Origin of the sequence: Halomonas sp. BN3-1 (assembly GCF_003056325.1) — a bacterium.
In the GTDB taxonomy this organism is placed as follows: Bacteria; Pseudomonadota; Gammaproteobacteria; order Pseudomonadales; family Halomonadaceae; genus Halomonas; species Halomonas litopenaei.
On record NZ_PYVV01000001.1, the window covers coordinates 455966 to 513636 of the forward strand.

The 57671-nt window shown below is 64.0% G+C and carries 36 protein-coding genes (2 of these 36 running past the window's edge); 19 read left to right on the forward strand and 17 right to left on the reverse strand.

Annotated features, from left to right (window positions below):
• Positions 1-448, forward strand: the 3' end of a protein-coding gene (locus tag C9F12_RS01980; RefSeq protein WP_108447794.1) for a UDP-glucose/GDP-mannose dehydrogenase family protein. The gene continues 896 nt to the left of window position 1, outside the view; the window shows 448 of its 1344 coding nt (coding positions 897-1344); the start codon falls outside the window, past its left edge; its stop codon occupies positions 446-448.
• 242 nt (positions 449-690) lie between these two features.
• Here C9F12_RS01980 and C9F12_RS01985 read toward each other — a convergent pair whose 3' ends face one another.
• The 3 genes from C9F12_RS01985 to C9F12_RS01995 all read right to left on the reverse strand — a co-directional run bounded on the left by C9F12_RS01985 (position 691) and on the right by C9F12_RS01995 (position 4522).
• Positions 691-1494, reverse strand: coding sequence for a Wzz/FepE/Etk N-terminal domain-containing protein (locus C9F12_RS01985; RefSeq protein ID WP_162816367.1), 804 nt, complete (start codon positions 1492-1494; stop codon positions 691-693).
• 218 nt (positions 1495-1712) lie between these two features.
• Entirely contained in the window at positions 1713-2549 is an 837-nt protein-coding gene (waaZ, locus tag C9F12_RS01990) for a 3-deoxy-D-manno-oct-2-ulosonate III transferase WaaZ (RefSeq protein WP_108447796.1), read from the reverse strand.
• A 155-nt stretch (positions 2550-2704) separates the two neighbouring features.
• Positions 2705-4522 carry an EAL domain-containing protein gene (locus C9F12_RS01995; protein WP_240184135.1) on the reverse strand — a complete coding sequence of 606 codons (1818 nt, stop codon included), beginning with the start codon at positions 4520-4522 and terminating at the stop codon, positions 2705-2707.
• Positions 4523-4916: 394 nt separating this feature from the next.
• Between C9F12_RS01995 and C9F12_RS02000 the strand changes: the two genes are divergently transcribed.
• Entirely contained in the window at positions 4917-5648 is a 732-nt protein-coding gene (locus C9F12_RS02000; RefSeq protein WP_240184136.1) for a 2OG-Fe dioxygenase family protein, read from the forward strand.
• A gap of 306 nt (positions 5649-5954) precedes the next feature.
• Here the strand turns inward: C9F12_RS02000 and C9F12_RS02005 are convergent, their stop codons facing one another.
• The 6 genes from C9F12_RS02005 to C9F12_RS02030 form a co-directional block, all read right to left on the reverse strand.
• On the reverse strand, positions 5955-7076 hold the full coding sequence (locus C9F12_RS02005; protein ID WP_108447798.1) for an aminotransferase class I/II-fold pyridoxal phosphate-dependent enzyme: 1122 nt from the start codon (positions 7074-7076) through the stop codon (positions 5955-5957).
• 99 nt (positions 7077-7175) lie between these two features.
• The gene (locus C9F12_RS02010) at positions 7176-8606 is read right to left on the reverse strand and encodes an FAD-binding oxidoreductase (RefSeq protein WP_108447799.1); all 1431 of its coding nucleotides are present in this window, start codon (positions 8604-8606) and stop codon (positions 7176-7178) included.
• Positions 8606-10366 carry an ABC transporter ATP-binding protein gene (locus C9F12_RS02015; RefSeq protein WP_108447800.1) on the reverse strand — a complete coding sequence of 587 codons (1761 nt, stop codon included), beginning with the start codon at positions 10364-10366 and terminating at the stop codon, positions 8606-8608. The genes C9F12_RS02010 and C9F12_RS02015 overlap by 1 nt, the downstream gene beginning before the upstream one ends.
• A gap of 3 nt (positions 10367-10369) precedes the next feature.
• Positions 10370-11203: an ABC transporter permease gene (locus C9F12_RS02020; protein ID WP_045993012.1), complete on the reverse strand. Its 834-nt coding sequence runs from the start codon at positions 11201-11203 to the stop codon at positions 10370-10372.
• Positions 11200-12180: an ABC transporter permease gene (locus tag C9F12_RS02025; protein ID WP_045993011.1), complete on the reverse strand. Its 981-nt coding sequence runs from the start codon at positions 12178-12180 to the stop codon at positions 11200-11202. The genes C9F12_RS02020 and C9F12_RS02025 overlap by 4 nt, the downstream gene beginning before the upstream one ends.
• A 95-nt stretch (positions 12181-12275) precedes the next feature.
• Positions 12276-13973 (reverse strand): ABC transporter substrate-binding protein, encoded by a 1698-nt coding sequence (locus C9F12_RS02030; protein WP_240184137.1) that lies wholly within the window; start codon positions 13971-13973, stop codon positions 12276-12278.
• A gap of 258 nt (positions 13974-14231) precedes the next feature.
• Here C9F12_RS02030 and C9F12_RS02035 point away from each other — a divergent pair, with 258 nt between their 5' ends.
• From C9F12_RS02035 to C9F12_RS02045, 3 genes are all read left to right on the forward strand, one after another.
• On the forward strand, positions 14232-14930 hold the full coding sequence (locus C9F12_RS02035) for a GntR family transcriptional regulator (RefSeq protein ID WP_108447801.1): 699 nt from the start codon (positions 14232-14234) through the stop codon (positions 14928-14930).
• A gap of 180 nt (positions 14931-15110) precedes the next feature.
• Complete coding sequence (locus C9F12_RS02040) at positions 15111-16418, forward strand: ArgE/DapE family deacylase (RefSeq protein ID WP_108447802.1); 1308 nt, start codon at positions 15111-15113, stop codon at positions 16416-16418.
• Positions 16419-16807: 389 nt separating this feature from the next.
• Entirely contained in the window at positions 16808-17452 is a 645-nt protein-coding gene (locus C9F12_RS02045) for a lysozyme (RefSeq protein ID WP_162816368.1), read from the forward strand.
• 72 nt (positions 17453-17524) lie between these two features.
• Here C9F12_RS02045 and C9F12_RS02050 read toward each other — a convergent pair whose 3' ends face one another.
• Positions 17525-18145: a TetR/AcrR family transcriptional regulator gene (locus C9F12_RS02050; RefSeq protein ID WP_045993008.1), complete on the reverse strand. Its 621-nt coding sequence runs from the start codon at positions 18143-18145 to the stop codon at positions 17525-17527.
• 130 nt (positions 18146-18275) lie between these two features.
• Positions 18276-18743, reverse strand: a complete 468-nt coding sequence (locus C9F12_RS02055; RefSeq protein WP_108447804.1) for a DUF3592 domain-containing protein — start codon at positions 18741-18743, stop codon at positions 18276-18278.
• Between the two features lie 135 nt (positions 18744-18878).
• Here C9F12_RS02055 and C9F12_RS02060 point away from each other — a divergent pair, with 135 nt between their 5' ends.
• Both C9F12_RS02060 and C9F12_RS02065 read left to right on the forward strand, forming a co-directional pair.
• Complete coding sequence (locus C9F12_RS02060) at positions 18879-19340, forward strand: TerB family tellurite resistance protein (protein ID WP_240184138.1); 462 nt, start codon at positions 18879-18881, stop codon at positions 19338-19340.
• A 136-nt stretch (positions 19341-19476) separates the two neighbouring features.
• Entirely contained in the window at positions 19477-20718 is a 1242-nt protein-coding gene (locus C9F12_RS02065; RefSeq protein WP_108447805.1) for an FAD-dependent oxidoreductase, read from the forward strand.
• 234 nt (positions 20719-20952) lie between these two features.
• On the opposite strand, the gene C9F12_RS02070 is transcribed toward C9F12_RS02065, so the two are convergent.
• Positions 20953-21495 (reverse strand): hypothetical protein, encoded by a 543-nt coding sequence (locus C9F12_RS02070; protein WP_345840254.1) that lies wholly within the window; start codon positions 21493-21495, stop codon positions 20953-20955.
• Positions 21496-21755: 260 nt separating this feature from the next.
• On the opposite strand from C9F12_RS02070, the gene pyrC reads away from it, so the two are divergent.
• The 4 genes from pyrC (at position 21756) to C9F12_RS02090 (ending at position 40357) form a co-directional block, all read left to right on the forward strand.
• A complete protein-coding gene (gene pyrC, locus C9F12_RS02075; protein WP_045993004.1) occupies positions 21756-22796 on the forward strand; it encodes a dihydroorotase in 1041 nt (346 codons plus the stop codon).
• A 481-nt stretch (positions 22797-23277) separates the two neighbouring features.
• Positions 23278-35115 carry a VCBS domain-containing protein gene (locus C9F12_RS02080; protein WP_108447806.1) on the forward strand — a complete coding sequence of 3946 codons (11838 nt, stop codon included), beginning with the start codon at positions 23278-23280 and terminating at the stop codon, positions 35113-35115.
• 1 nt (position 35116) lies between these two features.
• Positions 35117-39904, forward strand: coding sequence for an Ig-like domain-containing protein (locus tag C9F12_RS02085; RefSeq protein ID WP_108447807.1), 4788 nt, complete (start codon positions 35117-35119; stop codon positions 39902-39904).
• A 123-nt stretch (positions 39905-40027) separates the two neighbouring features.
• Positions 40028-40357 (forward strand): tryptophan synthase subunit beta like protein, encoded by a 330-nt coding sequence (locus C9F12_RS02090; RefSeq protein ID WP_108133787.1) that lies wholly within the window; start codon positions 40028-40030, stop codon positions 40355-40357.
• 103 nt (positions 40358-40460) lie between these two features.
• Here the strand turns inward: C9F12_RS02090 and C9F12_RS02095 are convergent, their stop codons facing one another.
• The 5 genes from C9F12_RS02095 to C9F12_RS02115 are packed head-to-tail and all read right to left on the reverse strand — an operon-like array spanning position 40461 to position 46446.
• Positions 40461-42389, reverse strand: a complete 1929-nt coding sequence (locus C9F12_RS02095) for a LapD/MoxY N-terminal periplasmic domain-containing protein (protein ID WP_108447808.1) — start codon at positions 42387-42389, stop codon at positions 40461-40463.
• A 33-nt stretch (positions 42390-42422) separates the two neighbouring features.
• Positions 42423-43133, reverse strand: a complete 711-nt coding sequence (locus C9F12_RS02100; RefSeq protein WP_108447809.1) for a transglutaminase-like cysteine peptidase — start codon at positions 43131-43133, stop codon at positions 42423-42425.
• Between the two features lie 24 nt (positions 43134-43157).
• Positions 43158-44333: a cation diffusion facilitator family transporter gene (locus tag C9F12_RS02105; protein ID WP_108133790.1), complete on the reverse strand. Its 1176-nt coding sequence runs from the start codon at positions 44331-44333 to the stop codon at positions 43158-43160.
• Entirely contained in the window at positions 44330-45499 is a 1170-nt protein-coding gene (locus C9F12_RS02110; RefSeq protein WP_045994810.1) for a 1-acyl-sn-glycerol-3-phosphate acyltransferase, read from the reverse strand. Before C9F12_RS02110 ends, C9F12_RS02105 begins: the two co-directional genes overlap by 4 nt.
• On the reverse strand, positions 45496-46446 hold the full coding sequence (locus C9F12_RS02115; RefSeq protein ID WP_045994811.1) for a recombination-associated protein RdgC: 951 nt from the start codon (positions 46444-46446) through the stop codon (positions 45496-45498). Before C9F12_RS02115 ends, C9F12_RS02110 begins: the two co-directional genes overlap by 4 nt.
• Positions 46447-46654: 208 nt before the next feature.
• Here C9F12_RS02115 and C9F12_RS02120 point away from each other — a divergent pair, with 208 nt between their 5' ends.
• From C9F12_RS02120 to C9F12_RS02155, 8 genes are all read left to right on the forward strand, one after another.
• On the forward strand, positions 46655-47074 hold the full coding sequence (locus C9F12_RS02120; protein WP_108133793.1) for a thioesterase family protein: 420 nt from the start codon (positions 46655-46657) through the stop codon (positions 47072-47074).
• Between the two features lie 142 nt (positions 47075-47216).
• Complete coding sequence (gene gyrA, locus C9F12_RS02125) at positions 47217-49970, forward strand: DNA gyrase subunit A (protein ID WP_108447810.1); 2754 nt, start codon at positions 47217-47219, stop codon at positions 49968-49970.
• Positions 49971-50073: 103 nt separating this feature from the next.
• The gene (serC, locus tag C9F12_RS02130; RefSeq protein WP_108447985.1) at positions 50074-51177 is read left to right on the forward strand and encodes a 3-phosphoserine/phosphohydroxythreonine transaminase; all 1104 of its coding nucleotides are present in this window, start codon (positions 50074-50076) and stop codon (positions 51175-51177) included.
• A 102-nt stretch (positions 51178-51279) separates the two neighbouring features.
• Positions 51280-52374: a prephenate dehydratase gene (gene pheA, locus C9F12_RS02135; protein ID WP_045994814.1), complete on the forward strand. Its 1095-nt coding sequence runs from the start codon at positions 51280-51282 to the stop codon at positions 52372-52374.
• Positions 52375-52391: 17 nt separating this feature from the next.
• Positions 52392-54695, forward strand: a complete 2304-nt coding sequence (locus C9F12_RS02140; RefSeq protein ID WP_108447811.1) for a bifunctional prephenate dehydrogenase/3-phosphoshikimate 1-carboxyvinyltransferase — start codon at positions 52392-52394, stop codon at positions 54693-54695.
• A complete protein-coding gene (gene cmk / locus C9F12_RS02145) occupies positions 54692-55393 on the forward strand; it encodes a (d)CMP kinase (RefSeq protein WP_045994816.1) in 702 nt (233 codons plus the stop codon). The genes C9F12_RS02140 and cmk overlap by 4 nt, the downstream gene beginning before the upstream one ends.
• A 176-nt stretch (positions 55394-55569) precedes the next feature.
• On the forward strand, positions 55570-57246 hold the full coding sequence (gene rpsA, locus C9F12_RS02150) for a 30S ribosomal protein S1 (protein WP_045994817.1): 1677 nt from the start codon (positions 55570-55572) through the stop codon (positions 57244-57246).
• A gap of 341 nt (positions 57247-57587) precedes the next feature.
• A protein-coding gene (locus C9F12_RS02155) for a histone-like nucleoid-structuring protein, MvaT/MvaU family (protein WP_108133796.1) crosses the window boundary here: on the forward strand, positions 57588-57671 show its beginning. Its footprint extends 297 nt past the window's final position; only the first 84 of its 381 coding nucleotides appear in the window; it begins with the start codon at positions 57588-57590; the stop codon falls past the right edge of the window.

Sequence of the window (57671 nt, forward strand, 5' to 3'; positions counted from 1 at the left end):
GCAGACACTATTTGCCAAGCTGGCCAACGCCTTCGACGGCGACCTCAAGGGCCGCACCATCGCCATCTGGGGGCTGTCGTTCAAGCCCAATACCGATGATATGCGTGACGCGCCCAGCCGTACCCTGATGGAGGCCCTGTGGGAGGCCGGCGCCAGGGTTCAGGCCTATGACCCTGAGGCCATGGGTGAGACCCGTCGCATCTACGGCGAGCGTGATGACCTGATGTTGGCGGGGGATCGCATCCAGGCGGTCAAGGGCGCCGACGCCCTGGTGATCTGCACCGAGTGGAAGGAGTTCCGCTCGCTGGACTTCCCCTGGCTCAAGGACCAGCTGTCGATGCCGGTGGTGGTGGATGGCCGCAACCTCTACGACCCCGAGAGCGTGCGTCAGGCTGGGTTGATGTACTACGCCGTCGGTCGTGGTGATTCGCTGGAAAGCGCTGGGTAATGAACGCTGATGGTGAAGGATTTCCATCCGGAAAGCATATTGCAAGAGGCCGCGTGAGCCGCATTGCCTGATGGCTCGAAAGCAGGTCGACCGAAAGCAGGTTGACCGAAGGGCTCGACAGCAGGTCGACCGAAGGCAAGTGGCCCAAGCAAGTTGCCTGAAAGAAAAACGCCCCGAAGGCCTTGGCCTTCGGGGCGTTTTGCTATTGGTGCTGGCGTCCGCCTGGCGGGAGCGAAAGGACTTTAGTCCTTGTGGGCTGAGGCCTTGCGCACTGTACCGGCAAATTCGGCCAGGAAGGCGGCCATCACCGCGAGCATACCACCCAGCACGATGGCCAGCGCCATGATCAGGGCCTTGCCGGTGCCGACCGGCTGCTGGCTCTGGGCAGCCACGCGCTGAACGCTGCCTTCGGCGAGGTAGGCCTGCTTTTCTTCGATGTCGACCACCTTGGCGGTGTAGGTGGCCACCAGCTCGGCCGCGCTTTCGGAGGTGGACTGCTTGGCGGCCTCCAGGCTCTCGCGGGTGCTGGCAAGTTGCTGCTCCAGAGCGTCGCGGCGCTTGGCCAGCAGCTCGTCCTGATCAGACTTTACCGTGTCCAGCAGCTTCTGGTGAAACTCGGTGACCAGTTCGGCGTCTTCCTCGGTTGCCTCCGAGGCGAGGGTCAGGAAGGCCACGTTTGCCGGCGCCTTGGCGGTGGTCTCGAAACTGAGCTCGTCGAGGGACTTTTCTTCCAGCAGTTCGCTTGTCACCACGTCGAAGTAGTAGTTGTCGATCTTGGCAACCACGCTTTCCGGGGATTCCAGTACGCCGACGCCGGCGCCGCCATTGGGTTGGCGTTCGGCCACGTTGTAAATCGACACGTAGCGATAGCTATCGGTCATGGACATTGCATAGGCGAGTGCCAGCAGCACGATGACCACAAACACCCCTGCCATTATCTTCCAGCGCCTGACCAGGATCAGGGTGATATCGACCAGCGATATCTCGTCATCCGCCGGGGGCCTTGGGTAGTAGTGCTCCGGAGGTTGGGTAGGGGTGTTTGCCATTGCAGTGGGGTCCTTGCTTGCGCTTCGCCATGTCCGAGGAGTCGGGGCTGAAGTGTTCAGTGTGATGAAGAAAGTCGATGGCGTCATTCACTGGTAGGTGCATTGCAGAGGATACAGAAGCCGTTGCAGTGCGCAAGCGGGTTGTCGTAGGCAGGAGCAACGCTCTCGAATTGGGCGCGATCTACAGCGGATCTATCGGGCAGGTGCCGGGTCAGCTTTCAGAGGGTAACAGCAGGATCGGCAATACGCTGTTCTGGCAGGAGTGTCGCAGGACGGGCGAAGGGCAGGACGTCGTACGGTATCCGAGTGTGCAGGGACATATTGTAGGCCTTCATTTGCGAGACTGATTTCATGAAGGTCAACGAAGCAACGATGACGTCGTAGTCCTGGTCCAGGGTGGTCCTGAGCCTGGGCTGGTTATCACTTTCGTAGAATCTGCCTGCAGCAGCGTTCATGTCGAAGCCGGCCAGGTAAGCTGTTTGGTAGTCAAGGCTTTCTGCCAGTTGCAACGCGGCGTAGGCGACAGTACGGCAATGAAAATAGCCATGGCTGATATCACGGCTGTAACCGATGATGGACTGCCTTTTCAGCCAGGGGGCTTGGTAGTCGACATTGCGGCAGCCGTGGTACTTCCTGGCGAGGCGTAGCTTGCGTCTGATGCCGCTCTTCTTGCTCTTGCTGGCGCGGTCGATGACGACGGCGTCCAGGCCGGCGAGTCGCTGCTTTTCCTCTGCCGAGGCTCTGTCATAGAGCTCTCGAGATACCACCAGATTCTCGGCCCTGGCGGCATTGGTGAAGAAGGTTTGCTTCCTTTTCAGGAAGAAGTTGTGGTCGGTCACCAGATAGATGAAGGGTTTAACGTCGTTGAGCAGCAAGTAATCAATAGACCCGTTGACGCAGATGACGTCGTGTTGACGCAGCGTCTCTATGGGTACCTGGGTAGCGCTCGGGCCAGACAGGAAGATGATGGCAGTTGGTCGGCTTCTATTCTGCTGAAGTTGGGCAAGCTGTCCGGCAACGTCGGATGGCTGGATGCAGGTGGGCGCTGCTGGCATGGCGCGAAGTGCTCGTCGTGTATACAGATTCGCGCATTACTCTACTGTGGAAGCCGTCAGTAAAAAAGGTTTTTCTAATTGGACGGTGCCAGATGTGATGTCAATCATCTTTGCCAGAAACGTAGCGGAGCCGTTGCGGCGTTGGCGAGTTGATTTCAATGACTCACGCCCCTGGTTTGCACGACATCGCCGTTGTCGGCACGCAACAGTCTCGCCGCCAGATCGGCATCCATGGGGCGGTGGTAGTAGAAGCCCTGGAGCAGGTCGCAGCGCATTTCCTGCAGTAGCGCCTGCTGCTCGTCGGTTTCCACGCCTTCGGCGACGACTTCGAGACCGAGGCGGTGGCCAAGGAAGATGCTGGCTTCCATGATCGCCCTGTCCCTGGGGTCCTGGGTGCACTCGGCGACGAAGGTGCGGTCGATCTTGAGCGCGGTGATCGGCAGCACCTTGAGGTAGCTCATCGATGAGAAGCCGGTACCGAAGTCGTCGATGGCGATCTTGTAACCCTGGTCGTAGAGTCTGCGCAGGCTGTCCAGCACGTCCTGGCCGGCCTCGATCAGCACGTTCTCGGTGAGCTCGATGCCGATCTCGCGAGGCCCAAGGCCGTACGACGCGACGCAGGAGGCGAAGGCCTCGAACATGCCGGGCATGACCGCGTGACGCCCGGAGACGTTGACGTCCACCCGCACTTGGCGGCTGCCCTCGGCGCGCCATTGGCGCTGCTGCTCGCACACCTTGTGCAGCACCCATTTCTCCAGGCGTTTGATCAGTTCGCTGCGCTCGGCTACCGGGATGAACTCCGCGGGGGAGATGGCTTCACCGTCCCGGGTCGTCCAGCGTAGCAGCGCCTCGAGGGAGTCGATATGGCCGCTCGCGGCAGCCACCTGGGGCTGGTAGACCAGGCCAAGCTCGCCGCCGCCATCCTGGTCGAGCAGGCGCTGCAGGCGTTCGGCGATGGTGTGCTGGCGCACCATCGCTGCGTGGGCCTCGGGGCTGAAGAACTGGTAGGTGTTGCGGCCGGTAAGCTTGGCCCGGGTCTTGGCGGCGTCGGCACTGCCCACCAGTTCCTGCACCTCGCTGCCATTGTCGGGAAAGGTGCTGATGCCGATCGAGGCGTGGATTCTCAGTTCGCGGCCGTCCACCCGCATCGGGCGGGAGAGGCTTTCCAGCAGGCGCTCGGCCACCTGTATGGCGTCGGTGGCCATGTCCACCTGGGGCAGGGCCAGCACGAACTCATCGGTACCGAAGCGGCAGAGCAGGTCATCGCTGCGCCGGAAGGCCTGCAGGCGGTTGGCGGCCTGGCGGATGACCTTGTCGCCGCAGTCGTAGCCATGGGTGTCGTTGATCTCGTTGAAGTGGTCGAGGTCGACAAACAGGATCAACAGTCTGTCGTTGTGGCGCCGACATTCTGCCAGGGTCCGCTTGAGCTCGATTTCGAAGGCGTGGCGGTTGGGCAGGCCGGTCAGGCGGTCGAAGCGCGTCATGTAGTCCAGATCACGACGCGCCTTGCGCTCACCCGCCAGGTCGATGTCGATACAGAACATCAGCGGATTGTCGGTCTCCTGGCCCAGCATCACGTGATGGGAGAACACCGGTACGCTGGCGCCGGAACGGTGCTTGAGCTCGAGTTCTTCGGCGGAGATCTCCACGCCCCGGTGGACCCACGCCTGGTGGGCATCGATCACCGCGTCCACCATGGCCTCGGGTATCAACAGCTGTTCCAGACGCTTGCCCAGGGCTTCCTGCTCGCTGTAGCCATACAGCGCCTGACTGGCGCCATTCCAGTAGATGACGCGCCTATCCCTGTCATACCCCTGCACCGCGACGCGCGAAAGGCTCATCAGCAGTTCACGAAAGCGCCAGTCGCTGAGCGTCAGGGACGGCAGCGGGAGGGCGTTCTCTGCGCCGCTGCCGGTATCGGCAGCGGTCGAGCGCGGTGTGTGGAATCTGTCACCGATGTGCAATGGCGTCATTTCCTGAGCAGGGCCAGCCAGGTGTGCCCGAAAGGTGTGGCTGAACAAAAGTAACGAATCCGCATGTATCGGCAGTGTCGTACAAATTATCGCTAGCAGCGAGTGCGAAACGTCGTAATGAGATATTTCATTATCGGACCTAACTTCGCAAATACTCTCTTTTGGCAGCAAGTTGGTCAACGAAGTTTCTTCGTTCGCGGTATTTGACCACTGTGTGGGCGCTCCACATGATCCTCGGTGTTGCATATGCAACATCCATGAAATGCACACTTTTGTGCATAAAACCGAGGTTAATGACATTAAAATATCGCAGAAAATCGTACAAGATCGGTATCTTTCCGCCATCGAGGCGATCAACGTCGAGCACCGGATTCCTGAATCCGGGTACTGGGATTTGTCTGTCCTGGAGGAGGTCGCTTCTCAGTCCTGGAGCAAGACGCGCCTGGCGCATATTGATCTGTCCGCCTGGCAGTCATTCATTGGTGACCTGCCGCGGGACCCCTACGTCAATCGCCGCTGGAAGCGCATGTCCTGGCTGCACCTGAACGACGAGGGAGAGGTCGAAACCCTGGGCGAGTGCCCCATGGCCCAGGGGGGACGCTTCAATGACGCTGCCAGCATGGCGGATCGGCTGCGCTACTACGAGCCGCTGTTGCCCGAGTTTACCGAGCGCGAGGACGTCAAGGCGTTCGTCAAGGCCTGGGCGGAGCTTTGGGGGCTCGAGCGCCGCGCGCCCATTCTGATGCAGATCACCGGTGTACGTGGTGACGGCACCGTGGATCCGTTGCAGGGGCAGGGCATCCACGCCGACGGCTGCAAGTACCTGAGCATCGTTGTGCTCAATCGCGACAACGTCAGCGGGGCAGTGAACACCCTGTATCGGGACAAGGCCGGCCAGCAGGAAGTCGGCCGGGTGACGCTGGCGCCGGGGGAGGTGCTGCACCTGCGTGACGATCGCCTGTTCCATAGCGTCGATGCGATCACCCAGTGCGAGCCAAGCGCCCCTTTCGAGCGCTTTATCATCATCATCAACGCCTGCTTCGTGGACGAGTTCCAGAATCGCATGTTGCGCCGCCACTTCCCCCAGGCGGTGTTGAACGAAGCGATAATGGAAAGCGCCAGCTGAAGGTCGGCGTCCACCAGGCAAGGTGGCGTCGGTGGCGTTTCACTGACCTTGAGGGTCCGTGGCGAGATCCGGGTCGAGGGCCCGGGCCAGCCGATTGCTATGCTGGCATGCGATAGGGCTTAAGGCGCTTACATCACCCCAGCATTACCGCCAGGCGACCTCGGTCCCCTGGCGGTACTTTTTGTTGAGCTATCCTCTGCCATTGAGACCTCGCCTGCCGTTAATATCCTGTCTGGCACCGAGGTCTCGCCTGCCATCGAGACCTTCGCCTGGAAGATCAATTTCTCCATCGCCTCAGCCTTGGCCTCAGACTCCTTCACGCACCGCCTGCTCGAGGCGGGCAAGCCGACCGGGCTCGAGGGCGTCGGCCACGGCGGTGATGCGCAGCACATGGCCGAGGGCCGGGTGAGCCGGGCGTGCGATCAGTTTGCCTTCGTCCAGCAGGTCGGCGTTGACCTGCTTGGCCAGATCCGCATCGGCCAGACGAATACCGATAAAGTTGGTGCCGCTCTCCAGCACGTCGGCGCCCAGCGCCTTGAAGTGCTCGGAAAGGCGCGCTCGACGCTCCAGCACCGCCTGGATGTGGACGTCGGTCTCGTCCTGGTGGTCCAGCACCACCTCGGCGGCGGCCAGGCTCAGGGTCGACACCGCGTAGTGGATGCGCACCTTCATCAGCATCGCCAGGGTGTCGGGCTCGGCGATGGCGTAGCCCACCCGCAGCCCGGCCAGGCCGTGGGCCTTGGACAGGGTGCGACAGCGAATCACCCCGGGCAGGGCGCGGGTAAAGCTTGGCTTGGCGGCGTCGTCGCGGAAGTCGTGGTAGGCCTCGTCCAGCAGCAGCCAGCAGTCATCAGGCAGGGCGTCACGCAACCGCGCGACCGTAGCCTCGTCGTGGACGAAGCCGGTGGGGTTGTCCGGGTTGGCCAGGTAGACGAGCCGAGCGTGGTGGCGGTGGGCGGCGTCGATCAGGGCGTCGATGTCCGGCGCCAGGTGGTCGGCGGTCTCCTCGTAGTCGACCTCGATCAGGCGGCAGCCCTGGCCCTTGGCGAAGTAGCCGAAGGTGGGGTAGGTGCCGGCGGAGCTGACCACGCTGGTACCGGCGGGGGCGGTGGCCCGCAGCACCAGCGCCAGCAGGCTGTCGCAGCCGGCGTCCACCAGCAGGGTGTCCAGGTCGAAGCCGTGCAGCCGGACGAGACGTTCGCGCACGCCCAGGGCCTCGGAGTCACCGTAGCAGTAGACGTGCTCGACCATGGCGTCACCGAAGTGCTCGCGCAGGGCGCGATGGGGCATGTCCAGGCCTTCGTTGGAGCCCAGACGGTGGGGGATCTCCTTGCCGATACGGCGCTTCAGCACCCAGATGCCAGGGAAGGGGTTGTCCGGTCCCGGGGAGTAGAGGTGGTCGGCGAAGGTGGGGGTATCGGATGCCATGGGATGTCCTGTGGGAGTTGGCTTGAAGGGGGCGGAGGCGTGTCAGAGGGTGGTCCGAGAGCGTTACGACAGCGGCCTATGCTAATAGGTCACGTCAGGTCAGGTCTGTAGCGCGGACCAGGGCACCACCTTGTGGCGGTTGAGCAGGCCATGGGGGTCGAGGGTGCGCTTGAGCGTCGCCATCAGCGCGAGTTCCTCGGGGCTTCGCGAGATCGACAGCCAGTCGCGCTTTTCCAGGCCGATGCCGTGCTCGGCGGAGATCGATCCCATGACCCGGGCCAGCGGCTCGTAGAGGCAGGCCTCGACCTCGTGGCGGGTGTCCGGATCGTCGCTGCCCACACCCACCGACAGGTGCAGGTTGCCGTCGCCCAGATGGCCGAACACCGCCAGGCGCACCTGTGGCCAGCGGGCCTCGAGGCGTGCCTGAACCTCGGCGACATAGTCCTGCATTTCGCCGATCGGCAGACTGACGTCGAAGGCCATGATCGGCGAGAGCGCCTCCACCAGTCCTTCGATATCATCGCGAATCGCCCATAGCTTGTCGCGCTGGCTTTCCGACTGGGCGATCACGGCGTCGACCACCCAGCCCTGTTCGACGGACGCTTCGAGTGCCGCCTCGAACTGCTGGCGGTGGTGGTCCTCGTCGTTGGCCAGGGACTCGACCAGGGCGTAGTAGGGTGCGTCGGTGTCCAGCGGCGGCTGATGACGCTCCTGTTCGGTGATCAGGGCGAAGTGGTTCTGCCACATGGCCTCGAAGGCGGCCAGGCTGCCGCCAAGGCTGTCACGCAGGTGCGTAAGCAACGACGTCATCGAGGTGAAGTCGGGGCAGGCGACCAGCGCGGTGCGGGTATCGCCAAGCGCTGGCTGCAGCTTGAGCACCGCCCGGGTGACCACGCCCAGGGTGCCTTCGCTGCCGATGAACAGCTGCTTGAGGTCGTAGCCGGCGTTGTTCTTGAGCATCGGGCTCATGGCGCTGATCACCTGGCCATCGGCCAGCACCGCCTCGAGCCCCAGCACCTGCTGGCGCATCATGCCGTAGCGGATCACCCGGTTGCCGCCGGCGTTGGTGGCGATATTGCCACCGATGCTGCAGCTGCCCCGGGCGCCCAGGTCGAGCGCGAACTGCATGCCGACCTCGCGGGCGGCTTCCTGGACCTTCTGCAGCGGCGCGCCGGCCTGCACGGTGATGGTGCCGGCCACCGGGTCGATCTCCTCGATGGCGGCAAGACGCTCGAGTGACAGCGCCAGCTCGTCCGGGGCAGTTTCCGCGCCGTGGACCAGCCCGGTCAGGCCGCCGTGGGTGACGATGGGCTGTCGGGCCTGGTGGCACAGGGCGAGCACCTCTGCTACCTGCTCGGGGGTGCCGGGCCGCACGATGGCCGCGGCGCGACAGGGCGCCCCGCTCAGCCAGTCCACCTGGCGGCTTGCCACGTCGTCGCCGGTCAGCACCTGGGCGGCGCCCAGGCGCTCGCGCAGTGTCTCGATCAGCGTGGCAAGCGACGGCGATAGTTGCTGGGAGGTGACGGCCATCAGAGGGTGGTCTCCTCTTTGCTGGTCTTGTCATCGGTGGTCTTGTCGCGGCCGGGAATGGCGGCGAGCAGTTCGCGGGTGTAGTCGGCCTGAGGTCGGGTGAAAACCTCCTGGGCGCTGCCCTGTTCGACGATGCGGCCCTTCTGCATGACGATGATGCGATCGCAGATCTGGGCGGCGACGCGCAGGTCGTGGGTGATGAACAGAAGCGACAGCGAGAAGCGTTGCTTCAGATCCTCGAGCAGCTCCAGCACTTGGGCCTGGATCGATACGTCCAGCGCCGATACCGCTTCATCGGCGACGATCAACTCCGGGTCCAGTGCCAGGGCGCGGGCGATGCCGATGCGCTGGCGCTGACCGCCGGAGAACTCATGAGGGAAGCGGTCGGCGCTGCCGCCAAGCCCCACCAGTTCGAGCAGCTCGTCGGCCTTGGCCAATGCCTGGTCGCGGGGCACGCCGTTGGCGATGGGGCCCTGGGCGATGGCCATGCCCACCCGGGTGCGCGGGTTGAGCGAGGCGTAGGGGTCCTGGAATACCATCTGCACCCGGTGGCGCTGGCGCCGCAGGGCGTCGCCCTTGAGCGCGGACAGGTCTTCGCCGCCGAGCAGGATCTCGCCGCTGTCGGGGCGCTCCAGACGCACGACGCAGCGCCCCAGGGTCGACTTGCCGGAGCCCGACTCGCCGACGATGCCGATGGTCTCGCCGCGTGACAGGGTGAAGCTGACCTCGTCCAGGGCGCGTACCTCACGGGAGGGCTTGAACAGCCCGCCGCGGGAACGGAATACCCGATTCAGATCGCGTACCTCGAGGATCGGCGTCGGCGCCATCGGCTCGCGCTCGGGCGGTGCGGCGTCGCTGGGAATGGCCTCGATCAGCGCCCGGGTATAGTCGTGACGGGGGTTGTCGAGCACCTCGTCACGGCGACCGATCTCGACGATCCGGCCGTGGCGCATCACGCACACCCGGTTGGCGATCTCGGCGACCACGCCGAAGTCGTGGGTGATGAACATCACCGCCATATGGTGGCGACGTTGCAGGTCGGCGATCAGCTCGAGGATCTGCGCCTGGGTAGTGACGTCCAGCGCGGTGGTGGGCTCATCGGCGATCAACAGCTTCGGTTCCAGCGCTAGCGCCATGGCGATCATCACCCGCTGGCGCTGGCCGCCGGAGAGCTCGAAGGGGTAGGCGCGGATGGCCCGTTCGGGCTGGGGCAGGCGGACTTCCTTGAGCAGCTCCAGCGCCCGGGCCTGACGTTCGGCGCCCTTGAGCTCGCCGTGGGCCTCGAACACCTCGGCGATCTGGTCGCCGATACGCATCAGCGGGTTGAGGGCGGTCATCGGCTCCTGGAAGATCATGCCGATCTTCTTGCCGCGCAGCGCCCGGTGACGCTTCTCGTCGAGGGTCAGCACGTCCTCGCCCTCGAACATCACCCGCCCGGCCACCGGGCGCACGCCCTTGGGCAGAAGGCCCATGACGGTGTTGGCGGCCATGGACTTGCCGGAGCCGGATTCGCCCACCACGCACAGAATCTCGCCGGGGCTGACCTCATAGGACAGCTCTTCCACGGCGTATTCGCGATCGGCGCCGGCGGGCAATGCGACGCTCAGGCCCTCGATGCGCAGGATCGGTTCCGGGGCGGGATCGCCGCTGTGATCGCCGCAAGGATCGCCAGCGGTTGCTCCCTTCGGCACCTTCACCGGTTCGCTGCGCGATGCAGTGGAAGCGCTGGTGCCGGTGGTGCTGTTGTCAAAGGTGTTCATGGCTCAGCGCTCCCGTGCGAGTTTGGGGTTGAGGGCGTCATCGAGCCCTTCGCCGACCAGGTTCAATGCCAGCACGGTCAACAGGATCGCAAGGCCGGGGAAGAACGACAGCCACCAGGCCTGGCGAATCACGGTGCGTGCAGCGCCGATCATGTAGCCCCAGGACATCACGTTGGGATCACCGAGGCCGAGAAACGACAGCGCCGACTCCAGCAGGATGGCGGTAGCCACCATCAGCGAGGCCAGCACGATGATCGGCGACAGGGTGTTGGGCAGGATCTGGCGCAGGATGATCTGGGTGTTGGTCTGGCCGACCAGGCGCGCCGCTTCGACGTATTCGCGATGGCGCAGCGACATGAACTCGGCGCGCACCAGGCGGGCCACCGGCGGCCAGCTGACGATGGCGATGGCCAGCACGATGGAGGTCACGCTGGGCTGCATGATCGCCACCAGCACGATGGCCAGGGCGAAGTTGGGGATGGTCTGGAAGAACTCGGTGAAGCGCATCAGGGCGTCGTCCACCAGGCCGCCGTAGTAGCCGGCGATGGCGCCCAGCGGCACGCCGATGGCCAGCGCCACGGCGGTGGATACCAGGCCGATCAGCAGCGATACCCAGGCACCGTGCATCAGTCCGGCGGCGACGTTGCGGCCCATGGTGTCGGTGCCGAGCCAGAAGCCGTCCTGGGCCAGCGGCGGCAGGAAGGGGCGCTGCACCATGCGCCAGGGGGATTCGGGGAACAGCACCGGGGCCAGCACGGCCATCAGGATGATCGCCCACAGGATGATCAGTCCCACCAGGGCGCCTCGGTTCTGGGCGAAACGGGCGAAGAAACTCATGCGGCGGCCCCCTTGATGCGTGGATCGGCCAGTCGATAGACCAGGTCGGTGGCGATGTTGAACAGGATCACCAGGGCGGCGGAGAAGAAGAAGATGCCGAGCAGCAGGTTGTAGTCACGCTGCATCAGCGCCTCGTACATCAGTCGGCCGATGCCGGGCCAGGCGAACACCGTCTCGGTGAGGATGGCGCCGCCGACCATCTGGCCGGCCTGCAGCCCCGCCAGGGTGATGATCGGCAACAGGGCGTTGCGCAGGATATGGCGGCGCTGGATGACCCTTGGCGCCAGGCCCTTGGCTTTGGCAGTCTTGACGAAGTCCTGCTGGGCGGCGTCGAGCATCGAGGCGCGGGTCATGCGCGTATAGATGGCCATGAAGAACAGGCCCAGGGTAGTGGCCGGCAGTACCAGGTGCTTGGCCACGTCCAGGGCGTAGGCCAGGCCTTCCAGGTTGGCGCCGACGGTAAACATGCCGTAGGCGGGCAGCCAGTCCAGGTACACCGAGAACAGCACCACCGCCATCAGCGCCACCCAGAACAGCGGGGTGGCGTAGAACAGCAGGGCCAGCGCCATGATCAGCGAGCCCGAGGCCTTCTTGACGCGCATCGCGGCCATGGAGCCGGCGAGGATGCCGAGCACCAGCGACAGCACGAAGGCGGTGCCGGTCAGCAGCAGGGTGGCGGGCAGGCGGTCGAGGATCAGGTCCAGCACCGGCATCTGCTGGCGGTAGGAGTAGCCGAAGTCCAGGGTCAGGATGCCGGACACGTAGTGCCACAGCTGGACATACATGGGCTGGTCCAGCCCGAACTGCTCGCGCAGCTGGGCGATGAAGGCTTCATCGGCGGCGCCGGCTTCCCCGGCCAGGATGGCCGCCGGGTCGCCGGGGGCGAGCTGGATCAGCACGAAATTGAACACGACGATCAGCAGCAGCACGATGGCGGCCTTCAACAGTCGTGAAATGATCAGGCGGGCGTAGAGCATGGTGAGGTCCCGGGCAGTAAGCCTGTGGTGATGGCAGCAGCGAAATCAGGGCTGGCGCGGCCCACCTTGGGCCGCGCCGTATCGCTTTTTTTGGCTCAGTCGGCGATCCAGGCGTCCTTGAAGCCGTCGTTGACGCCCACCGCAGAGGTCACCAGATTGTTGACGTTGCAGCGGTAGATGGTCGGGAAGCCGAGCTCCAGCAGCCAGCCGAGCGGTGCGTCCTCGAGCAGGATCTGCTGTACCTCGTGGTAGAGACGCTCACGCTCGCTGTCCGGATAGGCAGTGGCGGCAGCGTTGAACAGCTCATCCACCTCGGGATTCTGGTAGCCCTCGACGTTGTTCCAGGGCGAGCCCTTCTCGGTGTTGGTGGACAGGTAGGTGCGCGAGATGCCGAGCGCCGGGTCGCCGTACTGGTACAGGTAGGTGAACGCCAGGTCGTAGTCGCGCTCACCCAGGCGCTGGTTCCAGCCGCCCACGTCGGTGGCCTCGGTGCGCACGTTGATGCCCACCTCCTTGAGGTTCTGCTGTACTGCCTCGGCCCAGCGGCTCCAGGTTTCACCGTAGGGCATCGGCAACAGACGCACCTCTTCGCCGTCGTATCCCATCTCGTCGAGCAGTTCCTCGGCCTTGTCCGGGTCGTAGCTGTAGCCCTCGAGGTCCGGGTCGTTGAACTTGGCGTTGGAACCGAAGGCCCCTGCCGGCACCTTGCCGGTGCCGTTCCACAGCACGTCCCGGGCGAACTCGCGGTCCATGGCGTACATCACCGCCTGGCGGAAGCGCTTGTCGGCGGTCGGTCCTTCACGATTGTTCATCCACAGCATGGCGAAGGGGCTGAAGTACTCGTGGCCCTTCTCGGTCACGCAGGTGTTGTCCATGGCGGTCAGCCGGGGAACGTCGAAGTTCTCCACGGTGCCGTAGGGCAGCACGTCGACGGTACCGTTCTCGTAGGCCACCGCGCGGGAGGCGCCGTCCGGGATGACGTGCCAGTTGATGCCATCGAGGTAGGGCAGGCCTTCCTCGTAGTAGTCATCGAAGCGGGTCAGCTTGATGACGGTGCCGCGATCCCAGCTGTCGAACTGGAACGGGCCGGTGCCGATGGGATGGTTGTTGGCCTCGTTGTTGCGGAAGTCGGTGCCGGCGTAGATGTGCTCGGGCACCATGGTGAAGGTGCCGGCCTCGAACGAGATCAGGAAGGGGCCGAAGGGCTTCTTCAGGGTGAACACCACGGTGTGGTCGTCGGTCGCCTCGATGCTCTCGACGTGCTCGAGCACCGCACGGGCGCTGGGATTCAAGTCGCGGTGGAAGACGTCGGCGGAGAACACCACGTCTTCGGCGGTGAAGGCCTCGCCGTCATGCCACTTGGCGTTTTCCTGAAGGTGGAAGGTGTAGGTCAGGCCGTCTTCGCTGACCTCCCAGCTCTTGGCCAGTTGCGGCATCGGCTCCATGTCGGTGGAGTAGCGCAGCAGGCCCTCGTAGATGTTGCCGGCCACCGTGCGGGTGGGGGCGTTCTGGATCATGCCCAGCACCAGGCCCGGCGGCTCCGGCTGGATGATGGTGTCGATGACACCGCCCCGCTGGGGTTCCTGGGTGGCCTCTTGCTGGGCGTCTTGGCCGTCGTCCTGGGCCAGCGCCTGGGTGGCCGCCAGCGGCAGCAGGGCGGCGAGCCCCAGCGTCAGCAGGGAGGCGTTGAAGCGAGAGGCGCGTGCCTGAGTCGAGCTTGCCCGGGTCGAGGGAGGCAGCGGCGAGCAAGATGGCAGAACGGCGAAGCGGGGGTGGCGGGAGTTCGAGGTCATATCAGGGCACCTTGGTGGCCCGGAGGTGTTGCCAGAGGTGCGTGAAGCCAGGGGCAGAAAGCGCTGCCAGTGCGCTGTTGCCGGGCTTTCGCGTCGCTGAGGCCAGCTCCGGGACTGTTGTTGTTGGGGATTTCCGTAAGCCCTTAAGAACCTAGCAGCCTCGGCACAAACTGTCGACAGTCGGCAATCGACTGTTGTTCGACGCTGGATGCGGTCATACTGGGGTATGACCCTTCAGGCCAACTACGGGAGTCGAGCATGGCCATTCCTCGGGACCCCTCAGCCGCGCCCTTCGTGGTTCAGCGCAACCTGGTGGACCAGGTGGTCGACTACTTGACCGAGGCGATCCTGGCCTCGCGCTTCGCACCGGGCGAGCGATTGTCGGAGGCGGGGCTGGCGGCGGAGCTCGGCATCAGCCGGGCCCCGGTGCGCGAGGCCGCCAGGCTGATGGAGAGCCGTGGCCTGCTGGTATCGCGACCGCGGCGCGGGTTCTTCGTGCGTACCCTGGATGTGGCCGAGCTGAGCGATGTCTTCGATCTGCGCATCGGTCTGGAACGCCACGCCTTCGAGCGTGTTATGACGCGCTTCGACGCGGATACCGAGCAGCGTCTGCATCGGCAGATCAGTCGTCTGTGCGAGGTCGCCGCCGGTGACGACGAGGGGCTCAAGATCGAGGAGGACCTGGCCTTTCATCGCCTGGTGTTCGAGCTGGCCGACAACGCCCGGTTGGCACGTGCCTTCGACGACCTGAGCTTCGAGCTGCGGCTGTGCATCACCCTGATCACCCGTACCCACGAGACCCCCGAAAGCATCGCCGCTTCCCACTGGCGGCTGCTGGAGGCACTGAAGAGCGGTGATCCTCAGCGCTGCCGGGACGAGGTGGACTACCATATTGGCGTGGCTAGGGACTCGGTGATCGAGCGGTTGGCCGATCACGCCGGGGTGGCGCGTGGCTGAACGAGTGGGCGGCGTCGGGAGTGACGTCGTGGCTCAAATAGTGAGGGAAGTCCTGGTCGAACGGTGGGCCCGGGGCCGCGGCTAGAGCTTGTATCGGGTGCGGTGGGCTTGTGTTGCAGGTGCTCGAAGGTGCATAACTAGTAAGCGTAAAACACATTTAACATGCGGAATTTGCCGTCAATGACGACACCACAACTATCCACCGATGCCCTGGACGCCAACGAACGGCGGCTGCTCGATGCCTGCGATGAATTGATGCCGGAGACCCTTGCCCTGACCAGCGCTCTGGTGCGCGAGTACAGCGTACTGGGGGCGGAGGCCGGGGTACTTGAGGTGATGGAAAGCCATCTGCTGGACATGGGGCTGCCTGTCGAGCGCGTACCACTGCCCGAGAAAGGCGCAGATGCCGAGCAGGCAGCGGTGGCCAGGGGTGTCGACCGACACAACCTGATCTCGGTGATCAACGGCACCTCGTCCAGGCCGCACCTGATCTTCAACGGCCACCTGGACGTGGTGCCGGCGGAGCCGCTGTCGATGTGGTCTCGTCCGCCCTGGGAAGCCTGGCAGGAGGATGGCTGGCTTTACGGGCGCGGCGCCGGCGACATGAAGGCCGGCATCGCCGCCATGGTGACGGCGGTGGCGGCGATGAAGCGGGCAGGGCTCGAGATCGATTTTCCGCTGACGCTGCAGACGGTGATCGAGGAAGAATGCACCGGCCATGGTGCGCTGGCCTGCCTGGCCCGTGACGGCCGCGGCGACTTTGCGCTGATTCCCGAGCCGTTCGGGGCGACCCTGACCACGGCCCAGATCGGCACCCTGTGGTTCAAGGTGTCGCTGGACGGGGTGCCGGCCCACGTGCTGGATACCGCCGCCGGGGCCAACGCCATCGAGGCGATCCAGTCGGTGGTGGCGCCGCTCAAGGCACTGGAGGCGGAACTGAACGCCGGGCGCGAGCCGCCCTATGACGAGATCGAGCACCCGTTCAACCTGAATATCGGCAAGATCGAAGGGGGCAACTGGGCGTCCAGCGTGCCGTCCCGGGCGACCCTGGAGGGACGTATCGGCTTCGCGCCTGAAGTCCGGGTGGAAGACATCATGGAAAAGGTGCGGCGCTGCGTCGAGGCGGCCAGCGCCTCGCTGGGCCCGGGCATCTCCGGACTGGACGTCGAGTTTCACGGCTTTCGCTCCGAGGGCCACCACGTCGACACCGACAGCCCCGGGGTCGCCCTGCTGGCCGATTGTCATCGTGCCCTGACCGGTGAGGAGCTGCCCTCGGTGGCGTTGACCTGCACCACGGATCTGCGAGCGCTCAATCGACACGGCATCGCCGGGACCTGCTACGGGCCCGTGGCCGAACGCATCCATGGCATCGATGAGCGGGTCGAGATTGCCTCTATCCAGCACACCCTCAAGGCCTACGCGCTGTTTCTGTATCGCTGGGGGCGCTGGGCCGAAGGCCAGGTCGCTTCCGATACCTGTCCGCAGTGATACCCATAGTCCGGCCAGCGCTGGCCCGGCCAGCCCTGGCCGGGCCTTCACGGCCCTCACGTTCGCCGTGCAAGCCCGGCCTGCACGCTCGGTCCACAAGCAAAGCCTGCACGCTCATCGCGAAAGCCTGACCCGCAGGCCTGTCTGCAAGACCCGCCCGCCAAATCCCTCGCTTCAAACTCGACCCTCCAAGGTTGACTGGGTCGAGCACTTTCGTCTGCGACCGCCGAACGACTCGGTTTCTGTTGTCCTGAGTCGGGGTTTTGCCGTCAGCAGGCTGCCACTCTAAAAGCGTTATTCCATGGAGTGGAGCGGCGGGTGCTGCACGCGCGGTCTCAGGAATGTCGACCTTTCATGCAGAGCCCGCGTCAATTCGCAGGGAGGGTGGCATGGCAACACAAGTGGGCAGCAAGGATGACCCCGAGGAGAATCCCGCAGCCAGCGGGGCAAGGCGTACAGGGCCGAGACCGGTTTCGCTCTACGAGGCGATCGACGCGGAGGTCAGTCCTCCGCCCGGTCGGCTGAGCCCGAGAGGGCGACGATGGTTGATCAACGCCGAGGGCTGCCGGCTGATGCCCTATCTCGACCTGAGTGGAGCGCCCATCCACCACTGGCAGAAGGGGGCGACGATCGGTGTGGGCCATCTGATCATTCGACAGCAGTGGCCGCGGTTTGCCAACGGCATCGACAGGAACTGGGCGGAGTCACTGTTGCGCCAGGACCTGCAGCACGTGGAGCTTGGGGTGCTCGATCGCCTCGAGGCCTGTCGTCCCAGGGTGGGCGCGCGAGGTCTTCGTCAGCACCAGTTCGATGCCCTGGTGTTGCTGGCCTTCAATATCGGACTGGCGGCATTTTCAAACTCTTCACTGGTGGCCATGCTGTGTGATTCCCGTACGGTGACCCCATACGCGACGCTGGAACAGGCGTGGCTTGCCTGGAAGTACGCTGGCGGCGAGGTGATGCCAGGACTGGAGCGGCGTCGCGCCGAGGAGTGGCGCATCTTTAAAGAGGGTGACTACGGGCCTGACATCTAAGCAGGTTTTCTTGTAGCGAGCCCGCTAGAAGAGGTGCCCGAAGCGGGGTGGGGCAAGGAGTCAACTCTATCTTCAAGTCGGTGCATGCCCAGCCAGAAAAAGCTCGGTCGCGTAGCGTGCGCGGTGGTCTCTCGCCTCCAGTGTCAGCGAGGGTGGGCGCCCGACCAGCGAATCGAGCATCCATTCCCCGAGCACCATACCGGTAAACAAGCCGGCCGAGGTGCGCGGGTCCTTTACCACCAGCTTGCCGCGGGCATGCTGGTCGCGCAGGTAGTCGGCCAGTTCACGGCGGGTACGATCCGGGCCGTGATCGAGAAACAGTGCTCCCAGCTCCGGGGCGCGCTCGGCCTCGGCGGCGATGCCACGAATCAGTCGGATGTTGGCGTTTGGCAGCGCCAGGTCGATCAGGTCTCGGGCAAGCTCCTCCAGCACCTCTTGCGGCGGACGCTCGCCGGCCTGTCCCAGTCGACACCAGACACTGGACGCCTGGGCTTCCAGGGCCGCGGTGAATAGCCCCTCCTTGTTGCCGAACAGCTTGTAGAGGGTGCTTAGCGAGCCGCCCGCTCGGGCGACGATGTCATTGACGCTGGCGCCGGCGTAGCCCTTGTCCAGGAATACCTCGCGGGCGGCGGCCAGCAGCCGCTGGCGGCGGGCCTCGCCCTTCGGTGTAGAGCATGAATCTGCGGACGTCATCGTGGCTTTCCATCAATCCAGGAGGGGGCGATATCAGGCTGTCGGGACGATTGTAGTCTGCATTACACATCCATGTTTCAACGCCAGGTTGTACGGGGGCTGGCGACAGCGAGTGGGCGTGAGGCGTGATTCAGGTCTTGAACGAGAACAGTGCGAAGGCGCCGAGGCTTGCCACCAGCAGGAAACCCGCCAGGCCGATGCGGCCCCAGGGCAGCGAGGCGTTGCCCACATGCATCAGCTCAGGCTTGCGCGGTGAGTAGCGCACACGCACGACGCTGCCTACGGGGTAGTCGGCGATGTAGGCATCGGCGTCTTCCTGTCGGGTGAAGGAGGGAACGCCATCGAAGCCCGCGTTGTCGGATTGAATACGCCGACCGTCGATGGTGGCTTCGAAGCGCAGCACTGCCAGGTAACGCCTTTGCTGATCGTCTCGCTCGCGCTGGTGGCGCTGGGCTTCCGCCAGCCGGACCTCGGCGTGGGTCACGGTGGCCTCGGTAGTCGGCCAGCGGTTGACGTCGCGGACCTTGTACGCGCCGACGCCGGCGATGACGGCGCCGATCAGAGCGGCAAGGGAGACGATCAGCAGCGGATGAGGCATGGTGGTATTCCGAATGAGCCCATGAATGTCGAGGGCGAAGCAGGGGGCGCCGTCACGGGCGGTTCATGAGCCTCCTGGAAGGCGCAACTCCTGGAAAGCGCAACTCTTGGAAGGCGCAACAACGAGGAAAACACGATGACGATGATGGCGTCCCTGAAGCGTTGGATCAATGATGTGGCGCAGCAAGAGGATGCGTCGTCCAGGGTGGACCTGTCACTGGCCACGGCGGTGCTGCTGTGCGAGGTGATGCGTGCGGACTACCGACTGGATGACTGCGAGATCCATCTGATGCGCAGCCAGCTCAAGGAACAGTTCGAACTCGAGGACGAAGCGCTGGACGAGCTGATGACACTGGCTCGGGAAGAGGCCGAGGGTGCGGTGGATCATCACCGCTTCGTGCGCGAGTTGCGTGACCGCACCGGCTACCAGGATCGGGTCGCGCTGGTACAGCAGATGTGGGCGCTGGCGTTTGCCGACGGCGAGAAGGATGCCCTGGAGGAACACCGTATTCGCGCCCTGGCGGAGCTGTTGCACGTCAGCCACTCGGACTTCGTGCGCACCCGCATCGTCGAACAGAATCGCGCCGAGGGTGTGTAGCGAAAGTCTTGACGCTACAATAAGTTTTTCTGCATATGACGCCGTGGTCGCCATGGTTTTACTGGCGGTGGGCGGCATGTCCAGGTAATCACACGTCATCAGACGTTAGCAGGCGTTATAGGACAAGGAGGAAATGATGTCGCGCAAGATGGTGGTAGTGGGAGCCGGCATGGTCGGTGTGTCGGTGGCGTGGCATCTGAGACGCCGTGGCCACCAGGTCACACTTGTCGACCGCCGTGAGCCCGGTCGCGAGACCTCCTACGGCAACGCCGGCATCATCCAGCGCGAGGCGGTGCGTCCCTATGCCTTCCCGCGCGATCTGGCGACCTTGTTGCGGGTGGTACCCAATCGTCAGATCGACATCCGCTATCGGCCGGGCGCGATGTTCGCAAGCGCCGGGACGCTGCTCAAGTACTGGCAGAATTCTGCGCCCGCCCGCTACGAGCAGATCGTACCGGAGTACGCCTCGCTGATAGGCGGCTGCCTGGAGGCCCACTCGGCGATGATCGAAGCTTCCGGTGCCGACGCGCTGGTACGTCGCCAGGGCTGGCTCGAGGTCTATCGGAGCAGCAAGGCGCTGGGTGAGCGAGCGGCCCAGGCCGAGGTCGATGCCAAGCGCTTCGGCATCCGCTTCGACTACCTCGACAGCGAGGCGCTGGTGCGCCTTGAGCCGGATCTGGAGCCCGGACTTGCCGGGGCGATCCACTGGCTCGATCCCTGGACGGTGGCAAGTCCGGGTGATCTGGTGGCCGCCTACGCCAAGTCATTTTCCGATGATGGCGGTGAGATCATCCAGGCGGACGTCACCGATGTGCGCCGGCAGGGCGATACCTGGCGCATCGACACTTCGGGCGACACCCTGGAGGCAGATGGGCTGGTGATGGCGTTGGGTCCCTGGTCACAGGACTGGATGAAGGCCCTGGGTCTGTCGATCCCGCTGTTCGTCAAGCGTGGCTACCATATGCACTATGGTCAGTCGGATGGCGCCAGGCTGACCCACTGGGTGATGGACGCCGAGGTAGGCTATCTGCTGGCGCCCATGAGCAGCGGGATTCGCCTGACCACGGGGGCCGAGCTCGAGCGTCTTGATGCGCCGGCCCACCTGGAACAGCTGGAGGCAGCGGAGCAGCAGGCGCGCAAGCTGTTTCCGCTGGGGCAGCGTCTCGAGCCCACGCCATGGAAAGGCGCCAGACCCTGTACCCCGGACATGAAGCCGGTGATCGGTGGCGTACCCGGGCAGTCAGGCTTGTGGCTGGCCTGTGGCCACGGTCATCAGGGCTTCACCCTGGGCCCGGTGACCGGCAAGCTGCTGGCGCAGGTCATCGATGGCGAGCAGCCGGACATCGATATGGCGCCGTTCAGGGTAGACCGCTTCTGATCCCGCGCTGGCGCCGGCCCATGCCGGAAGTGCGTTAGCGCCGTCCCATGCTGGTAGTCCGGGGCCATGCCGCCTCTGCAAGGGGCGGTCTGGCGTGGCAGTCAGCGAGGGCGAAAGAGGTGGTGAAGCTGCGCGCAAGCTGCGTGCAAGCGCCGTTGTCGGCGGCGGCGGGGCTGGTCAGGCTGGGGCCAGTCGGTGACCAGACATCGGCCCCGTCATGATCTGAGGCCTTTATCAGGCCTCGTCGGCGTCACGACGGTGAAGGCCGGAGGCTGATTTACCGTCGTTCGAGGTATCGTTCAAGGTAGCGTTCGAGCTATTGGTCGAGCTATTGGTCGAAAGAGCAGGCTCGGCGCCGGATGACCCGCGGCGATCGGCCAGGGCGCGTGCCAGCAGCTTGATCAGCAGCGTCACCAGGAACACCAGCCAGCTGGCCGTCGCCAGTACATTGAACAGCAGCATCTTCTGGGCGCCGCTCATCGGTGTAATCAGATGGTCAATGCCGATGGCCAGCAGAAACGCCAGGTTCAGCGGCAGCGCCAGGATGTGCATCCACATCTCCGTGCGCCGCTTGCGGACGTGGTAGCGGCCCAGCATCACCCGCACCGGACGGTGAACGAAGCTCACCAGGATCATGCTGCCGAGCAGCAGCAGGGCGGCCAGGGCCGGCTCGGCGCTGCCGATATGCAGCGACACGCTGATCGACCAGTAAAGCATCAGCCACATCAGGCCTGCCAGGGTGGCGACGAGGTCGGCGTAGTGACGAACCTTGGGCATGTAACTCTCGCTAGGATATTTCTGTAATAAGTCTGCGCGCGGCCAGAGGCCCTGGGACTCGTCGGCTCGTTGACGGCGCCTTGACAACGTATCGCCCCGGACATCGATGGTAACGTGCCGCGACTCCTCGACGGTGCGGATCAGATCCGGGCGCATGTCCCTCGAATGATACGCGAAATCTCACCCCGTTTGGGCCATGAAACCTTGCCCTTTACGGTATACTGCGCCCGACCATGGATCACTCGACGACAGGATAACAAGTGACTGCGATTACCTTGACCCGGCCCGACGACTGGCACCTCCACCTGCGCGACGGCGTCGCTCTGGCCTCCGTGGTGGCCGATACCGCCCGCCAGATGGGCCGTGCGATCATCATGCCGAACCTCAAGCCGCCGGTGACCAATCTGGACCAGGCACTGGACTACCGCCAACGCATCTTGGCTGCCTTGCCTGCGGAAAGCCAGTTCGAACCGCTGATGACCCTCTATCTTACCGATCGCACCACTTCGGAAGACATCGAGACGGCCTGGGGCAGCGGCAAGGTGCAGGCGGTCAAGCTGTATCCGGCCGGGGCCACCACCAATTCCGACTCAGGCGTGACCGATCTGCGTCACTGCGAGGAAGCGGTAGCCACCATGGCACGGCTGGGGATGCCGTTGCTGGTGCATGGCGAGGTGACCGATCACGAGATCGACATCTTCGATCGCGAGGCGGTGTTCATCGAGCGGGTCATGAAGCCGCTGCTGTCCCGTCATCCTGATCTCAAGGTGGTGTTTGAGCATATTACCACCGCCGACGCGGCGCGCTTCGTGGCCGAGTCGCCGTCGAATATCGGCGCGACCATCACCGCTCATCACCTGCTCTACAACCGCAACCACATGCTGGTGGGCGGGATTCGCCCGCATTACTATTGCCTGCCGATCCTCAAGCGCGAGCGTCATCGCGAGGCGCTGATCGAGGCGGCGACCTCGGGCGACAAGAGCTTCTTCCTCGGCACCGACAGCGCGCCCCATGCCCGTCACGACAAGGAAAGTGACTGTGGCTGTGCCGGCGCCTATACCGCGCTGACGGCCATCGAGCTGTACGCCACCGCCTTTGAACAGGCCGGCGCGCTGGATCGGCTGGAAGGGTTCGCCAGTCACCACGGTCCCGACTTCTATGGTCTGCCGCGCAACAGCGACTCGATCACCCTGGACAAGGTCGAGTGGCAGGTACCGGCAGAACTGCCGTTTGGCGAAGGCAAGACGCTGGTACCGCTGCGTGCCGGTGAAACTCTGGGCTGGAAGATGCGCCAGGACTGACAGACCTGATGCGATGACCTGATGCGATGACCTGACGTGGCGACCTCGAGCCGCGGCCTGGTACCCGGACCTCATACTCGGATGAGATGTTCTGGACGGTAATCTGCTTTAGCTAGCCCTGATGATATGACTCAGGGTTTCTTGACCACGAAAACGGTGCGCCCCAAAAGGGCGCGCCGTTTTCGTATCTGGCGCCTGGGCAGCGCCGAGGTGCGGGCGAGGGGAATGCCAGGGAAGGCGGCTCTGTATTGGAGGAGGGCTCGACAAGGACTGACGTGAAGTATCAAAGGGGTAGCGCAGAGGCATGGGAAAGTTAGGCCATTGGATTAGAGGTAGGTCATTGTCCTCTAGTACAGTATTGACCTATACCCCATGCATGTAATGTGCGCATAAGCACAGTTTTGTTGCTGCCGGACTAGGTTTGTCATCCCTTTGTTCACAAGGCCTAGGTCTGTCATCCAAAAAAGAGAGACGCGCCCCTATGATCATCGCCATCGTCGTACAAGTTACCGGCCAAGCCTGGGCCAGAGATGCGGAAGGCAATCTGAGGCCCCTGGCCGAGGGCGACCGCCTGACTGAGGGCGAGGTGGTGATCTCCGAAACCGGCGCTCGAGTGAACCTCGTGCAACCCGACGGCACCCGCCTGGCGCAGCTCGGTGGCGAAGTCGAGGTGGCGATTAGCGAGGCGATCAACGAGCAAGGGTCGGCCGATGACGAGGTGATAGAAGACGCCGAGGTCGCCAGGGTCCTGGCGCTGCTCGAAGAGGGCGAAGGAGATCTGCTCGAGGCGTTGGAAGCTCCTGCCGCTGGCTCCGCGGGGGGCGCCGGCGTCGAGGGCGGGCACGATTTCGTGCGTCTTTTGCGTATCGTCGAGGAAGTGTCGCCGCTGTCGTTCGAGTACGGCTATCAGCGCGAGGCCTACGACGTTCAGGAGCAGGATGGCGGGACCGCGGCCGATGAGGACGAGTCCGTCACCCTGACGGGGCTCGATGGGCCTGCGGGAGCAGCAGGCAGCGCCGATATCGGCTTTTCCTCTGCCGAACAGACCGTCAGTGAGGCAGGACTTCCTGGCGGTAGTGCATCAGGCACCGCCGCGACATCAGCGAGTGGCAGTTTTGGTGTATCCGCTCCCGATGGCCTGTCGTTCATTACCGTTGGCGGCAGTGGTCCGATCAGCTTGGATCGGCTCAATGGCCTGTCCGGCAATCCGCTGACCATCGAGACGCCCCTGGGCAGCCTGACGCTGACAAGCTATAGCGGCGATGACACCGGTGGTAGCGTTGCCTACACCTACGATCTGACCGACAACGTCGACAACGATAGCGTCGATGGCGCAACCGACGATGGCGTGGTCGACAGCATCGAGATTAGTGCTGTCGACAGCGATGGCAGTACTACCAGTGGCGCTCTGGATATTGCGATTCTCGACGATGCGCCCGAGGCGGTGGATGATGCCACCACGACCGGCGAGGACACAGCGGTCACCTACAACGTGCTGGTCAATACCGACGGCACCAGCGATGTACAGGGCGCGGACGGTGCCAGTGTCACCGACGCGAGCTTGCGAAATCCGAGCCAGGGCAGTGTGAGCTTCGACAGCGACACCGGTGAGGTGACCTTCACCCCGGCGGCGGGCTTCGAGGGCGACGCGGTCATCGACTACACCATCACCGATGCCGATGGCGACACCAGCGACGCGGTATTCACCGTGACGGTGGCGGCGGACTCCACGCCCACCGTCAGCGTGCCGGACGATTCCCCCGAGTCCGAGGGCGGTCAGTTCAGCGTCAGCGAAGCCGGATTGCCGGGCGGTAGCGCGGCAGGCGACGGCAGCCAGTCCACCGGCGGTAGTCTGACGATCACCACCGGCGGCGACACCCTGACCTCGTTGGTGATCAACGGCCAGAACGTGACGGGCGGCGGCACGGTCGAAGGCGACTACGGCACCCTGAGCATCAGTGTGTCTGACGCTGGGGAGTTCAGCTGGAACTATACCCTGGACGGCAGCACCCAGGATCACACCAGCCAGGGCACCGGCAGCGACGATCTGGCGGATCTGTTCGCCATCGTCGTCACCGACAGCGATGGCGACGAGGCTTCGACCAGTCTGACCATCGACGTCAACGACGATGTGCCTGTGGCCGTGGACGACGCCACCAACACCGGCGAAGACACCCCTGTCACCTACAACGTGCTGGTCAATACAGACGGTACCAGCGACACCCAGGGCGTGGACGGTGCCAGTGTCAGCGGCGCGAGCCTGCGTGATCCGAGTCAGGGTAGCGTGAGCTTCGACAGCGACACCGGTGAGGTGACCTTCACCCCGGCTGCAGGCTTCGAGGGCGACGCGGTCATCGACTACACCATCCGCGACGCCGATGGCGACACCAGCGACGCGGTGTTCACCGTCACCGTGGCGGCGGACTCCACGCCGACCGTCAGCGTGCCGGACGAATCCCCCGATGCCGAAGGTGGTCAGTTCAGCGTCAGCGAAGCCGGTTTGCCGGGCGGTAGCGCGGCAGGCGACGGCAGCCAGTCCACCGGCGGTAGTCTGCCGATCACCACCGGCGGCGACAGCCTGGCCTCGCTGGTGATCAACGGCCAGAACGTGACGGGCGGCGGCACGGTCGAAGGCGACTACGGCACCCTGAGTGTCAGTGTGTCTGACGGTGAGTACAGCTGGAACTATACCCTGGACGGCAGCACCCAGGACCACACCAGCCAGGGCACCGGCAGCGACGACCTGGCGGATCTGTTCGCCATCGTCGTTACCGACAGCGATGGCGACGAGGCTTCGACCAGTCTGACCATCGATGTCAACGACGATGTGCCTGTGGCCGTGGACGACGCCACCAACACTGGCGAAGACACCCCCGTCACCTACAACGTCCTGGTCAATACAGACGGCACCAGCGACACTCAGGGCGTGGACGGTGCCAGTGTCAGCGACGCCACCCTGCGTGATTCGAGCCAGGGCAGCGTGAGCTTCGACAGCGACACCGGTGAGGTGACCTTCACCCCGGCGGACGGCTTCGAGGGCGATGCGGTCATCGACTACACCATCCGCGACGCCGATGGCGACACCAGCGACGCGGTGTTCACCGTCACCGTGGCGGCGGATTCCACGCCCTCCGTCAGTGTGCCGGACGAATCCCCCGATGCCGAAGGTGGTCAGTTCAGCGTCAGCGAGGCGGGCCTCGCGGGCGGCAGCGCGGCGGGCGACGGCAGCCAGACCACCGGCGGCAGTCTGCCGATCACCACAGGCGGCGACAGCCTGGCCTCGTTGGTGATCAACGGCCAGAACGTGACGGGCGGCGGCACGGTCGAAGGCGACTACGGCACCCTGAACGTTAGCGTCTCTGACGGCGAGTACAGCTGGAGCTACACCCTGGATGGCAGCACCCAGGACCACACCAGCCAGGGCTCCGCCAGCGACGATCTGGCGGATCAGTTCGCCATCGTCGTTACCGACAGCGATGGCGACGAGGCTTCGACCAGTCTGACCATCGACGTCAACGACGATGTGCCGAAGGCTCGTGATGACAGCGACACCATTGCCGAGGAGACCGCTTCCGTTTCCGGCAATGTGCTGTCCAACGATACCACCGGCGCCGACACCACCGATGCCGATCCGGCAAGCGTAGCACTGGACGCCGCGACGGGCGCCGGCCAGTACGGCATGCTGACGCTCAACAGCGACGGCAGCTACACCTACCAGCTCGACAACGACGATCCGCGGGTGCAGGCACTCAGCGGCAAGGAAACCCTCACCGAGACCTTTGCCTACACCCTGACCGACGCCGATGGCGACACCTCACCGGCGACGCTGACCATCACGGTGACCGGCACCGACGACGGCGTCAGCCTCTCTGGCCTGGCGAGCGAAGGCAGCGACGTTTCTGTCAGCGAAGCGAATCTGGAAGAGGGCTCCGCGGCGGATGCTGCGGCTCTGACCCAGCCTGGCAACTTTACGTTCGCCAGCGTTGATGGCGTGGCCAGCGTACAGGTGGGCAACCAGTCGTTGACCCTGGCCCAGCTGCAGGGGTTGTCCGCCGATAGTCCGGTGGTGGTCGATACCGAATACGGCAGCCTTAGCCTGACCGGCTTTACACCGTCGGATAGTGCCAACCCGGCCGCCGGCGGCAGCGTGAGCTACAGCTACACCCTGGACACCCGCGTCGACAACGACAGCCAGGCTGACGCGACGGATGCCGGCTTTACCGAGACGGTGGCCCTGGTGGTCACCGACGATGACGGCAGTGCGGCCAACGGCAGCCTCAGCATCGCCATCGCCGACGATAGCCCGTCCGCGAGTAACGACAGCGACACCATTGCCGAGGAGACCGCTTCTGTTTCCGGCAATGTGCTGTCCAACGACACCACCGGCGCCGACACCACCGATGCCGATCCGGCTAGCGTGGCACTGGACGCCGCGACGGGCGCCGGCGAGTACGGCACGCTGACGCTCAACAGCGACGGCAGCTACACCTACCAGCTCGACAACGACGATCCGCGGGTACAGGCGCTTAGCGGCAAGGAAACCCTGACCGAGACCTTTGCCTACACCCTGACTGATGCCGATGGGGACACCTCACCGGCGACGCTGACCATCACCGTCACGGGGACCGACGACGGCGTCAGCCTTTCGGGCCTGGCGAGCGAAGGCAGCGACGTAGCGGTCAGCGAAGCGAACCTCGCTGGCGGCAGCGATGCCGACAGCAGCGCACTGACCCAGCCTGGCAACTTCACGTTCGCCAGCGTTGATGGCGTGGCCAGCGTGCAGGTGGGCAACCAGACGCTGAGTCTGGCGCAGCTGCAGGGCCTGACCGCCGATAGCCCGGTGGTGGTCGATACCGAATACGGCAGCCTTAGACTGACTGGCTTTGCGGGAGACGCCGCCGGCGGCACCGTGAGCTACAGCTACACCCTGGACACCCGCGTCGATAACGACAGCCAGGCTGACGCCACGGATGCCGGCTTCACCGAGACGGTGGCCCTGGTGGTCACCGACGATGACGGCAGTGCAGCCAACGGTAGCCTCAGCATCGCGATCGCTGATGACGGCCCGACCATCGAGTTCGTCGAAGTGCCGGCCAGCGTGGTCGAAGGCCAGAGTGTAGATGGTACCTGGACCACCGACGCCGGTGCCGATGGCGCCACCGTCAGTGTGACGGTGGCAGGCGAGACCAAGCCGCTGGGGGATGCCAGTGATGCAACGGTCAGCTTCACCACCGACGAAGGCACTCTAACCGTCGGTCGTGACGGCAGCTGGACCTTCGAGGCCAACGACAACCAGGTGCAGGACAGCACCGGCACTCCGTCGATCGGCTTCACCATTGCCACCGTCGACAGCGATGGCGACACCGCCACCGACAGTCACAGCGTCACCATTACCGACGGTAGCGGTCCGAGCGTTTCGGTCACCGACAGTGATCCGGCCTCGACTCAGGCCAGCCTGGCGCTGGATGATGCCGAGACCGAAGGGGCTGCGTCGGATACCGACGTGGCGAGCCTGACCTTTACCGCCGGCAGCGACGCCATCACCTCGATCGCCTTTGGCGACATCGATGGTATTCAGGTCGACGGCCTGAATGGCAAGCTGATCTGGAGCACCAACGACGCCGGTGATCTGGAAGGGCGCACAGAGGCAGACGGCGACGCCGTCCTGACCCTGACGCTGAGTCCGGCGGTTGACGCGAATAACCCGATCGCCGCAGGCGAGGAGCAGGTGGTCACCGTGACCGCGACCCTGGCCGAGAGTCTGGCCCACGCGGTCGACGCCGATAGCCTGTCGATCACCGGCATCAGCGTGGTCGGCACCGACACCGACGGCACCAGTACCAAGGCGGGTGTCTCGGTCAGCGTGGCCGACGATCAGCCGACCCTCGAGATCGCCGATACCGCCGAGACCGTGGTCGAAGGCCAGAGTGCCACCGGCACCTGGACCACCGACGCCGGTGCCGATGGCGCCACCGTCAGCGTGACAGCGGCAGGCGAAACCAAGCCGCTGGGCGATGGCGATAGCGTCAGCTTCAAGCTCGCCGAAGGCACCCTAACCGTCGGTCGCGACGGCACCTGGACCTTTGATGCGAAGGACAATCTTGACCAGGGCACCAGCCCGTCGATCGATTTCACCATCGCCACCGAAGACAGCGACGGCGACACCGCCACCGACAGTCACAGCGTCACCATTACCGACGGTAGCGGCCCGAGCGTTTCGGTCACCGGCAGCGATCCGGCCTCGACCCAGGCCAGCCTGGCACTGGATGACGCCGAGACCGAAGGCGCCGCCTCGGATACCGATGTAGCCAGCCTGACCTTTACCGCCGGCAGCGACGCCATCACCTCGATCGGTTTTGGTGACACCGCCGACATCAGCGTCACCGGCCTGAATGGCGAGCTGAGCTGGAGCACCAACAACGCCGGTGAGCTGGAAGGCCGCACCGAGGCCGACGGCGACGCCGTCCTGACCCTGACCCTGAGCTCTTCTGGTCCTGTGGCCGCTGGCGAGGAGCAGGTGGTCACCGTGACCGCGACCCTGGCCGAGAGTCTGGCCCACGCGGTCGACGCCGATAGCCTGTCGATCACCGGCATCAGTGTGGTCGGCACCGATACTGACGGCACCAGCACCGAGGCGAGCGTCTCGGTCAACGTGGCCGACGATCAGCCGACCCTCGAGATCGCCGATACCGCCGAGACCGTGGTCGAAGGCCAGAGTGCCAACGGCACCTGGACCACCGACGCCGGTGCCGATGGCGCTACCGTCAGTGTGACGGTGGCAGGCGAGACCAAGCCGCTGGGTGATGCCAGTGATGCAACGGTCAGCTTCACCACCGACGAAGGTACCCTGACCGTCGGTCGCGACGGCAGCTGGACCTTTGAGGCCAACGACAACCAGGTGCAGAACAGCACCGGTAGTCCGTCGATCGACTTCACCATCGCCACCGAAGATAGCGACGGCGATACCGCCACCGACAGCCATACCGTCACCATTACGGACGGTAGCGGGCCGAGCGTTTCGGTCACCGGCAGCGATCCGGCCAGCAGCAATGCGTCCGTTTCCTTGCAGGATGCCGACACCGAAGGCGCGGCGTCCGACAGCGACGTGGCCAGCCTGACCTTTACCGCCGGCAGCGATGCCATCACCTCGATCGCCTTTGGTGACACCGCCGACATCAGCGTCACCGGCCTGGATGGCGAACTGATCTGGAGCGTCAACAACGCCGGTGAGCTGGAAGGCCGCACCGAGGCCGGCGGTGACGCTGTCCTGACCTTGACCCTGAGCTCTTCTGGTCCTGTGGCCGCGGGCGAGGAGCAGGTGGTCACCGTGACCGCGATCCTGGCCGAGAGTCTGTCCCACGCGGTCGACGCCGATAGCCTGTCGATCACCGGCATCAGCGTGGTCGGCACCGACACCGACGGCACCAGCACGACGGCAACCGTGGGTGTGAGCGTGGCTGACGATCAGCCGACCCTCGAGATCGCCGATACCGCCGAGACCGTGGTCGAAGGCCAGAGTGCCAACGGCACCTGGAGCACCGACGCCGGTGCCGATGGTGCCACGGTGACCGTGACCGCCGGCGGCGTCGACAAGGTGCTGGGCGACGGTGCTACCGATACCGTGACCTTCGATCTTGATGAAGGCACCCTGACCGTCGGTCGCGACGGCTCTTGGACCTTCGAAGCCAAGGACAACCTCGACCAGGGCAACAGCCCGTCGATCGACTTCACCATCGCCACCGTCGACAGCGATGGCGACACCGCCACCGACAGCCATACCGTCACCATCACCGACGGTAGCGGGCCGAGCGTTTCGGTCACCGGCAGCGACCCGGCCAGCAGCAATGCGTCCGTTTCCTTGCAGGATGCCGACACCGAAGGCACCGCCTCGGATACCGACGTGGCGAGCCTGACCTTTACCGCCGGTAGCGACGCCATCACCTCGATCGGTTTTGGTGACACCGACGGTATTCAGGTCGACGGCCTGAATGGCGAGCTGATCTGGCGCACCAACGATGCCGGCGAGCTGGAAGGCCGCACCGAGGCCGGCGGTGACGCCGTCCTGACCCTGACCCTGAGTTCTTCTGGTCCTGTGGCCGCGGGCGAAAGTCAGGTGGTCATCGTGACCGCGACCCTGGCCGAGAGTCTGGCCCACGCGGTCGACGCCGATAACTTGTCGATCACCGGCATCAGTGTGGTCGGCACCGATACTGACGGCACCAGCACCGAGGCGAGCGTCTCGGTCAGCGTGGCCGATGATCAGCCGACCCTCGAGATCGCCGATACCGCCGAGACCGTGGTCGAAGGCCAGAGTGCCAACGGCACCTGGACCACCGACGCCGGTGCTGATGGGGCGACCGTCAGTGTGACGGTGGCAGGTGAGACCAAGCCGCTGGGGGATGCCAGTGATGCAACGGTTAGCTTCACCACCGACGAAGGCACCCTGACCGTCGGTCGTGACGGTACCTGGACCTTTGACGCCAACGACAACCAGGTGCAGGACAGCACCGGCACTCCGTCGATCGGCTTCACCATTGCCACCGTCGACAGCGATGGCGACACCGCCACCGACAGTCACACCGTCACCATTACCGACGGTAGCGGTCCGAGCGTTTCGGTCACCGACAGCGATCCGGCCTCGACCCAGGCCAGCCTTGCGCTGGATGATGCCGAGACCGAAGGTGCTGCGTCCGACAGCGATGTAGCCAGCCTGACCTTTACCGCCGGCAGCGACGCCATCACCTCGATCGGTTTTGGTGACACCGCCGACATCAGCGTCACCGGCCTGAATGGCGAGCTGATCTGGAGCACCAACGACGCCGGTGAGCTGGAAGGGCGCACCGAGGCCGACGGTGACGCCGTCCTGACCCTGACCCTGAGCTCTTCTGGTCCTGTGGCCGCGGGCGAAAGTCAGGTGGTCACCGTGACGGCGACCCTGGCCGAGAGTCTGTCCCACGCGGTCGACGCCGATAGCCTGTCGATTACCGGCATCAGTGTGGTTGGCACCGATACTGACGGCACCAGCACCGAGGCAAGTGTCTCGGTCAGCGTGGCCGATGATCAGCCAACCCTCGAGATCGCCGATACCGCCGAGACCGTGGTCGAGGGCGAGAGCGCCAACGGTACCTGGAGCACCGACGCCGGTGCCGATGGCGCCACCGTCAGCGTAAGGGTGGCGGGCGAGACCAAGCCGCTGGGCGAAGCCAGTGATGCAACGGTCAGCTTCACCACCGACGAAGGCACTCTGACCGTCGGTCGCGACGGCAGCTGGACCTTTGACGCCAACGACAACCAGGTACAGAACAGCACCGGCACTCCGTCGATCGGCTTCACCATCGCCACCGAAGACAGCGATGGCGACACCGCCACCGATAGCCATACCGTCACCATCACCGACGGTAGCGGCCCGAGCGTTTCGGTCACCGACAGCGATCCGGCCTCGACCCAGGCCAGCCTGGCACTGGATGACGCCGAGACCGAAGGAGCCGCCTCGGATACCGACGTGGCGAGCCTGACCTTTACCGCCGGCAGCGACGCCATCACCTCGATCGGCTTTGGCAATATCGGTGCCGATGACAGCGTCACGGGCATCAGCGTCCAGGGCCTGGCGGCTGGTGAGTCCTTGGTCTGGAGCGCAAACGACGCCGGTGAGCTGGAAGGGCGTACCGAGGCCGGCGGTGACGCCGTCCTGACCCTGACCCTGAGTCCGGCGGTTGACGCGAATAACCCAATCGCCGCGGGCGAGGAGCAGGTCGTCACCGTGACCGCGACCCTGGCCGATAGCCTGGCCCACGCGGTCGACGCCGATAGCCTGTTGATCACCGGCATCAGCGTGGTCGGCACCGACACCGACGGTACCAGTACCGAGGCAAGCGTCTCGGTCAGCGTGGCCGACGATCAGCCGACCATCGAGATCGCGGATACCGCGGAGACCGTGGTCGAGGGCCAGAGTGCCAACGGCACCTGGACCACCGACGCCGGTGCCGATGGTGCCACCGTCAGCGTGACAGCGGCAGGCGAGACCAAGCCGCTGGGCGATGGCGATAGCGTCAGCTTCGATCTCGCCGAAGGCACCCTGACCGTCGGTCGCGACAGTACCTGGACCTTCGAGGCCAAGGACAACCTCGACCAGGGCAACAGCCCGTCGATCGACTTCACCATCACCACCGAAGACAGCGATGGCGACACCGCCACCGATAGCCACACCGTTACCATCACCGACGGCACCGGCCCGAGCGTTTCGGTCACCGGCAGCGACCCGGCCTCGACCCAGGCTAGCCTCGCGCTGGATGACGCCGAGACCGAAGGCGCCGCCTCGGATACCGATGTAGCTAGCCTGACCTTTACCGCCGGTAGCGACGCCATCACCTCGATCGCCTTTGGCGACACCGCCGACATCAGCGTCACCGGCCTGGATGGCGAACTGATCTGGAGCACCAACAACGCCGGTGAGCTGGAAGGCCGCACAGAGGCCGGCGGTGACGCTGTCCTGACCCTGGCCCTGAGCCCGGCGGTTGACGCGAACAACCCGATCGCTGCCGGTGCTCAGCAGGTCGTCACCGTGACCGCGACCCTGGCCGAGAGCCTGGCCCACGCGGTCGACGCCGATAACTTGTCGATCACCGGCATCAGTGTGGTCGGCACCGACACCGATGGCACCAGCACGACGGCGACCGTGGGTGTGAGCGTGGCCGACGATCAGCCGACCCTCGAGATCGCCGATACCGCCGAAACTGTGGTCGAAGGCGAGAGCGCCAACGGCACCTGGACCACCGACGCCGGTGCCGATGGGGCGACCGTCAGCGTAACGGTGGCGGGCGAGACCAAGCCGCTGGGTGATGCCAGTGATGCAACGGTCAGCTTTACCACTGACCAAGGCACCCTGACCGTCGGTCGCGACGGTACCTGGACCTTTGAGGCCAAGGACAACCTCGACCAGGGCACCAGCCCGTCGATCGACTTCACCATCGCCACCGAAGACAGCGATGGCGACACCGCCACCGACAGTCACACCGTCACCATTACCGACGGCAGCGGCCCGAGTGTTTCGGTCACCGGCAGCGACCCGGCCAGCAGCAATGCGTCCGTTTCCTTGCAGGATGCCGACACCGAAGGCACCGCCTCGGATACCGACGTGGCGAGCCTGACCTTTACCGCCGGCAGCGACGCCATCACCTCGATCGCCTTTGGTGACACCGACGGTATTCAGGTCACCGGCCTGGATGGCGAGCTGATCTGGCGCACCAACGATGCCGGTGAGCTGGAAGGGCGCACCGAGGCCGACGGTGACGCCGTCCTGACCCTGACCCTGAGCCCGGCGGTTGACGCGAACAACCCGATCGCTGCCGGTACTCAGCAGGTCGTCACCGTGACCGCGACCCTGGCCGAGAGCCTGGCCCACGCGGTCGACGCCGATAGCCTGTCGATCACCGGCATCAGTGTGGTCGGCACCGACACCGACGGCACCAGCACCGAGGCAAGCGTCTCGGTCAGCGTGGCCGACGATCAGCCGACCCTCGAGATCGCGGATACCGCCGAGACCGTGGTCGAAGGCCAGAGTGCCAACGGCACCTGGACCACCGACGCCGGAGCTGATGGGGCGACCGTCAGTGTGACGGTGGCAGGTGAGACCAAGCCGCTGGGGGATGCCAGTGATGCAACGGTTAGCTTCACCACCGACGAAGGCACCCTGACCGTCGGTCGTGACGGTACCTGGACCTTTGACGCCAACGACAACCAGGTACAGAACAGCGCTGGCAATCCGTCGATCGGCTTCACCATCGCCACCGAAGACAGCGATGGCGATACCGCCACCGACAGTCACACAGTCACCATCACCGACGGTAGCGGCCCGAGTGTTTCGGTCACTGACAGCGATCCGGCCAGCAGCAATGCGTCCGTTTCCCTGCAGGATGCCGACATCGAAGGCGCGGCGACCGACAGCGACGTGGCCAGTCTGACCTTTACCGCCGGCAGCGACGCCATCACCTCGATCGCCTTTGGTGACACCGCCGACATCAGCGTCACCGGCCTGGATGGCGAGCTGATCTGGAGCGTCAACGTCGCCGGTGAGCTGGAAGGCCGCACCGAGGCCGGCGGTGACGCTGTCCTGACCTTGACCCTGAGCTCTTCTGGTCCTGTGGCCGCGGGCGAGGAGCAGGTTGTCACCGTGACCGCGATCCTGGCCGAGAGCCTGGCCCACGCGGTCGACGCCGATAGCCTGTCGATCACCGGCATCAGCGTGGTCGGCACCGACACCGATGGCACCAGCACGACGGCGACCGTGGGTGTGAGCGTGGCCGACGACTCAGCCGACTAACGTGCAGGTCAACGAGGCCGGGCTTGACCAGGGTTCCCAGTCGGCGACCAATTCAGAGCAAGTGCAAGGGCAATTGGTGGCGACCGATGCCCAAGGCGACGACTTGACCTTCAAGGCGGAGACCATCAAGGGCAACTATGGCGAGATCGACATCCGCGCCGATGGTTCCTTCACCTACACCCTGACCAAACCGGTCACCTCGTCGGATAACCCCGTCGATGACGCCGAGAGCTTTGTCTATACGGTGACCGACAGCCACGGCAATTCTGCCACCGGCACCATTACCGTCGATGTCATCGATGATGTGCCTCAGGCCGTCAATGACACCCCCGCTGCGCTGCAGTCCGGTACCTCGTTGACCACCACAGCGGGCAATGGAATGCTGGCCAATGACGTCCAGGGTGCGGACGGGGCCACGGTCATCTCCGTCGATGACAGCGGGCTGCGTGGTCAGCTCAGCTGGAACGCCGACGGCAGTTACACCTACACCGCCGACGCCAACGGTAGTTATGAAGAGGTAGTGAGCTACACCATCAGGGACGCCGATGGCGATACCAGCCAGGCGACCATCAAGTTTGTGGTGAATGATGGCTCTCCCACGGCCAATGCCAGCGCAGCTACCGTCAGCGAGGCCGGGCTTGCCACGGGCAGCGATGCCGCCAGCAATAGCGAAGTGGCGGAAGGCCAGCTTCAGGCAAGCGATGCCCAGGGCGACGCACTGACGTTCACCGCCACTACCCTGCGCGGCAGCTACGGCACTCTGGTCATCGAGGAGAATGGGTCCTACACCTATACCCTCGATACCGCCGTGACCGGCGCCGAGGCGGATAACGGTCCGAACACCCTGAATGGCCAGGACGTGTTCAGCTATACCGTGACCGATGCCCACGGCAATAGCTCGACTGCCAGCATCAGCATCAATATTGTCGATGACGTGCCAACGGCGGTCGATGATGCGGTGAGCACCGCCGAGGACACTGAGGTCACCGTCGACGTACTGGCCAACGACGAGGGCGGAGCCGATGGCGCCACTCTGGTGTCGGCGAGCATGGCGTCGGGCTACGAGAGTGCTGGCAGGGTGACCATCGATAGCGACAGCGGTGAGGTGACCTTCACTCCGGCGGCGGGCTTCGAGGGCGCCGCAGTCATCGACTACACCATCGTCGATGCCGACGGCGACACCAGCAACGCCACCTTGACTGTCAATGTGGCGGCTGACTCCACGCCGGAGGCCGCCAATGGGGTCGCTCGCGTGGACGAAGATGGCCTGTCGGGTGGCAATGCCGGTGGCCCGGGTGATGTTGCCGGTGAGGCGACCGTCGCCACCGGGACGCTTGGCTATTCCTTTGGCAACGATGGGGCGGCGAGCTCAAGCGCCTTCAGCTGGAGTCTTGATGGCCTGCCCACGGTAACGGCCAGTGGCCAGGCGGTGTCCTACACGTTGAGCGACGACGGCCGCACGGTCACGGGGCGTGACGCCTCCAACGCACTGGTGTTGACCGTTGCCCTGACCGGGGTGGCGAACGGCGCCTATAAGGTGACACTGCACCAGCCGCTGGACCATGGTGAGCAGGGTACGGAGGACTCTCTGGCGTTCAATGTCGGCTACACCATCGTCGATTCCGATGGCAGCCCGGCCAGTGGCCAGTTGCAGGTGCTGGTCAATGACGACAGCCCGGAGGCCTTCACGGCCGATGCCGTCGATCTAGCAGGCGGCCAGGGCGGACAGTTGAATTTTGCCGCTGTCTCCGGGGCCGATGGCGTCAAGGACGTGACCTTTGCCAACCTGCAGGGGCAGGCTGCGACGGATAGCGATGGCAATACGCTGTATTTCAATGGCGAGCCGCTGAGCTACCAGTTGTCTGGCGATGGCCACCAACTTGAGGCGGTGACCGCAGATGGCACCGTCAGCTTCAGCGTAACGCTGGACCCGGCAGGCGACAGCTACAGCATCGAGGTTGCCGCTGGCGAGGTCAGCACTACTCGAGTCGAGCGCGCCGATATTTCGGATCTGAGTCTCGATGGCGTCGTGCAGTACCACGGTATTAACTACCAGGACGATGAGGGTGACAACGACGTTCTCTACTCGACGCCCAATGGCGTTGGCATGGTGCCGCTAGACGGCACGCTCGGCGTCTTCGGTGGTGCAAGTCCCGGTATCGAGCTTAACGAGGTCATCCGCATCAGCTTCCTCGACAGCCTGACCTTTTCCGGTACCGGAGAGCCAAGCTGGCAGGGACATGAAGGGGTGTCCGAAGTAACCCAGACCATCCATGTGGAGGGTGTTGATGCCTCTGCCGTAGTGACGGTGGCTGCCTTCAACTACGCAAGTGATGTGCCGGGTTCTGGGTCTCCCAGCCAGACGGTGGACAACGATATTCGTCTGAATGCCGATGACGTCCGCATTCTCGATCAGAGTGGTACCGATGTTACCAACGCGGTATCCATCAGCGTCGATGGGGCAGGCCGCCTGATCCTGGATGGCATGAAGGATGGATGGTCGTTTGAACTCAGTCCGGATGGCGGGTTTGAGGGTATCGAGGTGGTGGGCGGTAGCAATACGCCTTTTACCCTGGGTGATATGGACTATCGTCTCGGTGACAGCAGCTCGGGCTTCGATGTTGAGCTTGCCTTGACCGGCACCGATGGTGATGGCGACAGCGTCGCGGGCTCCCTCGTTGTCTCGGGCGCGCCTCCGTCGCAGCTCTTTGTCGGTACCAACGACGGTGATACGCATACCGGGTCTTCCGGTGACGACGTGATCGTTGGTGACAAGGGCGGTATCTACACGGAAATTGAGCCGGCAACCAACTATAACGTCGCGATCATGCTGGATGTCTCCGGGAGCATGAAGTCAGGCAAGGTGGAGGACGGAAGCACGCGCATTTCGGTGGCCAAGGAGGCCATCGAAAGACTGATCAATCAGTTGGCCGAGTACGAAGGGGTTGTCAATATTGCGATCATTCCCTTTGCGTTTGATGCCGACCTGGAAGATGTCAACGATCTCGGACTGAACCCCAATGAGGTTCAGCAACTGATCGACTACGTCAATGATCTTAACGCCAATGGTGCCACCAATTACGAGGTGGCATTCGACGCAACACGTAGCTGGTTCCTCAATCAGGACAATGACTATGAGAATGTCAGCTACTTCGTGACCGATGGCAATCCTACCGTCTATGGGACAAGTACCAGGTCGGGAGGGACCACTAACGAAATAGACGTGACCCGTGCTCTGGAGGCCTACGAAGGTCTGTCTGATATCAGCCAGGTCAAGGCGATCGGCATTGGCAATGGCATCAATGAAGAGTTGTTGAGGCTGTTTGACAACACAAATGTGGTTGAGCAAAGCGACATCCCGGTGGTGTCCGGAGAGGTGGCACTCCAGTATCGCCTGGCGGACTTCGATAGCCCCGATGGCAAGGCGTCACATCTTCTCGACGACGTCGAAGATTCCTGGACATACTCCGGGGTCGCGACCGGTAATGTCAGCGAGGCGACTTCCGGCAGTGTGGACTATCTTCGTCTGGAAACGGGGAGCGTATCTGGCGAAGCAGTGGCAACGAGCGATAGTTTTGTCCTCGATGGATTCAGCAACTACGCCCAGATTCAGTTTGTCTATGCCAACTCCAGCTACGGCGCCGGTGAGAGTGCGCGCTTTACGCTGCAGCGTCTTGACGACTACGGCGACTGGGTCGATGTGGAGACAGAAACTCTGGCGTCAAGCTCAAGCTGGGCGTTGGAAGGGACCTCCCTGCTCAAGGAAGCCGGGACCTATCGCCTGGAGTTTGGCCTGACCAATGCTGATGTCTTCAATACAGCGCTCGGTATTTCCGACATTTACGTCAACCTGGGAACCAGCGAAGCCAAGAAGGGCGAAGTCAACATCGTCAATTCGGCAGATGAGCTGAACGCGGTGCTGGACGGTAGTGATACCTTTACCGGCCTCCAGACGCTGGGAAGCGACACCATCGACGGGACTTCCCGTGATGACCTGATATTCGGGGATACCGTCAATAGCGACCATTTGAGCTGGGTCAATGGCGATACCGGTGAGCGCTTCGACGCCGGTGAGCATGACGGCCTTGGCTACCAGGGCCTCTACGAGTTCCTGACATGGGGGACATCGGATGTGCGCCTGCAGGATGACGGCAGTCTGGCTGAAACCGGTGAGCCGCCTATTGCCGGAAAGCCTTCGGGTGAGGCGCCTGGCAAGGATGAGGTGCTGAACTATATTCGTGATCATTATCGCGAACTCCTGGACACCGAGCGCAAGGATGGCGGCGCCGACACCCTCAAGGGCGGTGACGGTGACGACACCCTGATCGGCGGCGGTGGTAGCGACACGCTATATGGTGAGGAAGGCGATGACCTGCTGCTCGGCGGTGCCGGCGATGACACCCTGGTCGGAGGACTCGGTGCGGATACCTTCGCCTGGGTGCTGGGTGATGAGGGAGTGGTCGGGGATCCCGCCGACGACGTCATCACCGACTTCCACGTCGCGCCAGCCGGTGTCGACGCCAGCCAGGACCCAGAGGCCGATGTGCTGGATCTCAGCGAGTTGCTGCAAGGCTACGATAAGGACGACGACCAGCAGTCGCTGAATGACTATATCCACGCCGAACAGGAAGGGGATGATATTGTGCTGTACGTCAAGAGCGATGGAAATCTGGCGGACGACAATGGCAACGCTGATCAGGTCATTACCCTGGAAGGCGTGGCCAACGCGGCCCCAAGCCCCGATGATTTCCTGACGCAGTTGCTCAACCAGGGCCAGCTGGATGTGTAGACAGGCGCTCGGTCCAGTCGTATAGCGCGAAACGGGCAAGGCCCTCGGCGGTAAACGCCGAGGGCTACTGATCAAGGGAAACTTGATATATGCTCGACCAACTAAGATTGCGGAGAACGTGACATGTACGTCCAGCGTGACGGGGAAGGAAAGCTTGTCTGTGTCAGCCGGGAGCCTACAGCGACCTGCGACGAATTCATGGCGCCGGATGATCAGGAGCTGTTGTTCTTCCTGTCAGACGGTAACGAGCGCAACGAACAGTCCCAGTTCCATGCCTCCGACCTGGCCTTTGTGAGGGTGCTCGAGGACGTGCTTGATCTGCTGATGGACAAGGGCGTGATCAGCTTCACCGATCTGCCTGACGCGGCGCGCCGCAAGATCATGGACCGCCAGTCACTGCGTCGTCGCTACAATGATGTGGATCTGGTAGGGGACGACGAACCCCTCATCTAAGCGCTGAGCATGTGCACCTCCCAAGTCGCATGCGTCGACCTGGGCAAGACAAAGGGCCACCTTCGGGTGGCCCTTTGCAGTGTACCCTTCATGTGATCGATGCTCACGAGTGCCTGTCGGTTTCCATCCTGGCGGACACGGCGGGGCCGGTGACACCGTCCAGGCCCAGCTCGAACAGGGTGTTGATATCGCGATCCTCGTCGATGCCCTCGGCGATGGCCTGGATCGCCAGCGAATGGCACAGGGTCGCCATGCCCCTGAGAATGGTCTGCTGCTCCGGCCGCTCCGACACGCCACGACACAGGGTGGCGTCGATCTTGATGTAGGACAGCCCAAGATCCTGCAGATCTCCCAGCTGGCGGAAGGCCGCACCGACGTGCTCCATGCCCAGATGACAGCCGAAGGGGGCCAGCGACTGGCACAGATATCGGAAGCTCTCGAGATCGCTTCGGGCGATCGACTCCGGCACCTCGATCCACAGGAAGGGGGCCGAGTCCGGGCGGGCGCTGAGGCGTTGTTGCAGGGCGATCACGACATTCGGCTGGGTAATCGCTGCATGGGACAGGTTGATGCCCAGCGGCTGCCGGTGGTGATGGATGGTGTCGAGGGCGGCATCGATCACCTTGATATCCAGGCTGTCGTGGAGGCGCAGACGGGCGATCCAGGGCATGAAGACACCCGCCTGACGCCATTCGCCCTTGATGTTGAGCCGTGCTGGGGCCTCGTGATGCAGCAACTGTCCGCGTCGATCCAGCACCGGATACTGTCCCAGCAGCACGCCATGCTCCATCGCTTCGACCAGCGATGAGCGCCACTCGGCGCGGCTACGGTAGAGCGTCTCCTGTTCCACGTTGTGGCAGGACTCGATCGCCTGTCCAGGACGGCTCTCGGCCAGCGACAGGGCGCCATCCAGTGCGGCCATCAGGGTGGTGCGCTCCTGGCCGTGGTGGTAGACCGCCAGGGCAGCGGGGAGCCGCAGAACCGGTGCGTTCTGTTCGGCCAGGGTCGACAGATTGTCGTCCAGCCGTTCGCGGGCCCAGCTTTCGTCGACGTTGCCGCACAGCATCAGGGCGAAGTCACTGCCGTTGAGGCGACCCACATAGCCTTCGCCATGGGCCTCGGCGATGGCGGTCAGGCGTTGGCAAAGGTCGCTGAGCACGCCGTTGGTGTGCAAGTGGCCGCGGCGTTCGTTGAGCGCGGCCAGGTCGGTGGCGCGGATCATCGCCACCACGCCGTAGCTGGATTCACCCTGTTGCTCGAGGCTGTAGTTGAGGCGGTCGATAAAGGCTTCCCGGGTCAAGGCCCCGGTCACCGTGTCATGCAGCAACTGGCGGCGTAGCCGGTCGATCTGCTCGCTCTCGCGCTGGAGCATCTCGCGCACGCTTTCCGACAGCCGGTTCATGGCGTCGGACACTTCGCGCAGTTCCAGTGTGCGGGGCAGCGGGGCGACGGTGAAGCGACGCTGGCCGATATCGTTGGCCTGGCGCGTCAGGGTCTTCAGCGGGGTGCGGATCTGGCGTACCAGCAGGTAGGCAATCAGCAGGCTGAGTGCACCTGCTGCCACGAACCAGGCGGCCATGCGCAGGGTGCTCTGCCACAGCGACTGGTAGGCGAAGCCATGTGCGCTTTCGAGCTGCAAGGTGCCAAGCTGCTGCCAGCCATCCTGGATGACCGCAGTGCCGGCGGGGACCTCGAAGGCGACCAGCTCACGGAACCATCCCGGTACGCCAGTCTCTTCGGGGGCTGATGAGACGCGACGAATGATCGGTCTGTCCTGGGTGTCGAGCAGCTGGATCTTGCGGTAGTGGCCAGTATCGAACTGCGCCGAGATCAAAAGCTCCAGCGTCACTTCATCCTTGTCAGGCATCTGGCTCATGCTCAGCGCCAGGGCATTGGCGTTGTCCGCGTTCTTGATCAGTATTTCTTTTTCGATGTAGGCGCGGCTGCCTGATACGGCCACCACCAGACTGCCGATCAGGGCAATCAGCAGGATGGCAATGATGGCGAGCCAGAGTTGTTTGATCAACGACATGGCGGCGTCTCTAGATGAAGGATTGGCATGATGTCACTGGATTCCCTGTTGGCGCATGCGATCCAGCGCGTTTCGCCAGCGCGACAGGCGCGCCAGGGGATCCGCCCGTGATTGGGTGGTGCCACCCGCCCACAGGCCACTGCTGTTGAAGCTGAATAGCGGGTCCAGATCGGTGCGCAGGCTGGCACGGGAAATGCCGGCGGCAATATTGTCGAGAATCAGGGGCTCGGCGCCTGGCGTCTCGTAGTAGCCGAGCACCATATGGGCCTGGGTGATCTGGCTACGTCCCAGTCGAGCACGCACATAGATCATGCGCAACTTGCTGATGGGAATGCCGAGCTCCTTGAGGGTCACGTATTTGGCGATGGAGTAGTCTTCACAGTCGCCTGCGCCGCGTCCCAGCGATTCGATGGGAGTAGCCCAGTAGTCGCTCTGGCGCCAGATGGTGCGATCCTCGAGCCACTGCATCTTGCGATTGAAGAAGTCGTTGACGTCGCGCAGCTGAGTACGAAGGTCGGCGCCTCTCAGGCGATCGATCAGGTTGAGCCATTCGTCCAGGGCTCTTACCCCCTGACTTCCGTACTCGGCGCTCATGGCCGCGCGCATTCGCGCATGGTCGAGCGTCGCGTCCACCGGTGCGGGTGCCAGCGCCAGGAAGGCGCCCAACAGGCTCGCAGCCCCCCAGGCGAGCCAGGAAGGGGGACGGCGGCGAGACGGGCGAGACAAGACGGCATCTGGGCTCATGGCGAGTTCCAAGCCGGGCGGAGGTCAGGCCTTGCCGGGCCCTTGCCACAGCTTCAGTTGGCCTACCCAGGGCAGGGTGTCGAGGTCTCGGCACAATTGATGAGCCAAGTCATCGAGATCCCCATGATGGATATCAGAGTCAACGTACAACGAAATGTCGATGCGGTCATCCAAATAGTGCAGATTCAGCGCCGTACGGTGTTGCCAGGCACGCTGATGCGACCAGCGTTCATCCAGCAGTTGCTCGATCTCCTCGCGCAGCGGCAAGCCCGGGCGCAGGCTGTGTTCGGTCTGTCCTTCGTCGTCCTCGGGGTCGATGTGGAAGGTGACATCCTTCAGGCGGGTGTGCGCTTCGCGTAGTTGTCGACTGACCGCATTACCGATCTCGTGGGCTTCGGACACCGTGACCCTGGGAGCGACCACGATATGCAGATCGAGCACGACGTCGCTTCCGAGCTGGCGGGTGCGCAGATCGTGCACGCTCTTGACGCCCGGGACCGACTCCGCCAGTCGGCGCATCGCACGCTGCTCTTCGACCGGCAGGGCGGTGTCGATCAGCTCCCGCGAAGACTGCCACATCAGCCGTCCGCCGACCCAACCCACCATCAGACCGACCACGATGGCGGCCACCGCGTCCATCCAGCCGACGCCGAACTGCCCCGCCACCAGGCCGACCAGCACCACCAGGGTGGACATGGCATCGGTACGCGAGTGCCAGGCGTTGGCCTCGAGCAGCGGTGAGTCGAAGCGGCGGGCGGCGCGCAAGGTGTAGTGGTAGATCGCCTCTTTGGCCAGCAGCGAGACCACGGCCACGGCGATGGCAACGAGGCCGGGTGCGGCGCTCGAAGACCGATCGAGCAGGCGCTCGACACTCGACCAGGCGATGGCACCAGCGACGAAGATCAGCACACTGCCGAGCCACAGTGTCGCCAGGGTCTCGATTCGGCCGTGGCCGTAGGGATGGTCGCGGTCGGGTTCCTGGCGGCCGTAGTGGGTGGCCGCCAGCACGAAGGCGTCGGTGACGATATCCGAAAAGGAGTGGATGCCGTCGGCAATCAGGGCGGCCGACCCGACGATCACACCGGTCACCAGTTTGAGCACGCCGACGACAAGGTCCACGCCGGCGCCGATCAGGGTGACGCCCTGGGCCGTCCAGGCAAAGGCGTGTCTGGAGCGCCCCGGCTGGCTTTTCTGGCTCACGACGAAGGCTCGCTCCGCGCGCAGTTGATGACAGGGTTGGCGTACTGGGCCAGCCACCAGGATCTGAGGTCTTCCGGGACTTCGGAAAGCCGTTGCGCGAACCGATCGCGGTCGGCCTCTGACACCTCGGACAGGTCTACCAGCTCAGGATGGCTGCCCAGGGCCTCCAGCGCCAGATGGTGGCTGGGGAAGAGGTGATAGCCGCTCAGCACCTGGCGGTCGATCTCGGCAGCGACCGCTTCCGGCGTATCGAAGCTGCGATCGATCGGCGTGCCGAAGCGCAGATGAACACGCCCCTTGTGGCCGGTGATGCCGGCGACGATGGAGCTGATGTCCTCGAACTCGCTCTTGTTGTAGCTGCCGTCTTCACTGACGGCTTTCAGCTCCCTGGCCTTCTGCACGTCGCAGGGATCGTACTCGTAGCTGATCGATACCGGTACCAGGCGCAGGGCTTCAATGCCTTCCCCGAGCGGCGCATGACGGTTGTCGGCACGGTGGGCCATGGTCATCATCTTGATGATCGCGGGGTCGGTACGATCGATGCCGTCCTTGGCCCGGCCTTCGCGCTGGGCCATCCAGATGGAGTGATTGTCGTCCTGAATGGAGTGGCGGATGTAGCTCGACAGCTTGTGGTAGGCCTGCAGCATGGCGCGCTTGCCGCGAGCACTGCGCGGCACGATGAAGCTCTTGTTGAGCCGCATCAGATCGGTGACGTAGGGCTTCTTGAGCAGGTTGTCACCGATGGCAATGCGCACGGTGTTGCGGCCGGCGAGGTACAGCGCATAGTTGACGAAGGCCGGATCCAGCGAGATATCGCGATGGTTGCCGATAAACAGGTAGGCGGTATCGGGGTCCAGACGATCGAGGCCATCGACGCGAAAGTCGTCGGTGGAGGTCTTCAGCATGCGCTGCATGTAGGCCGCGATGCGTTGCTGAAACGCCGTCACGCTGGTGACGTCGCGGGTCTCGCGCTTGATCGCCCAGCTGGCCAGCGTGCGTGACAGGCGGGGCATCATGCGGGAAAGGCGCGGCAGCCGGTAGCGGGTCAGGGCGCTCAACAGCTCCGGGTCCTCTGCCAGGCGAGTCAGGGTCGTCGCCACCTCGTCGTCCTGATAGGGGCGAATATCGTGCCAGGGATCCTGCGGGGCATCGGATGTCGAAGTCATGGTGTCGTCGCAGTGAGGTCAGTAGCCGAAACGGAAGAACTCTGGGCTTCGCCGCCCAGCCAGTCGATCAGGCGGTCGACGCTTTCACCCAGGGTCTGGGCCATCAGAATGAAGTCGGTTTCCATGCGCAGCACGGCATCGTCGCCGTCATCTGCCTGGTTGGCTTCGTCGATCAAGGCGTCATCGAAGGCCAGTGACTTGACCGCCAGGTCGTCGTGGAGCACGAAACGCAGGCGCCCCTCCATGCCCAGCGCCAGCTTGCTGGCCTGTCGGCCGCTTTCGAGCAGTTGCTGAATGTCGTCGCCGTCGAGGTCCACCTGACGTGCCTTGAGCACGCCGTCGTCGCCCTTGGCCTTGAGTTCGACCTGGTCGCCGAGCAGCATGTCGGCGGGGCGCGAGGAGGCGTCGTTGAGCCAGGTGGTCATGGCGCGAATCGGCAGTGTCTGGGCCGAGAGCGGCGTTACCTTGAGGCTTCCCAGGGACTCGCGCAACAGATCCAGCAGCTCTTCGGCGCGCTTTCGGCTGGAGCTGTTGACGGCGATCAAGTTTCGCCGGGTATCCCACCAGAGGTCAGTCTTCTGGCTGCGTACGAAGGCCCTGGGCAACAGTTCCTCGTAGACCTGCTCCTTGATTGCCTGCTTTTCCTGGCGGCGTAGCTTGCGGCTTTCCTGGGTCTCGATGACCTCGACGCGCTCGTCGACTTCTTCGCGGACCACCGAAGCGGGCAGGATGCGCTCCTGGCGCAGGGCGGTCATCAGGCGCTGGCCCTTAAGTTCGTGGAGATAGCGATCGCTACCCCGTCCGGCAGGCGTCGTCCAGCCGATGCGGCGGGCTTCGGTGCCACCGAGCGGGCGGAAAGCCTGTTCGGCGAGGGCCGTCTCCAGCTGCTCGCTGTCCAGGGTGCTGGCGTCGTGCAGACGGTAGAGGTGCAAGTGCTTGAACCACATGGAGCAATTCTCGGGTCAAAAAGGAGGCACATTATGGCGAATGGTCCCTTCGGGTGCCAGTTGCCAGCCATCGCAATGGTCGATTGAACAGGGTTGCGGCAAGCCTAGCAGGCTGCGTCGCCCGCGCCCGTCCCTCTTTGGTGACAGTGTTGCCACTTTGCCTGCTCGAGGTCAGAATCAAACAGTAGTTTAAATGAGGAGCAATGATATGGAAGACGCTATCAGCACCACTTCGCTGAAGGTTCGTGGCTACCACCTGGACGGTTATGGCCACGTCAATCACGCCCGTTACCTGGAGTTCATGGAGGAAGGGCGCTGGGACTATTTCGACAAGCATCCGGCGCTGATGTCTCGCCTGGGAAAGGGAGATGTCGCTTTCGTCGCGGTCAATCTCAATATCGACTATCGCCAGGCGGCGGTGGCCGGTGACGAGCTGGACATTTCCACCCGTCTGTCGGCCCTGGGCGGGCGCAGCGCCAAGATGCGCCACGAGATCCTGCGCCGCCGCGATGGAGCTCTGGTGGCTCGCGCCGAGTTGACCTTCGTGCTGCTGGACGTGGCCAGCAACAGTGCGGTGGCGATCGAGGGTGAGCTGCGTGATGCCCTGGCGCCGCTGGTGGTGTCATGACGGCAGCGGTCAAGGCGCCGCACACAACGACAGACGCTGCGCGGAAGGCCCCAAGGGTGGTATGCTAGGTCGCTGTATTTGTGCGCCTTGTCACGGCTGCGTGACGCGCCTACCTGTTGCTGTGCAAAGGACTTGACGACCCATGGGTGACATCGCCAGAGAGATTCTGCCAGTCAATATCGAGGACGAGCTGAAGCAGTCGTACCTCGATTACGCGATGAGCGTGATCATCGGCCGAGCGCTGCCGGACGTGCGCGATGGCCTGAAGCCGGTTCATCGGCGTGTGCTGTTTGCGATGCACGAGCTGGGTAACGACTGGAACAAGCCATACAAGAAGTCCGCCCGTGTGGTGGGTGACGTGATCGGTAAGTACCACCCCCACGGCGACAGTGCGGTGTACGACACCATCGTGCGTATGGCCCAGGACTTCTCGATGCGCCACGTGCTGGTCGATGGCCAGGGCAACTTCGGCTCCATCGACGGCGACAACGCCGCCGCCATGCGTTACACCGAGGTGCGCATGGCGCGCCTGGCCCACGAGCTGCTGGCCGATCTCGAGAAGGATACTGTCGACTGGGTCGACAACTACGACGGTACCGAGCGGATCCCCGACGTGCTGCCGACCAAGGTGCCGAACCTGCTGGTCAACGGCTCCTCGGGCATCGCCGTGGGCATGGCGACCAATATCCCGCCCCACAACATGAACGAGATCATCAACGCCTGCCTGGCGCTGGTCGACGACTACACCCTGAGCGTCGATGATCTGATGGAGCATGTGCCGGGGCCCGACTTCCCCACCGGCGGTATCATCAACGGCCGCGCGGGCATTCTCGAGGCCTATCGTACCGGCCGCGGGCGCATCTATATTCGCGCCAAGCACACCATCGAACACGACGACAAGTCCGGCCGTGACCACATCATCGTCACCGAGCTGCCTTACCAGGTGAACAAGGCGCGGCTGATCGAGAAGATCGCCGAGCTGGTCAAGGACAAGAAGATCGAGGGTATCGCCGAGCTGCGCGACGAGTCCGACAAGGACGGTCTGCGGGTGGTGATCGAGGTCAAGCGCGGCGAGAGCGGCGAGGTGGTGGTGAACAACCTGTTCGCCCAGACCCAGCTGCAGAATGTCTTCGGCATCAATATGGTGGCGCTGGAGGACGGCGAACCGAAGACCATGAACCTCAAGCAGGTGCTCGAGGCCTTCATTCGCCACCGTCGCGAGGTGGTCACCCGGCGTACCCTGTTCGAGCTGAAGAAGGCGCGTGAGCGTGGCCACATCCTCGAAGGCCTGGCGGTGGCGATCTCCAACATCGACGAGGTGATCGAGCTGATCAAGGCCTCGCCTAATGCTGCCGAAGCCAAGGAAAAGCTGTTGGCCAAGTCCTGGCAGCCCGGCCAGGTCACCGGCATGCTGGAGCGCGCCGGCGCCACCTCGTGCAAGCCCGAAGACCTGGAAGAAGGCTTTGGTCTGGACCAGGCGGGAGGCGAGTACCGTCTGTCGCCGGCCCAGGCCCAGGCCATCCTCGAGCTGCGCCTGCATCGCCTGACCGGCCTCGAGACCGAGAAGCTGCTCGACGAGTATCTGTCGATCCTCGAGAAGATCGCCGAGCTGATGGCCATTCTGGCCTCCGCCGATCGCCTGCTCGAGGTGATTCGCGAAGAGCTGATCGCGGTGCGCGATCAGTTTGCCGACGAGCGTCGTACCGACATTCAGGCAAGCCACCTGGACCTGTCCATCGAGGACCTGATCGCCGAGGAAGACATGGTGGTCACGGTGTCCCGCTCGGGTTACGCCAAGACCCAGCCGTTGTCGGACTATCAGGCCCAGCGTCGTGGTGGTCGTGGCAAGTCGGCCACCGCGATGAAGGATGAGGATGTCATCGAGCACCTGTTGGTGGCCTCGACCCACGACACCGTGCTGCTGTTCTCCAATCGCGGCAAGGTCTACTGGCTCAAGGTCTACGAGATGCCTGCGGCCAGTCGCGGGTCCCGTGGCAAGCCGCTGGTCAACCTGCTGCCGCTGGAAGAAGGCGAGTCGATCAACGCCATCATGCCGGTCAAGGACTATGATCCGGACTGCTACATCTTCTTTGCCACCGCCCGGGGCACGGTCAAGCGCACCAGCCTCGAGCAGTTCTCGCGTCCGCGCAGCGTTGGCCTGATCGCCATCGACCTGGAGGAGGGCGATCGCCTGGTGGGCGCCGCCATTACTTCCGGCAGCGACCACGCCATGCTGCTGTCGTCCAACGGCAAGGCGATCCGCTTCGAGGAGTCCCAGGTCCGTGCCATGGGCCGTACCGCGCGCGGTGTGCGCGGCATGCGGCTGCTCGATGGCGCCGAGGTGATCAGCCTGATCATCCCGCAGAGCCTCGAGATCGATGCCGACGCCGAGGGCGGTGAGCGTGGCGAGGCCGGTGATGTCGACGCCAGCGGTGACGACGGCCAGATCTATATCCTCACCGGCAGCGAAAACGGCTACGGCAAGCGTACCCGTCTCGAGGAGTTCCCGCTGCGCGGTCGTGGCGGCCAGGGCGTGATCGCGATGCAGACCAGCGCCCGCAATGGCGCCATGGTGGCGGCGATGCAGGTCTGTTCCAGCGACGAGATGATGCTGATCACCGATCGCGGCACCCTGGTGCGCACCCGGGTCGAGGAAGTCTCGATCAGTTCGCGCAACACCCAGGGCGTCACCCTGATCCGCCTCGGCGAGGCCGAGGCGCTGGTCAAGACCGTGCGTATCCAGGAGCTTGAAGGCGACGACGAGCTCGATGCCGAGGGCGAAGAAGGTAGTGAGGACACCGTCGAGAACTCGGCAGATGACGCCGCCGAGGGTGGCAGCGCCGAACCGGGCGACGACAGCGCGGCCGACGACAGCAACACCGACAATAACGACTGATCCGGGGTGCCACGGTGTCCGCGATGGACGCCGTGGCCCACCTATATAGTGACTGGCGGGCGTCGCCGGACGCCTGCCCTTGACGATCAATCGCCAGGACACCATGACACGCCACTACAATTTCTGCGCGGGCCCCGCCGCGCTGCCTACCGCAGTACTCGAACGCGCCCAGCGCGAGATGCTGGACTATCAGGGCCGTGGGCTCTCGGTGATGGAGATGAGCCACCGCTCCAGCGAGTACGTGGCCATCGCCGAGCGCGCCGAGGCCGACCTGCGTGAACTGCTCGCCGTGCCCGACAACTATCGGGTGCTGTTCACCCAGGGTGGTGCCACCCAGCAGTTTGCCGCGGTGCCCATGAACCTGCTTGGCCGCGGCGGCCGGGCCAACTTCATCGAAACCGGTATCTGGGGCAACAAGGCGATCAAGGAGGCGCGGCATCTGTTCGGCAGCGCCCACATTGCCGCCTCAAGCGCCGAGAATGGCCATGTCGAAGCACCGCAGCAGGCTGATATCGCGCTGTCCGACGACGCCGCCTACCTCCACGTGACCCCCAACGAGACCATCGGTGGTCTGGCACTGGACTTTGTGCCCGTGGCGCGGCGCGGCGACGGGGTAGAGGTGCCGGTGGTGGCGGATCTTTCCTCGACCATCCTGTCTGAGCCGCTGGACGTCTCGCGCTTTGGTGTGATCTACGCTGGCGCCCAGAAGAACATCGGGCCTGCCGGTCTGGTGCTGGTGATCGTGCGTGATGATCTGCTCGACCAGGCGGTGAGTGAGATGCCGTCATTGTTCAGCTATCGTCAGCTGGCCGAGGCAGGGTCGATGATCAACACGCCGGCCACCTATAGCTGGTACCTGGCGGGCCTGGTGTTCGACTGGCTCAAGCGCGACGTCGGTGGTCTCGAGGCGATGGCCGAGATCAATGATCGCAAGGCGGCCAAGCTTTATGACGCCATTGACCGCAGCGACTTCTATTCCAACCCCATCGCGGTGCGTAATCGCTCTAAGATGAACGTGCCCTTCGTGCTGGCCGACAGCGCCCTGGATAACGCCTTCCTGGAAGAGGCGGAAGCGGCGGGGCTTCTCAATCTCAAGGGCCATCGCAGCGTCGGCGGTATGCGCGCAAGCCTCTATAACGCGGTGCCTGAGGCCGCGGTGGACGCCCTGGTGGCGTTCATGGGCGATTTCGAGAAGCGGCGCGGCTGAGGTTCGTGCGAGAGCTGGCGCACCCAGTAAAGAGGTGGCGGGGCCAGCTTTCGCCAGCCATGCGTCAACGCCCGGTCACGGGGCGTCACAAGGAGACAACCCATGAGTGATTCGCAAGAGCCGAACCTCTCGTCGCTGCGTCAGCGCATCGACCATATCGACACCGAGATCCTGCGCCTGATCAGCGAGCGTGCCGAGTGTGCGCGCCAGGTGGCGGAGACCAAGACCGCAAGCGACCCCCAGGCGGTGTTCTATCGCCCCGAGCGCGAGGCCCAGGTGCTGCGCCGGGTGATGGAGCTCAACCAGGGGCCGCTGGACAGCGAAGAAATGGCACGGCTGTTTCGCGAGATCATGTCGGCCTGCCTGGCGCTGGAACAGCCGATCAAGGTGGCCTATCTCGGCCCCGAGGGCACCTTTACCCAGCAGGCTGCGCTCAAGCACTTCGGCGACAGCGCCATCAGCCTGCCCATGGCGGCCATCGACGAGGTCTTCCGTGAGGTCGAGGCCGGCGCGGTGAACTACGGCGTGGTGCCAGTGGAGAACTCCACCGAAGGCGTGATCAACCATACCCTGGATTCCTTCATCGATTCGGGGCTGCGCATCAGCGGAGAGGTGGTGCTGCGCATCCACCATCATCTGCTGGTGGCCGACACTACCCTCAAGGACAAGGTGTCGCGTATCTACTCGCACCCTCAGTCCTTCGCCCAGTGTCGCAAATGGCTAGATGCCCACTTCCCCCACGCCGAGCGGGTGCCGGTGTCGTCCAACGCCGAGGCGGCCAGGCTGGTCAAGAGCGAGTGGCACAGTGCGGCCATCGCCGGCGACATGGCGGCCAAGCTCTATGGCCTTAGCCACGTGGCGGAGAAGATCGAGGATCGCCCGGACAACTCCACGCGCTTCCTGATCATCGGCAACCAGGACGTGCCCATGTCCGGGGTCGACAAGACGTCGCTGGTGGTGGCGACCCGCAACCAGCCGGGTGCGTTGCACGACCTGCTCGAGCCGTTCCACCGCCACCAGATCGACCTGACGCGTCTGGAGACGCGACCCTCGCGCACCGGTGCCTGGAACTATGTGTTCTTCATCGACTTCTGTGGCCACGTCGAGGAGCCGCGGGTGTCGGCGCTGCTCGAGGAGGTGCGCCTGCGTGTCTCCGAGGTCAAGGTGCTGGGTTCCTACCCCCAGGGGGTCCTGTAGTAATGCAGGAAGAAGGAATGCAGGAAGTCGCAACGCGTGGCGAAGTATCTACATCCTTGCCGCGGGCTTCGCGCATCGTCATCGTTGGACTTGGCTTGATCGGAGGGTCGCTGGCCGCCGCCTTGCGCAAGGCGGGGGTGGGGCAGGGGGATGACAGTCTCATCCTGGCCTGTGACCCAGACCCGAAGGAGCTTGAGTGCGGACGTCGCATGGGGTTGATCGACGCAGGTTCGACACAACTCTCCGAGGTCATCGAGGATGCTACCCTGGTGGTGCTGGCGGTACCGGTGCTGGCCATGGGCCAGGTCATGGGCGAGCTAGGCGCGTTGCGTGGCCGCGCTGCCGGCGATCTGGTGATCACCGACGTCGGCAGCACCAAGGCAGCGATCGAGGCGGCCGCCATCGAGGCCTTCGGTGAGCTTCCCGCGCGCTTTGTGCTGGGGCATCCCATTGCCGGGTCGGAAAAGAGCGGCGTGGCGGCGGCCAATCCGGAGCTGTACCAGGCCCACAAGGTGATCCTGACGCCGACCTGCGCTACCGACCCCGATGCGCTTGAGCGTGTGCGGGCCCTGTGGCAGTTGACCGGTGCCGAGGTGCTGGAGATGGACGTGGCTCGCCACGATCAGGTGCTGGCGCGCACCAGCCATCTGCCGCATCTGCTGGCTTTCTCGCTGGTGGATACCCTGGCGCGCCAGGATGAGCGGCTCGAGATCTTCCGCTACGCCGCCGGCGGCTTTCGCGACTTCACCCGCATCGCCGGTAGTGATCCGGTGATGTGGCGAGACATCTTTCAGGCCAACCGGGGCGCCGTGCTCGAAGCTCTGGATGACTTCGAGTCAGGTCTGGCCAGACTCAGGGACGCGGTGAACCGTGGTGATGGCGATGGTCTGCTGGCCACCTTCGACCGCGCCAGTCATGCGCGCCACTATTTCGATACTCTGTTGAATCAGACCAGCTATCAGGCGGAATATCAGATGCAAGAATCAGCCATGCTGCGCTACCGGGTGGCCCCGGGCGGAAGTGTCACCGGTCGCATCCGGGTCCCCGGCGACAAGTCGATTTCCCATCGCTCGATCATGCTCGGCGCGCTGTCCGAGGGCGTTACCGAGGTGTCCGGATTCCTCGAGGGCGAGGACAGCCTCGCCACGCTCCAGGCTTTCCGCGAGATGGGCGTGGCCATCGAGGGCCCGCACCAGGGCCGCGTGACCATCCATGGGGTCGGCATGCACGGCCTGAAGAAGCCGGCAGGTCCGCTCTACGTCGGCAATGCCGGCACCGCCATGCGGCTGTTTGCGGGGCTGCTGGCGGGGCAGGCCTTCGACACCGAATTGACCGGTGATACCTCGCTGACACGTCGTCCCATGGGGCGGGTGGCCGATCCGCTGCGCCAGATGGGGGCGGTGATCGACACCGCCGAAGGCGGGCGTCCTCCGCTCAGGATCAAGGGCGGCCAGGCGCTGAAGGGCATCCACTACGACATGCCCATGGCCAGCGCCCAGGTGAAGTCCTGTCTGCTGCTGGCGGGGATGTTTGCCGAGGGTGAGACCCGAGTGCGTGAACCTGCGCCGACCCGCGATCACACCGAGCGCATGCTCAATGGCTTTGGCTACGCCGTCGAGCGCGAGGGCGATACCTGCTGGCTGCAGGGCGGCGGCAAGCTGGCCGCTGGTCCGATCGATGTGCCCTCGGATATCTCCTCGGCGACCTTCTTCCTGGTGGCGGCGGCCATCACCCCGGGGTCGGATCTGGTACTGGAGCACGTCGGCATCAATCCCACCCGGATCGGGGTGATCAATATCCTGACCGCCATGGGGGCGGATCTGCGCCTCGAGAACGAGCGAGAGGTAGGGGGGGAGCCGGTCGCCGACCTGCATATCCGCTATCGGCCGCTGAAGGGCATCGACATTCCCGAGGACCAGGTACCGCTGGCCATCGACGAGTTCCCGGCGCTGTTCATTGCCGCGGCCAACGCCGAAGGCACCACGCGACTGCGCGGCGCCGAGGAGCTCCGGGTCAAGGAGTCCGATCGCCTGCAGTCCATGGCCGACGGCATGAGCGTGCTGGGTATCGACAACACCCTTTATGACGATGGCATCGACATCGTCGGCAAGGGCGGCGATGGCGCCAACTATGGCGGCGGGCGCGTGGACAGTCATGAGGATCATCGCATCGCCATGGCCTTCACCATCGCGGCCCTGCGCGCATCAAGCCCGATCGAGGTCAACGACTGCGCCAACGTGGCCACGTCCTTCCCCGGCTTTGTGGAGCTGGCACGAGGTGTTGGCCTTGAACTCGAAGAGGTACGCGAGGAGCAGGCATGAGCGATCATGACGAGCATTCGGCCCCTGTGCTGACCATCGATGGCCCCGGCGGCGCCGGCAAGGGCACCATCAGCCGGCTGATTGCCGAGCGACTGGGCTGGCATCTGCTGGATAGCGGCAGCCTCTACCGACTGACCGCGCTGTCGGCTATCGGCAAGGGCATCGCGCTGGACGATGAGCCGGCGCTGGCGGCGCTGGCCTCGGCCCTCGATGTGGTCTTTCGCGCCGAGAATGGCGAGGCGGTGGTCGAGCTCGAAGGGCGTGACGTGACTCGCGAGATCCGCACCGAGCAGGTGGGTAACAGTGCCTCTCTGGTGGCGGCGCTGCCGGCGGTGCGCCAGGCGCTGCTCGAGCGTCAGCGGGACTTCCGCCAGGCGCCTGGCCTGGTCGCCGATGGCCGTGACATGGGCACCGTGGTGTTCGTCGATGCGCCCTTGAAGATATTTCTGACCGCCAGCGCCGAGGAAAGGGCGCGCCGGCGTCACCTGCAGTTGCGGGAGGCCGGGGTGGATGCTAGTCTATCGAGTCTTTTGAAGGAGATTCAGGCGCGCGACGACCGCGATACGCAGCGTAGCGTGGCGCCGTTGGTGCCGGCCGATGATGCCATCGAGCTCGACACGACCCGCCTGAGCATACCGGAAGTGGTTGATCGGCTGTCCGAACTGTTGTCCCGAAAGGGGCTCTTGTCCGGCACCTGAGCTCCCTTGCGGCGTCCCCGGCCAGATGTCACGACGTGCCCGAGTACAGGAAACGGAAAACTCGGTCAGGTCCAACCAGTGCCAACATCCCCGGGGGTTTTTGAATATGGCCCGCACTTGCTGGTGGTGCGGAGAAGCGGCCCTGCCGCACTCAACGTTGATCACGTAGGAACATCATGAGCGAAAGCTTTGCTGAACTGTTTGAACAGTCTCTCCAGGACATCAACATGGAGCCGGGCGCGATCGTCGCGGCTACTGTCGTCGACATCGAAGGTGACTGGGTCACCGTCAATGCCGGCCTGAAGTCCGAAGGTCAGATCCCTGCCGCGCAATTCCGCGACGACAGCGGCGAACTGACCATTGCCGTCGGTGACGAGGTCCACGTGGCCCTCGAAGCTGTGGAAGACGGCTTCGGCGAAACCCGCCTGTCCCGCGAGAAGGCCAAGCGTGCCGAAGCGTGGAAGGTGCTGGAAGCTGCCTTCGAGAAGGAAGAGATCGTCAAGGGCGTGATCAACGGCAAGGTCAAGGGCGGCTTCACTGTCGACGTCGACTCCATCCGTGCCTTCCTGCCCGGCTCTCTGGTCGACGTTCGTCCGGTGCGCGATACCACGCACCTGGAGAACAAAGAGCTCGACTTCAAGGTCATCAAGCTCGATCCGAAGCGCAACAACGTTGTCGTTTCCCGTCGTGCCGTTCTCGAAGCTGAGAACAGCGCCGAGCGTGAAGCGCTGCTCGCCACCCTGCAGGAAGGCCAGCAGATCATCGGTATCGTCAAGAACCTGACCGACTACGGTGCCTTCGTGGATCTGGGCGGCGTTGACGGCCTGCTCCACATCACCGACATGGCCTGGAAGCGCATCAAGCATCCGAGCGAGATCGTGGCCGTCGGCGACGAGATCACCGTCAAGGTGCTGAAGTTCGACCGCGAGCGCAATCGCGTCTCCCTGGGTCTGAAGCAGCTGGGCGAAGATCCGTGGGTCAACATCAAGGATCGTTACCCGGAAGGCACCAAGGTGCACGCCCGTGTCACCAACCTCACCGACTATGGCTGCTTCGCCGAGCTGGAAGAGGGTGTCGAGGGTCTGGTTCACGTCTCCGAAATGGATTGGACCAACAAGAACATCCATCCGTCCAAGGTGGTTCAGGTCGGTGACGATGTTGACGTCATGGTGCTGGATATCGACGAAGAGCGTCGTCGTATCTCCCTGGGTATCAAGCAGTGCACCGCCAACCCGTGGGAAACCTTCAACGCCCAGTTCAACAAGGGCGACCGCGTTGCCGGTACCATCAAGTCCATCACCGACTTCGGTATCTTCATCGGTCTGGACGGCGGCATCGACGGCCTGGTTCACCTGTCCGACATCTCCTGGACCGAGACTGGCGAAGAAGCCGTGCGTTCCTTCAAGAAGGGCGATGAGGCCGAAGCCGTCATCCTGTCCATCGATCCGGAGCGTGAGCGCATCTCCCTGGGTATCAAGCAGCTCGATACCGACCCGGTTGCCGAGTTCCTGTCCGTCAACGACAAGGGCACCATCGTCACCGGTCGTGTCGTCGAGGTTGACGCCAAGGAAGCTCACGTCGAGCTGGCGACTGACGTCGTTGCCGTGCTCAAGGCGTCCGAGATCAGCGCTGACCGTGTCGAAGACGCGCGCAACGTGCTGAACGAAGGCGACAGCGTCGAGGCCCGTATCGTCGGTGTCGATCGCAAGAACCGTCAGATCGCCCTGTCCGTCAAGGCCAAGGACCAGGATGACACCCGTCGCAACATGAGCAAGCTGCGCGACCAGGAAGTCGAGACCGGTGGCCCGACCACCATCGGCGACCTGATCAAGCAGCAGATGGGTCAGGACTAAGCCGGACCCCGACACTGTTCGGGACTGGTAATGGTCAAGAGCGCTTCCTTCGGGGAGCGCTCTTTTTTTATATGTAAGAAATTGTAGAGGGCTGGGCTGCCTCTCGCGGCGGCGCTGCCTCAGTATTATTGGTGAGTGGGGCGATTGTTTACCACATCTGCTTGGGGGGACGTGTTTTCGGGTTGATGCCCTCGTTGTAAGCATCTACCGTTTGTTAGACAGGATATTGAATTTGTTTTTGCCAATAACGTTTGAATAACGTCGTTTGGCTGGTTGTCATATACTCATGCAGGAGTGATAATGCCCCTGCATCCGAAAGCAACTACTATAGGCGTACCTTAATGTCTTCACTTTTGAATGACTATATGCAGATGGAGCAGCAGCTCCAGCAGCTGCAGGAAAGACTTGGCCAGCTCCAGAACGAT

Excerpts from the sequence above, each read along its gene's own strand:
- waaZ (WP_108447796.1), bottom strand. The coding sequence starts at position 2,549 with ATGCCAGCAGCGCCCACCTGCATCCAGCCATCCGACGTTGCCGGACAG.
- C9F12_RS02060 (WP_240184138.1), top strand. The coding sequence starts at position 18,879 with ATGACGATGATGGCGTCCCTGAAGCGTTGGATCAATGATGTGGCGCAG.
- C9F12_RS01995 (WP_240184135.1), bottom strand. The coding sequence starts at position 4,522 with ATGACGCCATTGCACATCGGTGACAGATTCCACACACCGCGCTCGACC.
- C9F12_RS02050 (WP_045993008.1), bottom strand. The coding sequence starts at position 18,145 with ATGACGTCCGCAGATTCATGCTCTACACCGAAGGGCGAGGCCCGCCGC.
- C9F12_RS02065 (WP_108447805.1), top strand. The coding sequence starts at position 19,477 with ATGTCGCGCAAGATGGTGGTAGTGGGAGCCGGCATGGTCGGTGTGTCG.
- C9F12_RS02045 (WP_162816368.1), top strand. The coding sequence starts at position 16,808 with ATGGCAACACAAGTGGGCAGCAAGGATGACCCCGAGGAGAATCCCGCA.
- C9F12_RS02025 (WP_045993011.1), bottom strand. The coding sequence starts at position 12,180 with ATGCTCTACGCCCGCCTGATCATTTCACGACTGTTGAAGGCCGCCATC.
- cmk (WP_045994816.1), top strand. The coding sequence starts at position 54,692 with ATGAGCGATCATGACGAGCATTCGGCCCCTGTGCTGACCATCGATGGC.
- C9F12_RS02080 (WP_108447806.1), top strand. The coding sequence starts at position 23,278 with ATGATCATCGCCATCGTCGTACAAGTTACCGGCCAAGCCTGGGCCAGA.
- C9F12_RS02035 (WP_108447801.1), top strand. The coding sequence starts at position 14,232 with ATGGCCATTCCTCGGGACCCCTCAGCCGCGCCCTTCGTGGTTCAGCGC.
- rpsA (WP_045994817.1), top strand. The coding sequence starts at position 55,570 with ATGAGCGAAAGCTTTGCTGAACTGTTTGAACAGTCTCTCCAGGACATC.
- C9F12_RS02040 (WP_108447802.1), top strand. The coding sequence starts at position 15,111 with ATGACGACACCACAACTATCCACCGATGCCCTGGACGCCAACGAACGG.
- C9F12_RS02020 (WP_045993012.1), bottom strand. The coding sequence starts at position 11,203 with ATGAGTTTCTTCGCCCGTTTCGCCCAGAACCGAGGCGCCCTGGTGGGA.
- gyrA (WP_108447810.1), top strand. The coding sequence starts at position 47,217 with ATGGGTGACATCGCCAGAGAGATTCTGCCAGTCAATATCGAGGACGAG.
- C9F12_RS02005 (WP_108447798.1), bottom strand. The coding sequence starts at position 7,076 with ATGGCATCCGATACCCCCACCTTCGCCGACCACCTCTACTCCCCGGGA.
- C9F12_RS02095 (WP_108447808.1), bottom strand. The coding sequence starts at position 42,389 with ATGTCGTTGATCAAACAACTCTGGCTCGCCATCATTGCCATCCTGCTG.
- C9F12_RS02140 (WP_108447811.1), top strand. The coding sequence starts at position 52,392 with ATGCAGGAAGTCGCAACGCGTGGCGAAGTATCTACATCCTTGCCGCGG.
- C9F12_RS02120 (WP_108133793.1), top strand. The coding sequence starts at position 46,655 with ATGGAAGACGCTATCAGCACCACTTCGCTGAAGGTTCGTGGCTACCAC.
- serC (WP_108447985.1), top strand. The coding sequence starts at position 50,074 with ATGACACGCCACTACAATTTCTGCGCGGGCCCCGCCGCGCTGCCTACC.
- C9F12_RS02110 (WP_045994810.1), bottom strand. The coding sequence starts at position 45,499 with ATGACTTCGACATCCGATGCCCCGCAGGATCCCTGGCACGATATTCGC.
- C9F12_RS02090 (WP_108133787.1), top strand. The coding sequence starts at position 40,028 with ATGTACGTCCAGCGTGACGGGGAAGGAAAGCTTGTCTGTGTCAGCCGG.
- pheA (WP_045994814.1), top strand. The coding sequence starts at position 51,280 with ATGAGTGATTCGCAAGAGCCGAACCTCTCGTCGCTGCGTCAGCGCATC.
- C9F12_RS02030 (WP_240184137.1), bottom strand. The coding sequence starts at position 13,973 with ATGACCTCGAACTCCCGCCACCCCCGCTTCGCCGTTCTGCCATCTTGC.
- C9F12_RS02115 (WP_045994811.1), bottom strand. The coding sequence starts at position 46,446 with ATGTGGTTCAAGCACTTGCACCTCTACCGTCTGCACGACGCCAGCACC.
- C9F12_RS01985 (WP_162816367.1), bottom strand. The coding sequence starts at position 1,494 with ATGGCAAACACCCCTACCCAACCTCCGGAGCACTACTACCCAAGGCCC.
- C9F12_RS02070 (WP_345840254.1), bottom strand. The coding sequence starts at position 21,495 with ATGCCCAAGGTTCGTCACTACGCCGACCTCGTCGCCACCCTGGCAGGC.
- C9F12_RS02055 (WP_108447804.1), bottom strand. The coding sequence starts at position 18,743 with ATGCCTCATCCGCTGCTGATCGTCTCCCTTGCCGCTCTGATCGGCGCC.
- C9F12_RS02010 (WP_108447799.1), bottom strand. The coding sequence starts at position 8,606 with ATGGCCGTCACCTCCCAGCAACTATCGCCGTCGCTTGCCACGCTGATC.
- C9F12_RS02015 (WP_108447800.1), bottom strand. The coding sequence starts at position 10,366 with ATGAACACCTTTGACAACAGCACCACCGGCACCAGCGCTTCCACTGCA.
- C9F12_RS02100 (WP_108447809.1), bottom strand. The coding sequence starts at position 43,133 with ATGAGCCCAGATGCCGTCTTGTCTCGCCCGTCTCGCCGCCGTCCCCCT.